Source organism: Sulfurimonas hydrogeniphila, from assembly GCF_009068765.1.
Classification (GTDB): domain Bacteria; phylum Campylobacterota; class Campylobacteria; order Campylobacterales; family Sulfurimonadaceae; genus Sulfurimonas; species Sulfurimonas hydrogeniphila.
Map to the genome: position 1 here is coordinate 288,358 of NZ_CP035534.1, position 57,671 is coordinate 346,028.

At 38.8% G+C, this 57,671-nt stretch carries 55 protein-coding genes (2 of these 55 only partly in view); 29 read left to right on the forward strand and 26 right to left on the reverse strand.

Annotated elements, in window-relative coordinates:
• The 7 genes in view from alaS to ETP70_RS01525 are tightly spaced (each overlapping or abutting the next) and all read left to right on the forward strand, a layout consistent with a single transcriptional unit that may run on beyond the window.
• Positions 1-2,585, forward strand: partial view of an alanine--tRNA ligase gene (gene alaS / locus ETP70_RS01495; RefSeq protein ID WP_151899508.1) — the 3' portion only. It extends 7 nt beyond the left edge of the window; only the last 2,585 of its 2,592 coding nucleotides appear in the window; the start codon falls outside the window, past its left edge; the stop codon is at positions 2,583-2,585.
• Positions 2,585-3,121, forward strand: a complete 537-nt coding sequence (locus tag ETP70_RS01500) for a hypothetical protein (RefSeq protein ID WP_188110019.1) — start codon at positions 2,585-2,587, stop codon at positions 3,119-3,121. Before alaS ends, ETP70_RS01500 begins: the two co-directional genes overlap by 1 nt.
• Positions 3,111-3,668: a septum formation inhibitor Maf gene (maf, locus tag ETP70_RS01505; RefSeq protein WP_151899509.1), complete on the forward strand. Its 558-nt coding sequence runs from the start codon at positions 3,111-3,113 to the stop codon at positions 3,666-3,668. The genes ETP70_RS01500 and maf overlap by 11 nt, the downstream gene beginning before the upstream one ends.
• A complete protein-coding gene (locus tag ETP70_RS01510) occupies positions 3,668-4,684 on the forward strand; it encodes a GGDEF domain-containing protein (protein ID WP_151899510.1) in 1,017 nt (338 codons plus the stop codon). The genes maf and ETP70_RS01510 overlap by 1 nt, the downstream gene beginning before the upstream one ends.
• Positions 4,681-5,778, forward strand: coding sequence for an aminotransferase class I/II-fold pyridoxal phosphate-dependent enzyme (locus ETP70_RS01515; RefSeq protein ID WP_151899511.1), 1,098 nt, complete (start codon positions 4,681-4,683; stop codon positions 5,776-5,778). The genes ETP70_RS01510 and ETP70_RS01515 overlap by 4 nt, the downstream gene beginning before the upstream one ends.
• The gene (locus tag ETP70_RS01520; RefSeq protein ID WP_151899512.1) at positions 5,775-6,464 is read left to right on the forward strand and encodes an ATP-binding cassette domain-containing protein; all 690 of its coding nucleotides are present in this window, start codon (positions 5,775-5,777) and stop codon (positions 6,462-6,464) included. The genes ETP70_RS01515 and ETP70_RS01520 overlap by 4 nt, the downstream gene beginning before the upstream one ends.
• The gene (locus ETP70_RS01525; protein WP_151899513.1) at positions 6,461-8,458 is read left to right on the forward strand and encodes a penicillin-binding protein 1A; all 1,998 of its coding nucleotides are present in this window, start codon (positions 6,461-6,463) and stop codon (positions 8,456-8,458) included. The genes ETP70_RS01520 and ETP70_RS01525 overlap by 4 nt, the downstream gene beginning before the upstream one ends.
• On the opposite strand, the gene leuA is transcribed toward ETP70_RS01525, so the two are convergent.
• On the reverse strand, positions 8,455-10,113 hold the full coding sequence (gene leuA, locus ETP70_RS01530; protein WP_151899514.1) for a 2-isopropylmalate synthase: 1,659 nt from the start codon (positions 10,111-10,113) through the stop codon (positions 8,455-8,457). The genes ETP70_RS01525 and leuA overlap by 4 nt on opposite strands.
• Positions 10,114-10,291: 178 nt before the next feature.
• Here leuA and ETP70_RS12340 point away from each other — a divergent pair, with 178 nt between their 5' ends.
• A complete protein-coding gene (locus ETP70_RS12340) occupies positions 10,292-10,456 on the forward strand; it encodes a hypothetical protein (RefSeq protein ID WP_188110020.1) in 165 nt (54 codons plus the stop codon).
• Between the two features lie 50 nt (positions 10,457-10,506).
• Here ETP70_RS12340 and glnA read toward each other — a convergent pair whose 3' ends face one another.
• The 4 genes from glnA to olsF all read right to left on the reverse strand — a co-directional run bounded on the left by glnA (position 10,507) and on the right by olsF (position 15,536).
• On the reverse strand, positions 10,507-11,937 hold the full coding sequence (glnA, locus tag ETP70_RS01535; RefSeq protein WP_151899515.1) for a type I glutamate--ammonia ligase: 1,431 nt from the start codon (positions 11,935-11,937) through the stop codon (positions 10,507-10,509).
• A gap of 126 nt (positions 11,938-12,063) precedes the next feature.
• A complete protein-coding gene (locus ETP70_RS12345) occupies positions 12,064-12,840 on the reverse strand; it encodes a GGDEF domain-containing protein (protein ID WP_188110021.1) in 777 nt (258 codons plus the stop codon).
• Positions 12,841-12,852: 12 nt separating this feature from the next.
• Positions 12,853-13,824, reverse strand: a complete 972-nt coding sequence (locus tag ETP70_RS12350) for an EAL domain-containing protein (RefSeq protein ID WP_188110022.1) — start codon at positions 13,822-13,824, stop codon at positions 12,853-12,855.
• Entirely contained in the window at positions 13,824-15,536 is a 1,713-nt protein-coding gene (olsF, locus tag ETP70_RS01545) for a bifunctional ornithine lipid synthase OlsF (protein WP_151899516.1), read from the reverse strand. The genes ETP70_RS12350 and olsF overlap by 1 nt, the downstream gene beginning before the upstream one ends.
• Positions 15,537-15,669: 133 nt before the next feature.
• On the opposite strand from olsF, the gene ETP70_RS01550 reads away from it, so the two are divergent.
• Together ETP70_RS01550 and ETP70_RS01555 are read left to right on the forward strand one after the other, a co-directional pair.
• Positions 15,670-16,950 carry a GGDEF domain-containing response regulator gene (locus ETP70_RS01550; RefSeq protein ID WP_151899517.1) on the forward strand — a complete coding sequence of 427 codons (1,281 nt, stop codon included), beginning with the start codon at positions 15,670-15,672 and terminating at the stop codon, positions 16,948-16,950.
• Positions 16,950-19,136 (forward strand): sensor histidine kinase, encoded by a 2,187-nt coding sequence (locus ETP70_RS01555; protein WP_188110023.1) that lies wholly within the window; start codon positions 16,950-16,952, stop codon positions 19,134-19,136. Before ETP70_RS01550 ends, ETP70_RS01555 begins: the two co-directional genes overlap by 1 nt.
• Here the strand turns inward: ETP70_RS01555 and ETP70_RS01560 are convergent.
• From ETP70_RS01560 to pstS, 6 genes are all read right to left on the reverse strand, one after another.
• Positions 19,133-20,512, reverse strand: coding sequence for a sensor histidine kinase (locus ETP70_RS01560; protein ID WP_151899518.1), 1,380 nt, complete (start codon positions 20,510-20,512; stop codon positions 19,133-19,135). The genes ETP70_RS01555 and ETP70_RS01560 overlap by 4 nt on opposite strands.
• Positions 20,513-21,172: a phosphate signaling complex PhoU family protein gene (locus ETP70_RS01565; protein ID WP_151899519.1), complete on the reverse strand. Its 660-nt coding sequence runs from the start codon at positions 21,170-21,172 to the stop codon at positions 20,513-20,515.
• A gap of 25 nt (positions 21,173-21,197) precedes the next feature.
• The gene (gene pstB, locus ETP70_RS01570) at positions 21,198-21,980 is read right to left on the reverse strand and encodes a phosphate ABC transporter ATP-binding protein PstB (protein ID WP_151899520.1); all 783 of its coding nucleotides are present in this window, start codon (positions 21,978-21,980) and stop codon (positions 21,198-21,200) included.
• Positions 21,981-21,997: 17 nt separating this feature from the next.
• Complete coding sequence (gene pstA, locus ETP70_RS01575; protein ID WP_151899521.1) at positions 21,998-22,804, reverse strand: phosphate ABC transporter permease PstA; 807 nt, start codon at positions 22,802-22,804, stop codon at positions 21,998-22,000.
• On the reverse strand, positions 22,801-23,754 hold the full coding sequence (pstC, locus tag ETP70_RS01580; RefSeq protein ID WP_151899522.1) for a phosphate ABC transporter permease subunit PstC: 954 nt from the start codon (positions 23,752-23,754) through the stop codon (positions 22,801-22,803). Before pstC ends, pstA begins: the two co-directional genes overlap by 4 nt.
• A gap of 156 nt (positions 23,755-23,910) precedes the next feature.
• Positions 23,911-24,915, reverse strand: coding sequence for a phosphate ABC transporter substrate-binding protein PstS (pstS, locus tag ETP70_RS01585; RefSeq protein ID WP_151899523.1), 1,005 nt, complete (start codon positions 24,913-24,915; stop codon positions 23,911-23,913).
• Positions 24,916-25,140: 225 nt separating this feature from the next.
• On the opposite strand from pstS, the gene ETP70_RS01590 reads away from it, so the two are divergent.
• The 7 genes from ETP70_RS01590 to ETP70_RS01620 all read left to right on the forward strand — a co-directional run bounded on the left by ETP70_RS01590 (position 25,141) and on the right by ETP70_RS01620 (position 31,661).
• A complete protein-coding gene (locus ETP70_RS01590; protein WP_151899524.1) occupies positions 25,141-26,469 on the forward strand; it encodes a porin family protein in 1,329 nt (442 codons plus the stop codon).
• Positions 26,470-26,612: 143 nt separating this feature from the next.
• Positions 26,613-27,593, forward strand: coding sequence for a fatty acid desaturase family protein (locus ETP70_RS01595; protein ID WP_151899525.1), 981 nt, complete (start codon positions 26,613-26,615; stop codon positions 27,591-27,593).
• A gap of 51 nt (positions 27,594-27,644) precedes the next feature.
• Entirely contained in the window at positions 27,645-28,574 is a 930-nt protein-coding gene (locus ETP70_RS01600) for a branched-chain amino acid transaminase (protein WP_151899526.1), read from the forward strand.
• Between the two features lie 253 nt (positions 28,575-28,827).
• The gene (locus tag ETP70_RS01605) at positions 28,828-29,913 is read left to right on the forward strand and encodes a prohibitin family protein (RefSeq protein ID WP_151899527.1); all 1,086 of its coding nucleotides are present in this window, start codon (positions 28,828-28,830) and stop codon (positions 29,911-29,913) included.
• Positions 29,914-29,915: 2 nt separating this feature from the next.
• On the forward strand, positions 29,916-30,596 hold the full coding sequence (gene hisIE / locus ETP70_RS01610) for a bifunctional phosphoribosyl-AMP cyclohydrolase/phosphoribosyl-ATP diphosphatase HisIE (RefSeq protein WP_151899528.1): 681 nt from the start codon (positions 29,916-29,918) through the stop codon (positions 30,594-30,596).
• Between the two features lie 7 nt (positions 30,597-30,603).
• Positions 30,604-31,116 carry a DUF2393 domain-containing protein gene (locus ETP70_RS01615; RefSeq protein WP_151899529.1) on the forward strand — a complete coding sequence of 171 codons (513 nt, stop codon included), beginning with the start codon at positions 30,604-30,606 and terminating at the stop codon, positions 31,114-31,116.
• Positions 31,113-31,661: a DUF2393 family protein gene (locus ETP70_RS01620; RefSeq protein WP_151899530.1), complete on the forward strand. Its 549-nt coding sequence runs from the start codon at positions 31,113-31,115 to the stop codon at positions 31,659-31,661. The genes ETP70_RS01615 and ETP70_RS01620 overlap by 4 nt, the downstream gene beginning before the upstream one ends.
• On the opposite strand, the gene mnmL is transcribed toward ETP70_RS01620, so the two are convergent.
• Together mnmL and purF are read right to left on the reverse strand one after the other, a co-directional pair.
• On the reverse strand, positions 31,658-32,617 hold the full coding sequence (gene mnmL / locus ETP70_RS01625; protein WP_151899531.1) for a tRNA modification radical SAM protein MnmL/YtqA: 960 nt from the start codon (positions 32,615-32,617) through the stop codon (positions 31,658-31,660). The two genes, ETP70_RS01620 and mnmL, sit on opposite strands and share 4 nt — an antisense overlap.
• Positions 32,617-33,972, reverse strand: coding sequence for an amidophosphoribosyltransferase (purF, locus tag ETP70_RS01630; protein WP_151899532.1), 1,356 nt, complete (start codon positions 33,970-33,972; stop codon positions 32,617-32,619). Before purF ends, mnmL begins: the two co-directional genes overlap by 1 nt.
• A 156-nt stretch (positions 33,973-34,128) precedes the next feature.
• Between purF and ETP70_RS01635 the strand changes: the two genes are divergently transcribed.
• The gene (locus tag ETP70_RS01635; RefSeq protein WP_151899533.1) at positions 34,129-34,932 is read left to right on the forward strand and encodes a J domain-containing protein; all 804 of its coding nucleotides are present in this window, start codon (positions 34,129-34,131) and stop codon (positions 34,930-34,932) included.
• Between the two features lie 10 nt (positions 34,933-34,942).
• On the opposite strand, the gene ETP70_RS01640 is transcribed toward ETP70_RS01635, so the two are convergent.
• From ETP70_RS01640 to ETP70_RS01700, 13 genes are all read right to left on the reverse strand, one after another.
• Complete coding sequence (locus tag ETP70_RS01640; protein ID WP_151899534.1) at positions 34,943-35,860, reverse strand: DUF234 domain-containing protein; 918 nt, start codon at positions 35,858-35,860, stop codon at positions 34,943-34,945.
• Positions 35,861-36,055: 195 nt separating this feature from the next.
• A complete protein-coding gene (locus ETP70_RS01645) occupies positions 36,056-36,250 on the reverse strand; it encodes a hypothetical protein (protein ID WP_151899535.1) in 195 nt (64 codons plus the stop codon).
• Positions 36,251-36,344: 94 nt separating this feature from the next.
• Positions 36,345-38,123 (reverse strand): type II and III secretion system protein family protein, encoded by a 1,779-nt coding sequence (locus ETP70_RS01650; protein ID WP_151899536.1) that lies wholly within the window; start codon positions 38,121-38,123, stop codon positions 36,345-36,347.
• A gap of 12 nt (positions 38,124-38,135) precedes the next feature.
• Positions 38,136-38,561, reverse strand: coding sequence for a hypothetical protein (locus ETP70_RS01655; RefSeq protein WP_151899537.1), 426 nt, complete (start codon positions 38,559-38,561; stop codon positions 38,136-38,138).
• Positions 38,551-39,447, reverse strand: a complete 897-nt coding sequence (locus tag ETP70_RS01660) for an SAF domain-containing protein (RefSeq protein ID WP_151899538.1) — start codon at positions 39,445-39,447, stop codon at positions 38,551-38,553. The genes ETP70_RS01655 and ETP70_RS01660 overlap by 11 nt, the downstream gene beginning before the upstream one ends.
• 11 nt (positions 39,448-39,458) lie before the next feature.
• Complete coding sequence (locus tag ETP70_RS01665; protein ID WP_151899539.1) at positions 39,459-40,295, reverse strand: type II secretion system F family protein; 837 nt, start codon at positions 40,293-40,295, stop codon at positions 39,459-39,461.
• Positions 40,292-41,227: a type II secretion system F family protein gene (locus tag ETP70_RS01670; RefSeq protein ID WP_151899540.1), complete on the reverse strand. Its 936-nt coding sequence runs from the start codon at positions 41,225-41,227 to the stop codon at positions 40,292-40,294. Before ETP70_RS01670 ends, ETP70_RS01665 begins: the two co-directional genes overlap by 4 nt.
• Positions 41,227-42,792, reverse strand: a complete 1,566-nt coding sequence (locus ETP70_RS01675; RefSeq protein ID WP_151899541.1) for a TadA family conjugal transfer-associated ATPase — start codon at positions 42,790-42,792, stop codon at positions 41,227-41,229. The genes ETP70_RS01670 and ETP70_RS01675 overlap by 1 nt, the downstream gene beginning before the upstream one ends.
• Positions 42,783-43,976: a CpaE/TadZ family protein gene (locus tag ETP70_RS01680; RefSeq protein ID WP_151899542.1), complete on the reverse strand. Its 1,194-nt coding sequence runs from the start codon at positions 43,974-43,976 to the stop codon at positions 42,783-42,785. The genes ETP70_RS01675 and ETP70_RS01680 overlap by 10 nt, the downstream gene beginning before the upstream one ends.
• Positions 43,976-45,880 carry a hypothetical protein gene (locus ETP70_RS01685; RefSeq protein ID WP_188110024.1) on the reverse strand — a complete coding sequence of 635 codons (1,905 nt, stop codon included), beginning with the start codon at positions 45,878-45,880 and terminating at the stop codon, positions 43,976-43,978. The genes ETP70_RS01680 and ETP70_RS01685 overlap by 1 nt, the downstream gene beginning before the upstream one ends.
• A complete protein-coding gene (locus tag ETP70_RS01690) occupies positions 45,870-46,145 on the reverse strand; it encodes a hypothetical protein (RefSeq protein ID WP_151899544.1) in 276 nt (91 codons plus the stop codon). The genes ETP70_RS01685 and ETP70_RS01690 overlap by 11 nt, the downstream gene beginning before the upstream one ends.
• Positions 46,142-46,543, reverse strand: a complete 402-nt coding sequence (locus ETP70_RS01695; RefSeq protein WP_151899545.1) for a prepilin peptidase — start codon at positions 46,541-46,543, stop codon at positions 46,142-46,144. The genes ETP70_RS01690 and ETP70_RS01695 overlap by 4 nt, the downstream gene beginning before the upstream one ends.
• A gap of 190 nt (positions 46,544-46,733) precedes the next feature.
• Positions 46,734-48,002: a Y-family DNA polymerase gene (locus tag ETP70_RS01700; protein WP_151899546.1), complete on the reverse strand. Its 1,269-nt coding sequence runs from the start codon at positions 48,000-48,002 to the stop codon at positions 46,734-46,736.
• A 101-nt stretch (positions 48,003-48,103) separates the two neighbouring features.
• On the opposite strand from ETP70_RS01700, the gene ETP70_RS12355 reads away from it, so the two are divergent.
• The 11 genes from ETP70_RS12355 to ETP70_RS01750 form a co-directional block, all read left to right on the forward strand.
• Positions 48,104-48,262 carry a hypothetical protein gene (locus ETP70_RS12355; RefSeq protein ID WP_188110025.1) on the forward strand — a complete coding sequence of 53 codons (159 nt, stop codon included), beginning with the start codon at positions 48,104-48,106 and terminating at the stop codon, positions 48,260-48,262.
• A complete protein-coding gene (locus ETP70_RS01705; RefSeq protein WP_151899547.1) occupies positions 48,263-48,733 on the forward strand; it encodes a hypothetical protein in 471 nt (156 codons plus the stop codon).
• Positions 48,733-49,623 (forward strand): deoxyribonuclease IV, encoded by an 891-nt coding sequence (gene nfo / locus ETP70_RS01710; RefSeq protein WP_151899548.1) that lies wholly within the window; start codon positions 48,733-48,735, stop codon positions 49,621-49,623. The genes ETP70_RS01705 and nfo overlap by 1 nt, the downstream gene beginning before the upstream one ends.
• A 136-nt stretch (positions 49,624-49,759) precedes the next feature.
• Positions 49,760-51,043 carry an OmpP1/FadL family transporter gene (locus tag ETP70_RS01715; RefSeq protein ID WP_151899549.1) on the forward strand — a complete coding sequence of 428 codons (1,284 nt, stop codon included), beginning with the start codon at positions 49,760-49,762 and terminating at the stop codon, positions 51,041-51,043.
• Positions 51,044-51,051: 8 nt separating this feature from the next.
• Positions 51,052-52,788, forward strand: coding sequence for an ATP-binding protein (locus ETP70_RS01720; protein WP_151899550.1), 1,737 nt, complete (start codon positions 51,052-51,054; stop codon positions 52,786-52,788).
• A 248-nt stretch (positions 52,789-53,036) separates the two neighbouring features.
• Positions 53,037-53,426, forward strand: a complete 390-nt coding sequence (locus tag ETP70_RS01725; RefSeq protein ID WP_151899551.1) for an NAD(P)H-quinone oxidoreductase subunit 3 — start codon at positions 53,037-53,039, stop codon at positions 53,424-53,426.
• Positions 53,408-53,917, forward strand: a complete 510-nt coding sequence (locus tag ETP70_RS01730) for a NuoB/complex I 20 kDa subunit family protein (RefSeq protein WP_151899552.1) — start codon at positions 53,408-53,410, stop codon at positions 53,915-53,917. The genes ETP70_RS01725 and ETP70_RS01730 overlap by 19 nt, the downstream gene beginning before the upstream one ends.
• A 1-nt stretch (position 53,918) precedes the next feature.
• The gene (locus ETP70_RS01735) at positions 53,919-54,725 is read left to right on the forward strand and encodes an NADH-quinone oxidoreductase subunit C (RefSeq protein ID WP_151899553.1); all 807 of its coding nucleotides are present in this window, start codon (positions 53,919-53,921) and stop codon (positions 54,723-54,725) included.
• A 13-nt stretch (positions 54,726-54,738) separates the two neighbouring features.
• Entirely contained in the window at positions 54,739-55,980 is a 1,242-nt protein-coding gene (nuoD, locus tag ETP70_RS01740; RefSeq protein ID WP_151899554.1) for an NADH dehydrogenase (quinone) subunit D, read from the forward strand.
• A complete protein-coding gene (locus tag ETP70_RS01745; RefSeq protein WP_151899555.1) occupies positions 55,980-56,204 on the forward strand; it encodes an NADH-ubiquinone oxidoreductase subunit E family protein in 225 nt (74 codons plus the stop codon). Before nuoD ends, ETP70_RS01745 begins: the two co-directional genes overlap by 1 nt.
• Before the next feature lie 9 nt (positions 56,205-56,213).
• Positions 56,214-57,671, forward strand: the 5' portion of a protein-coding gene (locus tag ETP70_RS01750) for an FAD-dependent oxidoreductase (RefSeq protein WP_151899556.1). 579 nt of this gene lie beyond the right edge of the window; the window shows 1,458 of its 2,037 coding nt (coding positions 1-1,458); its start codon is at positions 56,214-56,216; its stop codon lies off the right edge, out of view.

A 57,671-nucleotide genomic window follows, 5' to 3' on the forward strand; every position in this document is an offset into this window, starting at 1 on the left:
TTAGAGAAGAGTATTTAAAATTTTTTGAATCAAAACAACATACAAGAGTTCCCTCAGCGCCTTTGGTGCCTGAAGATGCGACTCTGCTTTTTAACAACGCAGGCATGGTGCCTTTTAAGTCGATTTTTACAGGGGAGGTTCCTCGTCCCAAAAATCCTCGTGCCACATCCTGCCAGACTTGTATCCGTGCGGGTGGAAAACACAATGACCTGGAAAATGTCGGACATACAGCGCGTCATCATACTTTCTTTGAAATGCTGGGAAATTTCAGTTTCGGAGACTACTTCAAGGAAGAGGCAATTGCCTATGCCTGGGAGTTTATCACTGAGATATTGCATCTGGACAAAGACAAACTCTGGGTAACAGTGCATGAAAGTGATGATGAGGCTGAAGAAATCTGGAAAAAGCACATTGCGCCTGAGCGGATTATGCGTCTTGGAGACAAAGACAACTTCTGGTCTATGGGTGATACGGGACCGTGCGGACCGTGTTCTGAAATCTTTTATGATCAGGGAGCAGAACATTTTAGCGGTCCCGAGGATTATATGGGCGGTGAAGGCGACAGATTTTTGGAAATCTGGAACCTTGTTTTTATGCAGTATGAAGTCAAAGAAAAAGGCGGAGAGAGAATTCCTCTTGCACATCCATCCATAGATACAGGAATGGGGCTGGAGCGTGTTGTAGCCATTAAAGAGGGTGCCATTTCCAATTATGGATCCTCTTTGTTTATGCCGATTATCCGAAAAGTCGAAGATTTGACAGGCAAAGAGTATGTGTACGCTACGGGTGCATCGTACCGTGTTATAGCAGATCATATCAGAACCGCAGTATTTTTACTCTCTCAGGGTGTAAATTTTTCTAATGAGGGACGCGGGTACGTGCTTCGAAGAATCCTGCGCCGTGCTGTGCGTCACGGATATCTTCTTGGATTCCGTGAGCCTTTTATGTATAAACTTGTCGATACTTTGGTTGATATTATGGGTGGTGAGTATGAGTATCTTCAGACCAAAGCAGAGGTTGTCAAAGAACAGATAGAGCTTGAAGAGGCACGATTTTTCAAGACAATAGAATCAGGCATAGCACTTTTTAATATGGAACTGCAAAATACCAAAGACAAGGCGAATGCCGAAGGCAGAGAAGGTGCCCTGGGGTATGTGTTTTCGGGTGAAGTGGCTTTTAAACTCTATGATACCTACGGCTTTCCGCTTGACTTGACAGAAGATATGCTCAAAGAAAAAAACCTCTCACTGGATACGGCAACATTTGAGAGCCTGATGAATGAGCAGAGAAGACGTGCCAAAGCTGCCTGGAAAGGGAGTGGGGATGATGCCATCAGCGGTGACTTTAAAACACTGCTTGAGGAGTTTGGTGAAAACAGATTTGTCGGATATGAAACTATGCATCATGCAAGCAAAGTGCTGGCACTTTTAGATGAAAAGTATGTGCGTGTGGAAGAACTGCAAGCCGGAGAAAAAGGATGGGTATTTTTAGATATTACACCTTTTTATGCTGAGAGTGGCGGACAGTGTGGTGATATTGGAGAACTTGAAGGCATTGCACAGGTAGTTGATACGAAAAAATTCTTTGGTTTGAATCTTTCGAAGATAGAGTTGCATGCCTCTCTCAAAGTCGGACAGCAGGTAGATGCAAAAGTGGATATTTCCAGAAATGAGATAACAAAACATCACTCGGCAACACACCTGTTGCATGCGGTACTTTTTGATGTGCTTGGAGAACATATTTCACAGGCGGGTTCTTTGGTTGAGGCAAATCGTCTGCGATTTGATTTTTCTCATCCAAAAGCGCTCAGTGAAGAGGAATTACATGTAATAGAAGAGCGTGTAAATGTTGAAATAATGCGTGCAATTCCTGCCCAAACCGAGGTACTGCCTATAGAAGAGGCAAAAAAATCAGGTGCGAAGAGCCAGTTTGGCGAGAAGTATGGAGATGAGGTGCGTGTTGTTAAATTTGCAGACGCTTCTGTTGAGTTTTGTGGCGGAATACATGTAGACAATACGGCAAATATCGGTTCGTTTATCATTACTAAAGAGAGCGGTGTGAGTGCCGGTGTGCGACGTATTGAAGCTGTGTGCGGCAATGCGGCGTATAAATACTTTTGTGAGCAAAGAGCACTTGTAAAAGAGGCGCAGAGTGAAGTGAAAAATCTTGATCTGCTTGCAGGAATCAGCAGGCTCAAATCAAATATAGCTGCTTTGAAAGATGAACTCAAAGAGGCACACGAAGCTGCAAAAGTTGAAATTAAAGCAGATGAGATAAACGGTGTGCCAGTAGTTGTGGATGAACTGCCTAACGGGGATATCAAAGAAAAGATAGATGAGCTGAAAAATCAAAATGACAAACTCTGTGCAATGCTTTTCCAGGTCAAAGGTGATAAAGTGCTCATAGCCGCAGGTGTCAAAGGGTGCGATGCGAAAGCGGGTGATTGGATCAAAAAAATAGCACCGCTTCTTGGCGGAGGCGGTGGCGGTCGTCCTGACTTTGCCCAAGCCGGAGGAAAAGATGCTTCAAAACTGCCTGAGGCAAAAGAAGCAGCACTGAAATTTATTACAGAGGTATTGGATTGATGAAAGATTTTATGATTGAACTTTTTGCAGATTACAGAACACAGATAGTCTTTTTACATGTAATCTCTGCCGTTGTTTGGGTCGGAGGGATGATTGCCATGAAATTTGCAGCGCATCCTTCATTTATACAAATTGAATCGCCCTTACACAGACTCGAACGAATTTCACAGGCACTCAACAGGCTCTTTATGATTGTTTTGCCTTTTGTTGCTATACTAATCATTACAGCAGTCATCATGGCTGTCGGACTTGGTTTTCGTGCGGCTGCCGTTGATGCAGGCGGCAATGTGATAGATGAGTATGCGATGCATATATATAATCTTGTGCATGTAAAAGAGGTGATCTGGATGATTATGGCGGCTAATCTTGCGGCTATGATTTTCAGACGCAACAAAGCACAGAAACTTTTACAAAAAGGTGATACAGCAGGTGCAAAAAAAGCGTTAGAGCTTATTGGAAAATATATGGTTCCCATCAATATCACACTTGGAATTATTGCAATTTATCTGGGAGTGACTCTGCGAAATGCCTATTAGACTCTGCTCATCATCTCAGACACGCGCCATGCTTTTAAAAAAAGCAGGCATTGATTTTATTCAAGAGAGTGTTGATTTTGATGAAGAGAGTATTGTCGCAAACAGCCCGAAAAACTTTGTTTATCAGGCAACTTTGGGCAAGTATGAAGCAAATCTCAGAGTATTTGGCTATGAAGAGTATCCGCTGTTGGTAGCCGATACTGTTGTTACAAGCCAGGGACATATTTTAAGAAAGGCACGCTGCAAAGATGATGCCCGTAATATTTTAATGACGCAGAGCGGAAATATTACGAGTATCATTACATGTATGATATATCATGCAAAACAGCAAAAGATAATAGATATTTCAAAGACAGACTATCTGTTTGAACCATTTAATACACAAGATTTGGAACGTTACTTAGAGAGCGGAGAGTGGCGAGGCAAGGCTGGTGCCTGTATGGTAGAAGGGTTTTGCAAGCCCTACATCAAAGAAGTCAGAGGCTATGAGAGTACGGCAATGGGACTTTGTGTCGAAGTGCTGGAAACTTTTATGGAGCAAAACTGATGTATTTTTATAAAAGATACAGTTTTTTTATTAATATACTGCTGGCATATCTCCTCGTACTTTTTGTCACATTGCAATTAAGTCTGGTTTGGAATGTTATTCTTGTCACACTTTTGTTTATGGGTATCAGTATTCTGTTTTATCGCTATGCCAAGCAAAAACACTATTATAAAAGTATCATTGACAACTCTACAAATATTGTCATTGTCAGTAATGAAAAAAAGCTTGTTTCTGCAAATAAAACTTTTTTTAAATATTTCAAAGGCTATAAAAATATAGAAGAGTTCTCACAAAAACACCATTGTATATGTGAATTTTTTGAAGAAGAAGAAGGATATATCGGCGCTGTAAACAATGGTCTGGGTTGGATAGAATATATTGTCAAAAATTCTGAGGTATATCACAAAACCAAAGTCAGGATTTACGACAAAGAGTACTATTTTGCTATTTCTGCTTCGGTTCTTGACAAAAAAGACAATCTGTACGGAATTATACTGTCCGATATAACCGAACAGGAAAACTATAAAAAAGAGCTGGAGATTCTGGCTGTAAAAGATTCACTGACAAAGATCGGCAACCGGCGTTTTTTTCATAAAAAACTGGATGAACAGATTTTGCTGACACAGCGCTATCACCATCCGTTTTCGCTGATTATTTTTGACATAGATTTTTTTAAAAAAGTCAATGACAACTATGGGCACGATACAGGCGATAAAGTACTGGTAGAATATACAAAGTATATTGCTTCTATGTTGCGCGATACCGATATTTTTTGCAGAATCGGCGGAGAAGAGTTTATAGTGATCCTGCCAAATACTACGAAAGACAAAGCGTATGCCCTGGCACAAAAGATAAGAGAAAGTGTCGAAAAATACAAAGCTGTTCTGCCTATTACCATGAGCTTTGGTGTTGCAGAGTATGAAAAAGGCGACGATGATATTTCTCTGTATAAAAGAGTTGATTTGGCTCTTTACAAAGCAAAAGAAACAGGGAGAAACAAGGTAGTTCTTGGATGAATTTTTATGCTAAAGAGCTCAAAGCTCTTCAAAGAGCAGGGCGTTATCGGACACGTGAAATTGTTGACAACACCCTGCATGATTTTGCCTCAAATGACTATTTGGGACTTTCGCACAACAAAGAACTTCATACGCTTACATGTAAAGAATTAGCAGAGTATCCGCTCAACAATCCCAAGGCATCTATGCTGATAAACGGCTATCATCAGATACACAAGGATTTTGAAGAGGCTTTATGTGAAGCAAACGGCTTTGAGGCAGCAATAGTGCTTGGAAGCGGATTTAATGCAAATATTGCCTTGATTGAATCGCTTGTCCGTCGCGGTGATACGCTTTTTATGGATGAACTGTATCATGCCTCAGGTGTTTTGGCTTCCCAGTTACATAATATAGATGTAGTTTTTTTCAAACATAATGATATGCAGGAGTTGCAAAGCTTGCTAAAACATTCAACTGCCAAACGAAAGATCGTTGCAGTTGAGGGTATTTACTCGATGGACGGTGATTTGTGCGCAAAAGAGGTTTTTGATATATGTGATGAAGAGGAAGCGATTTTGATAGTTGATGAAGCGCACAGCAGCGGAGTAGTCGGAGACAAACTGATGGGTGTTTTTGATTATTACGGTATTGCCGTAAAGCAAAACCATATTAAAATGGGAACGCTCGGAAAAGCCTATGGCAGTTTCGGTGCTTTTATACTCTCATCAGAACATATATCACACTATCTTTTAAATCGTGCAAAACCGATTGTGTATGCGACTGCTCTCTCTTTGTATGATACACTGTTGGCGCATAACGGACTGAAATATATTTTGCAAAACAGTGAAACACTGAAAAAAGAGATAATGCTTCGCCAAACAATAGTCTCCCAAGAGTTAGGCTTACATGTAAAGGGTTTGATTGTGCCTGTTTGTATAGGAGACAATAGACAGGTCATAGATATTAAAAACAGGCTGTTGAAATCCGGTTACAGTGTGGGGGCGATACGCCAGCCTACGGTTGCTTCTGCAATAATTCGTCTGATTGCAAGACTCGGTGAAAAGAGTGATACGCTCAGACTGGTTTGCAAAGAGTTGGCAGGAATAGAGTCATGAAAATGTCCAAACTCAAAATTATCTACAACAATAAAGCCTTGGTGGACATCTCCTTTGACATTTCCTCTTCATTGGCATTAATAGGGCAAAGCGGCAGCGGAAAAAGCCTGACAATCAAGGCGCTTCTGGGGATGCTGCCCAAAGAGATGAGAGTAGAGCTTGCAGATAATTTTGATTTTGAACTCATAGTAGGAAAAACCCTCTCTTTTGTGCCGCAGAATCCTTTTACAGCACTCTCTCCACTGACAAAAATCAAAAAACAGTTTTTCAGTGAGCCAAAAAGAGTCAGGGAACTTTTTGATGAAGTCGGTCTGCATTACGATTTGCTCGAACGCTTCGCCCCCGAACTCTCAGGCGGACAACTTCAGCGTGTTGTCATTGCAATTGCGTTAGAATCAAAACCGAGGTTACTTTTACTTGATGAACCGACAACTGCACTTGATCCCCAGACAAAAGAGGTGATACTTCAGCTTTTAAAAAAGTTGCAAAAAAAAGAGCAGTTTCAAATGCTTTTTGTGACACATGACATAGCTTCTGCCAAGGCACTGTGCGAAGATGTTGCTATTATAAAAAACGGAAGAATAGTTGAAAGCGGAAAAATGCGTGAAATAATAGAGAATCCGCAACAAGAGTATACAAAAATATTAATAGAGGCCAGTTTTGCCAACAGGAAATTCAGAACATGAAAAAACTACTAAAAAGAACATTTGTAACCGTACTGATTTTAGGGTTTTTCTCACCCTTTATAATTCTTGGCTATTACCTGGTAAGCTATGATTATGATATCTCCTCCTTAGTAGACTACAAACCAAAACAGACAAGCAGAATATATGACAAAAACGGAGAAAAAATAGCAAATATTTTTGATAAACAGCATAGATATTATGCCTCTTTTAATGAGATTTCTCCAAGGGTGATTGAAGCACTTGTTGCCATTGAAGATACAACCTTTTTTGAACATTCCGGCGTTAATTTTGATGCAATTTTTCGGGCAGTTATCAAAGATATCAAAGCAGGAAAGATGGTTGAGGGTGCCAGTACGATTACGCAGCAGTTGGTAAAAAACAAATTATTGACCCGGGAGAAAAAACTTTCACGAAAAATAAAAGAGTTGATATACTCTTTTAAACTTGAAAATGCACTGACAAAAGAGCAGATTCTGGAACGGTATTTAAATGAGATCTATTTTGGGCACGGATATTATGGCATCAAAACAGCTGCAGACGGGTATTTTCACAAGAAGCTCTCTGATTTGACACTTAAAGAGATAGCCATACTTGTGGGATTGCCAAAGGCGCCAAGTACCTATGCGCCTACAAAAAACTATGATATTTCCATGGGCAGAGCCAATCGTGTTATTACAAGAATGTATACACTTGGCTGGATAGACGACGCAACATACAAAAAGGCATTGGCTGAAAATCCGGTAGTATATAATGATACACTGACACAAAACAGAGCCCCTTTTGTTGTGGATGAAGTTGCAAGAAGATTCAGAAATATGGGAATTGACGACTTAAAAACAGGCGGATATGAAATATATACAACGATTGATTTGAAACTGCAGGATATTGGAAGAAAATCACTGCAGTATGCGTATGACAAAGCTTTAGAGAGAATTGAAAAATATAAAGAAAAAGAGGCACAGGAAACAGAAGACGAAACCTTTAAAGTCCAGGATGTCAATGTGTCACAGCTTAACGGTGCTTTGGTTTCTCTTGATTCCAAAACAGGGGATATTTTGGCACTGCTTGGGAGTGTAGATTATAAAAAAAGCTCTTATAATCGTGCTACTCAGGGCAGGCGCCAGCCCGGTTCCGCTTTTAAACCTTTTATATATCAGGTAGCTATTGATTTGGGATATTCGGGTGCTACAAAACTTGTTGATATTGCCCAGACATATGCCTATGAAAAAAATGGTGAGGAGATGAAATGGCAGCCTAAAAACTATGAAAAAAACTATAAAGGTCTCATTACTCTCAGAGAAGCACTTATTCATTCAAGAAATTTAGCGACTATCAATCTTGTAAATGACATAGGCCTGTCACAGTTGTTGCGGGAACTGAAAAAATTTCATATTAAAAATCTGCCAAATGACCTCTCTATCGCTCTTGGAACCATGTCAATGTCACCGCTTGAACTTGCACAGTATTATACGTCATTTTCAAACTACGGGATTCAGGTAAAACCTCACTTGATTACAAGTATTGACCAAGGCGGCAGTACTGTTTATAAAAAAGAGGATGTTTCTTATTATATAACGGCTCCGACTCAGGCTTTTATAATGACGACGATACTGCGTGATGTTGTCACAAGAGGAACAGGACGAAGAGCAAGAGTGCGAGGCATAGAAATTGCAGGAAAGACAGGAACAACAAATAATAATATAGATGCCTGGTTTGCCGGCTATTCCCCTACTGTTGAGACGGTTGTCTGGTTCGGCAATGATGACAATACACCGATGTATCACAAAGAGACAGGAGGACGGGTTTCGGGTCCCGCCTTTGCTTATTATTTCAGAAATCTTTTGAAACTCTACCCTCAGATAAAGCGAAAATTTGATGTGCCTGAGGGAATTATTGAAGTGAAAATCAATGGAAAAAAAGAGTATTTCAGTGATATCTCAAAGCCGCCAAGAAGTGATTACAGTGATGAAACAGAATCTGAACTTCTTTTTTAGCCAAAGGTTCTGTTTAAAGCACAAAACATGGCTTTGATTGAGGCTACAGTGATGTCATTGTCTATTCCGACACCAAAACGTGAGAGTACCTCTTTTGTCTGAATTTCTATGTATGCTACTGCCTGTGCACTGCTTTTGTCACCACACGAGTGTTCCGAGTATGACTTAACAGTAAAATCATTTTTGTACTTTTGCATCAGTGCATTCTTGCAGGCATCAATCGGTCCGTTGCCTTCGCCCTCAGATGTAATGACATCTCCATTGTATTTGTACGTTAAGGTACATGTAGCCTTCCCGTTATCTGAGGAGAGTGTAAAGTCTACAAAAGAGATATGCTCTTCAATATTGAAATAGGTATTTTTAAAAACTTCCAATATCTCTTCGGGTTCCAGTTCTCGTCCTTTTTCATCACTTAATGCCTGCACGGCACGACCGATTTCAGGATGCATGGCTTTTGGCAAATGGTAGCCGTAATTGTGTTCGAGTATATAAGCCACTCCGCCTTTTCCCGATTGTGAGTTAATACGGATGATACTTTCATACGTCCGTCCCACATCAGCCGGATCTATCGGCAGATAAGGCACTTCCCAAAAAGGGTCCTCTTTTGCCTGCTGATAGGCAAGCCCTTTGTTAATGGCGTCCTGATGGGAACCGGAAAATGCCGTATAAACAAGTTCTCCGACATAGGGGTGTCTCGGGTGTGTCGGCAGTTCTGTACATGTTTCGACAACTCGCACCACTTCGTTGATATCCGAAAAATCAAGCCCCGTATCTATCCCCTGGGAGGTCATATTTAAGGCAAGGGTGATGATGTCTACATTGCCTGTCCGCTCTCCGTTGCTCAAAAGTGTTCCCTCGACTCTGTCTGCCCCTGCCAAAAGTGCCAACTCTGTTGCAGCGATGGATGTGCCTCTGTCATTATGCGTGTGCGTCGAGATGATGACATTTTCACGATTATCCAGGTGTCTGCCCATCCATTCTATCTGGTCTGCATAAATATTAGGCGTCGCCATCTCTACTGTTGCAGGAAGGTTTATAATCACCTTTCTGTTTTCGTTTATTCCCCAGCGAGCCGTTACGGCATTGGAAATCCGTGCCGCAAAATCCAACTCCGTTCCCGTAAAACTCTCTGGAGAATACTCTAAAAATATCTCTCCGTTATGATTGGCTTCATATTTTTTGACCAAATCAACACCCTCCAGGGCAAGGTCAATAATTTCATCCTGTGTTTTTGAAAACACTATTTTTCTCTGGGCAACCGAGGTTGAATTATACAAATGTACCGTTGCTTTTTGTACGCCTTCCAATGCTTCAAATGTTTTGGCAATCAAATGTTCTCTTGCCTGCACAAGTACCTGAATGGTCACATCATCCGGAATGAGATTGTCATTGACGAGTTTGCGCAAAAAATCAAATTCTATTTTGGAAGCAGAGGGGAATCCCACCTCTATTTCTTTGAAACCGAGTTTAAGTAAGAGTGCAAATAATTCAAGTTTTTTCTTCATATCCATAGGATTGATAAGTGCCTGGTTGCCATCGCGCAAATCGACACTGCACCATATCGGTGCTTTGGTTATACTGTTGTCCGGCCATTTTCTGTCTGGCAAGTCTATTTTCGGATAAGGCTTGTATTTGCCTTTAGGAATATTCTTCATAAAGAATCCTTGTTCTTGAATTATTTAATAGCTGCACTCTTATACAGGACTATTATGTTTGCAATTATATCGAATTTTTGATTTAATGGGCTTTTATTTGGAACCCGTACTTTCTATGCTAACGCATGACTTGTGAGAAAAACTAAATTTTTTTTCTGCAGTGCGGGCTGAAAGTGTCATGAAAGTAGCAACAGTCGGCACTGAAGTACCGATTCCGAGCAGAGGGGTGTTGCTTTTTGGAATCCATCCTTCAGTGCGGGCTGAAAGTGTCATGAAAGTAGCAACAGTCGGCACTGAAGTACCGATTCCGAGATATTTTGTCGGAACCCATGCTTTAGCATAGAAAGTACGGGTTCCGAAAAAGCTTAGAACATATAGCCTAAGCTAAAGTTCTTAGCACTGGTAGGTAGTTTTGAATTCGTATGCAGTCGGGCGACCTTCGTCCGGCCATACATCACGTTCAAATTTATAGTGCTGGTATGCTTCTATAAATTCAGATGTAAATACCGGCTTTAAGAATTCGTTGTCTGCAATAAGACCTTCTAATGCTTCACGAAGTGTGTGCGGCATTTGTGGAATGTTTTTTTCACGAATTTCATCAAGAGAAAGTTCAAACAGGTCTTCATCCATCGGACCGACAGGGATTGTAGCATGTTTGATACCGTCTAGTCCCGCCATCATCATTACAGCAAAAGCAAGGTAAGGACAAGATGAAGAGTCCGGGAATCTCATTTCAATACGTGTTGCTTTTTCACCTGCACCATACGGAATACGACAGGCAGCTGAGCGGTTTTGAGAAGAGTAAGTCAAAATGCTTGGTGCTTCAAACCCAGGAATAAGACGTTTGTATGAGTTTGTTGACGGGTTTGTAAATGCAGCAACTGCAGCAGCATGTTTGAAGATCCCACCTGCATAATGAATTGCCATTTCACTTAGGTTTCCATAATTGCCTTCTTTATAGAAAAGGTTTTTGCCGTTTTTCCACAGTGACTGGTGAACATGCATTCCGTTTCCGTTGTCACCATATAATGGTTTTGGCATAAATGTAGCAGTTTTACCGTTGAGGTGCGCTATCATTTTTACAACATATTTGTATTTTTGAACATTGTCACCAGCAGTGATGATGTCACCGAAAACGATACCGATTTCACCTTGACCCTGGGCAACTTCGTGGTGTCCAAGAACAACTTCAAGACCAACCTGCTCTAACACCTGCATCATTTCAGCACGCATATCCACCATAGAATCTGTCGGTGCTACAGGGAAGTAACCGCCTTTTGTTCCCGGTCTGTGACCTGTATTGTACATTTCGTCATATCCGGTGTTTGAATTCCATTCACCCTCTTCTGTGTCTACTTTGAATCCCATTTCATTGATATTGTCAACAAATTTAACATCATCAAAGATAAAAAATTCATTTTCCGGACCAAAGTATGCAGCATCAGCTATTCCGATCTCTTCAGCATATTTAAGTGCTTTTTTTGCGATTGAACGCGGACATCTTTCATATAATTCATTTTTGTAAATGTCATATACATCACAGATAAGAATCACAGTAGGATCGGCAGTAAAAGGATCAAGAAATGCAGTCGGAACATCTGCTTTTAAAAGCATGTCCGATTTGTTAATCGGTTGCCAGTTTTCGACAGAAGAACCGTCAAACGGGAAACCGTTTTCTAAATTTTCTGCATTTACTGCACTGTAACGGTATGTAAGGTGGTGCCATGAACCTTTAATATCACTAAATCTCAAATCTACAAATTGTACATCATTTTCATTACAAAATGTAAAGAACTCTTCTATGTTATTAACGAATTTTCCCATTAATTATCTCCTGAATTTTATCTGCATGTAGTATATCTTATTAAAACAAATTTATAACTTTGAGAATGATGAAAATATAATCAATTTCTCAGATTTGTTTCATATTGTGATAAAAATGAAAGTTTTTTAAATCAAAGAACTCACAGCAAGATGTTTTGGTTCATTTTTTGCAACTTTTTTTTGACAGGAAAGAATTGTATTTATATGCTCTTCACTTATGAATGATTTTTTCTCTGGAGTGATAAGCAAGGAGGCACTTGCTGTGAGAAGCGGAAACCTGCATGTTTGCTCTTTTCTGTTTTTGGAAATGATATAGCCATTCTCTTTATCTTTTTTGTTATAAAATTCTTTTGCCGAGGAAGCAAATTTTTCCAAAATATTTTCTATCATTTTCATGTCAAAAGAGTTATGGGTAAAATCTTTATTCTCCCAGGCAACAAAAAAATCATCACCTCCTATATGGGCTTTGAAAACATCTTTTGGCAGTTCTTTTCTCATAATATCTGCAAAAAGCTGAATAATCCTGTCACCGTTTCGAAAACCGTACACATCATTAAAGGCTTTGAAATTGTCGAGGTCAAAATAGCACAGAAGATAGGATGCTGAGGATTGGGATACTTTGTATATGTATTTTTCAATCATTGTGTTTCCGGGAAGTTTTGTAAGCGGATTTTGGTCTCTGGCCTGAATCATGTTTTCCTGATGCATCATGTTGATAATTGCTTTTGCGGACAAAAATCCATAATAGCCTGAATTTTTTGTAATAATAATGCCTGAAGATTCAGGATTGTTCGCAAAAAGTTCTATAAGGGTAGTGGTGTTGCTGTTGATATCTGCATGCCCGCAGGGGTGAAGCAGGTTTTCCAGTTTTGAGTTATTCTGTTCATTTAAGAGTAAAGACATGCCGTAGGGAGACTAAAGAAACTCTTTGATGTCAGATTCAAGCAATATTCCCACAGGCTCATTTTGGGAATTTACAAGAGGAACAATGGGAACACTCTGATTCTTTTTAAAATACTCTATGACCAGATTCATTTTTGTTTTAAGTTTTAAAGGCTGAATTTTGTCTATATTGTTTTTCAGTAAAATATTTTTGTCACTTATCCGTCTGTCAAACTTTATAATGTCAATGATATTTGTGTATTGCTGATAAATTTTTTGTGTATTTTTTGTAGGTTTCTGAATAAGATAGCCCTGTGCCAAATGGCAGCCGATGTCTTTACATGTAAGGTACTCTTCTTTTGTCTCAACACCTTCGGCAATCACCTTAATGCCCAGTTGAATGGCAAGATGTGTGATGTTGCGAACCATAAGCTTTTTTTTCATATTGGTCGCAAGTCCCTGCAGAAAAAATCTGTCAATTTTGATGATATCGGGTGTGGAATCATAAAAAAGTTTGTATCCGGAATAGCCGACACCAAAGTCATCTATTGCAATGGAAAAATCTTCATTTTTATAATGCTGGAGTATTTTTTCAAGGTCAAATTCACTGGAAATTTCCTGTCTTTCCGAAATTTCAAAACAGAGATTTTCTTTCTTTATATTGAGCTCTTTGAGAATTTTTGTTGTATTTCCTGTAGAAAAATTTTCCATTTCCAAAACCCGGTTATCCAGATTATAAAAGAGCTTTATGTTCTTATAGCTTTGTATCTGTGTGTATTTTTTTAAAGCTTTTTCTCTCAGTGCCAAATCAAAAGAGTACAAAAGTTTCTCTTTATAAACAGCATCAAAGAGTGCAAAGATAGATTTAAATCCGACATCCTGAAAATTTCTCAACAGGGCTTCGACACCGTAGAGTGTTCCTGTATGGATATTGATGATAGGCTGAAAAGCCACATCAAGAATTTTAAGATTGTTTTTCCAGTGTTGGGTGAGTTCATTATTCATTATTTTAGATATCTCTTTTTTTGGGATTCTTTTATTTTTGAAATGTCGACGATTATAAAGCTGTCTATACAGTTGGAAAAATCACTGTCTATGTTGTAGGCGCAAAATTGTATGCCGCCTTTTTCACACAGATCGGCATACTGCTTGTAAAGCGTTGGAATATTTGTATTGATACTGCCAAGCGCTTTTTTGAGTGTTTTGAAATTCTCTTTGTATTCCGGTGCACTGAACTCTTTTTTAAGATTTGCCATGAGTGTTTCATCTGTTTTAAAGTTGTAGGGATTTTTTGCCCTGACAAGATTTTGTCTGTCTTGAAAGTTTTGATCATAAAAGTATAAAATCATATCTTTGGCTGTTTTGGCATAACTTTCACTCAGTGAAACCGGACCGTACATGTAACGGATATGCGAATTGTTTTTGAGATATGCACCTATGCCGTACCACAAATAATCAAGCGCCCGGGAACCCCAGTATTTTGGCTGGACAAAACTTCTGCCGAGTTCTATGGCATCGGGGAGGTAAGACAAAAATGCTTCGTTGTAATCAAAAAGTGTTGTTGTATAAAGGGCATCAACGCCAAATTTTTTTATGATATCCGTACATTCGGCTATACGGTATGCCCCGACTATTTCAAGATCTTCCTCATCCCAGAGTATAATGTGTTTATAGTATCTGTCATATTTGTCTATATCTCTTTTTTTGTTGATACCCTCTCCGACTTTGCGAAAGGAGAGCTCTCTGAGCCGTCCTATTTCATTGATGATAATAGAGTTGTTGTCATTGCTGCTGTAGAGATAAATTTTTTTTCCGTCTTTTGTCTCTCCGAGCAGTTGTGATGATTTTAACTTTTTTTTGAGATCCCGTCTGTCTTCGGGATGGGCAATTGCTTTTTGGGTTTCAAAATAGCTCTCATTTCTTTTGAGGGCATACAGATGTTTTTTATAGAGTTTGAGGAGTTTGTCCTTTTGTATCCCCTTTGGCGTGATGTTTTCATAAGGAATGAGTTCGCCTACAATCATCTCAATAGCTTTGTGTTTTTGTTTAAACATTTCGTGTGCAAGAAGCAGGGCTGCAAGTTTTTTGTTCAGCGCTGATACGGAGTAAAAGGTTTTGGAATTCTTCCCTCCTATAAATACGGGAAGTATAGGAGCATTGCCTTTTTTGGCAAATTTTAAAAAACCTTTGTGCCAAACCTTGTCTTTTATTCCTGTCGGAGTAGCCCGGCTTACTTCGCCGGAAGGAAAAATGATGACAGCCTCTTCTGCATCAAGTGCCGCATATACCTGTGTAACGGCTTCTTTTTTTTGCCGTGCTTTAAAATTGTTGACATTGATTAAAATATTTTTTATGGGAGTGATGACTTCTAAAAAATCATTTGCAACAACTTTTATATCTTTTCTGACATTACTGACAAGTTTGATAAGTGCGAGTGCATCCAAAGAACCAAGCGGATGATTGGCAATAATGACAACGCGTCCGGAGGAAGGAATGTTTTGAAGATCCTTGTCGGAGACGGAAAAATCAAAGTTGAGGTATTGCAATGCTTCGTCTATAAACTCAAAACTGCCCAAATGCCTGTTCTTTTTGATAAATTCATTGATTTGTTTCTCATGGACTACAGAATCTGCAAATTTTGAAATTGCACCTTTGATTACCCTGGAGTTTTTAAGTTTGGGGTATTTTTTTATAATCATTTTTTCAACATCAATCATACATACTCTTTTTTGTATTGCGTTGAAAAATTATAGTAAAGAGAGGTTACACAGAGATTACATTTTTCCTTATATATAATTCAAGATAATTCTGTATACTTAATTTAGTGGAAAATATTGAAAAGGGATGCTCATGCCTGAATATGCAAAACAGATAAGGATTTTGTATGTAGAAGATGAAGATGACGTGCGCGAAGGCTATGCCCGTGCACTCAAACGGATAAGCAAAGAATTATATACAGCCAACAACGGTATTGTCGGACTCGAATGTTTTAAAAAGTATCAGCCTGATATTGTTGTAAGCGATATTAAAATGCCTAAAATGAACGGTCTTGATATGATTCGGGCCATAAAAGAGAGGGACGCGGATGTAAAGGTTATATTTACAACAGCACACAGTGAAAGTGCCTATCTGCTTGAAGCGATAGAGTTGCAGGTGGAGGGATATCTGCTTAAACCTGTGCAAAAAAAATCCTTAACCGCTTTGATAGAAAAACTTGCCAAAAATATCATTATTGAAAAAGAGTATGAAGAACAGAGAGAAATTCTGCAGTATATTATAGATTCTGAAAACAGTATATCTGTTATTGCAAATATTGAACATGTCAGTTTTGCCTCAAAATCTTTTTTGAAATACTTTGGAGTAGAGAGTGTAGAAGAATTTAATGAAAAATTTCATTCTATTATTAACATTTTTTCAAATGAAAAGGACAGTATCAATGCGAAAAACATACAGGCTTTCTTGGAAAAAGGCAGCAGTCTGTATGATTTTATAAACTCTTTGAATGAGACACAGAGAATTACAACGATTGTAAACACTAAACATGAGAAAAAATCATTTTTGGTCAATATTTCCAAGATTAATGAAACACAATTTCTAATGAACTTTACAGATGTAACTGAAATAGAAAAACAAAGAGAAGCCATTACAAAAAAAGCCAACCATGATATGCTTACAGGACTCTATAACAGGAACAAGTTTGAAGAGATTTTTGCGTATGAACTTTCTCAGGTAAAAAGATATGGCTACCCCCTCTCTTTGGCTATAGCAGATATAGACCATTTTAAACTTTTTAATGACAAATACGGACACCTGGTTGGGGATGATATTTTAAAACTTGTCGCCAATATACTGACTTCGTGTACCCGAAGTGCCGATACTATAGCAAGATGGGGCGGAGAAGAGTTTGTTATGCTTTTGCCGCAAACAGCACTTAATGACGCACAGCAGCTTCTTGAAAAATGCAGAAAAAAATTTGAAGACCTTCATACTCAGGAATATGGAAAGATTACACTGAGCTTTGGTGTCACTGCTTATAAAAAAGGGGATACGCTCAAATCAATGCTCCAAAGAGCGGATGAAGCTTTATATAAAGCAAAAGCGAATGGAAGAAATCAAGTGGTAAGTAAATAATGCAACAGAAAATAAAATTTTTACTTTTATTTTTACTTTTGTTTGTGGTAAGCCAGTACCTGAACAACTATCATAAAAATCACTTAATTCAAAGAGAGCTCTCTTCGGTTCTCAGGCATTTGAAAATAAATTATGAAATTGTAAATGAGACAGACAAGGCAGATGCAGCCTCTTTAAATGCCTTTGTGTCTAATGATGCAACGGTTTTGCATATATTGCAGGAGGCTTTACATGTAACGGAGGCAAAAAGAGAGTTCCTGCGTAAAGAATTGTATCAACATTTGAAAAAGCAATACAGCGAAATTCGAAAACGCGGTGTTTTACAAATGCAGTTTGTATTCCCGGACAATGTCTCTTTTTTACGCATGCACAAACCGGACAGATACGGGGATGATTTAACAGGTATTCGCTATACTTTTGAGTATGTCAATAAAACACATAAAGCGATTGCAGGGTTTGAGCAGGGGCGTATTGCGCATGGTTTTCGTAATGTTTTTCCTTTGTTTGACGGGGGAAAGTATATCTGTGCCTATGAAATATCTTTTTCCTCAGAATCTTTTCAAAACAGACTTGCCAAAGTAAACAGACTCTACACACATTTTTTGGTCAATAAAAAAGTATTTGATGTGAAATGGTATAAAGACAAAGAATTTTTAGCACACTATAAAACAAGTATAGAATCAGATGACTACATGTTTGTTTATACAAAAAGTGTTCGACCACAGTATCTGCAGTATTTGAAAGAAAATATTATTCAAAAACATCAGCAGGAGATAGAAGAAAATATGCAAAAATGCAAGGCTTTTTCTTTGTATCAAAAAACAGGAAAAAGTGTCAAAGTTGTCTCTTTTTTACCTGTTAAAAATGTAAAATCAAAGCAGACAGTAGCCTATCTTGTGTTATATGCAGACAATTCAAATATCCAGTCCATTTTGTACAACTTCAAGCTTATCAGTCTGATTTTGCTTTTAGGATTGTTTTTGCTTGTGTATCTTTTTTATCTACAGTTTATTCGAAAAAAAGCACTTAAAGAAACAGCTCAGGAACAACAAAAACTCCTGGAACTTTTTGACAAAGGAGATATTGCTCTTTTTAGATGGCAAAATGATATTCACTGGAGTGTCGAATATGTCTCAAACAATGTTGCCTCTTTGACAGGATATACAAAAGAGGCGTTTGTAAACGGTGAAATCGAATATCCTGATTTGATAGATGCAGAGGATTTGCAAAACGCCCTCCATGAACTTACAGAAGCATTTGAAAAGAATTTAGATATTTTAAAACATCAGCCATATCAAATCACGACAAAAGATAAAACAAAAAAATGGGTAGAACAGACAACGCTTTTTATTCGTGATAAAAAAGGGAGAATAACGCACTTTTTAGGCTATTTGATAGATGTCAGCAAAAGACAGAAACTTGAGACACAACTGCAACAGCTCAATGAACACCTCATAGAAGAGATAGAAAAACGTACAAACGAGATACTGCAAAAAGACAAAATGCTCCAGGAACAGGCAAAGCTGGCTGCGATGGGGGAGATGGTCGGAGCCATAGCGCATCAGTGGAGACAACCGCTGAATTCACTCAATATCAATATTCAAAATCTTGATGATGATTATGAGGAGGGCTTAATTGACAAAGAGTTTATAGATGAATTTATTGATAAACAGACACAGACAATAAACTTTATGAGTCAAACCATAGATGATTTTAGAAACTTTTTCAGAGTCGATAAAGTCAAACAGGATTTTTGGGTAAAACAAAGCATTGAAAACACTCTTTCTTTGGTAAATGCACAGTTAAAAAGTCACAATATTGAAATGTCACTGCATGGAGAGGATTTTATGCTTCATGGGCTTGAAGGCGAGTTTCAGCAGGTTATTCTCAATATTATATCCAATGCAAAAGATGCCATTGTCCACAACCGTAAAGAGTATGGAAAAATAGACATTATACTGAAAAACAAAAAGATAATTATCACAGATAACGGAGGCGGAATACCTCAGGAAATTATAAAAAGAGTGTTTGAACCCTACTTTACAACAAAAGAGCAGGGTATGGGTACAGGTGTAGGACTCTATATGTCAAAGATAATAATTGAACAAAACATGGGCGGACATTTACATGCAAGTAATACAAAAGAGGGAGCTGAATTTATCATCGACTTTACGCAGGAGAGTTAAAAGACAATAGTAAAACTGGAGCCTTCATTCAGTTTGCTTCTGATGACAAGTTTATAGTTGTGCAGCTGAATGATATTGTTCACGAGAAAGAGTCCCAGACCCAAAGAGTTGTTCCATCGGTTCGAGTGGACTCTGTAAAATTTGTTTGTAATGCTTTGCAAATCTTTTTCAGAAATACCTATTCCTGTATCAATAACTTCGAGTGAATTTTGACTGATATTGACTATGACTTCATCTTCGGAATATTTAAAAGCATTTTCTATCAGGTTTGTAATGACAATGCCAAAAAGTGTCGGATCAATCTCTATGGCCAGGGTTTTGTCTCCATTGACAATAATTTTTTTGTTTTTATAATGCAGTCCCAGGTTCTGTGCTGTTTCTTGTACCAGATTATATAAATTTACTTTGCGTGTATTTAAAGCCTGGTGCCCGCCATCAAGTTTCATGGAGAGTCTGAGGGTATCTATAAGCTCACTAAGTTTTGTACCGTTTGTATAGATTTTTGTAAGAAATTTTTTTCGTATACTCGGGTTGATGTTTTCATCATCAAGAAGTGTCTGTGAGTAGCCGTTTACAACCGCGATAGGGTTTTTAAACTCATGGGATATCGCAGAAATAATATCATCTTTTTGTTCATTGAGTTTTTGGAGTTTTTGCGTATATTTTGTTTTTTGTTTCTCTTTTTTGACAAGAATCTGTGAAACTTTTGTAAGCAGGTTTGTTATATGGGAAAATTCCTGGGAAAAGTCAGATTTTATATAGGTATCTTTTTTCTTTTTTGTCAAAGATTTTAAAAAGTCCACTATTCTTTTTGTTTCATGTTGAATCTGTATATTTATTCTGTAGGACATGTAAAGAACGATAAGAAAAAAGAGCAGTAAAACAAAGGCTATTTTAATGCCAAGGTTGATGATTTCACTGCGGACACCTTTGATTTCACGTGCAACCCGTACATAGAGAACTCTGCCGTTGATGGTGTATTTTTTTGCCACATACTGCAGATCTTTGTCAAGGGTATGTGAGTGGCGTATGGTGTAGCCGTGTTTTTCCCTGTTTGCCTGTACAATTTCGTCTCTGTATTTATGGTTGTCCATAGTATCTTTGTCTTTGTCAGATTCTGCCAGGATATTGCCCTCTTCGTCTATAATAGTTAGGCGCAAATGGAGCTGTTTTTTTACCTTTTTTGCAAGTGCATCAAGGTCTGTGTCTTTGTTGATAGTGAAAGAGACAAGCTCAGTGGCTTGCATAAGTGCTTCTTTTGAAGAGTGAAGATAAAATTCATATACCCAATAGTAGACTATAGCACTCACTATTAAAAAGAGTGCTAAAAAGAGTGCTAAAAACTTCTCTAATACTATTCGGGAAATTTTTTTCATTTAATTGTGGATGTTTCCACCGATCTTGATATATACCAGCAGGTTTGCCACGCTGATTGCCCTGCTGGCGATTTTTTCACTTTTTCGAAGTGCTCTGAGCATCTTGTGATATTTTTCAAAGGTACTCGAGCCTTCGGCCTGTTCTACAAGCTTTCGTTCTATCATTTCATACAGGTCATCAACTTTGTTTTCCTCGATAAGTACCTCTTCATACATCTCCTGAAGTTCATCCATGTCATCAACATTGATCATTCTTACTGTTGTTGTAATGGCTTTGACCGTTGAGGTCTGCATAAGGCTTGCATATTCGTTGATCTCTTTGACATCAAGGTCTTTGCATACATCAGTGAACCCCCGTATGAAACTTCTTGTATTGGAGCATGCGCGTGAGAGTTCATTGCTTATTTTAAAGTAGGCAACAACCTGTCGCAGGTCTCTTGCTTCGGGTGTATACAGAGCAAGGACTTTAATGATTGCATTGTCAATTTCATCCGCTTTTGCCGTAATGTTTTTGATGCTGTTTCTTGCATCATTAAAAGTTTTTTCATCGCAGTTTTGTAATGCCTGGAGAATGAGTGTATTGGCAGTTACAAGATTTTCTCCGATATGTGTAAGTTTTTTTCTTATTTCATCGAGGCTTGTTCTGAATGTCGGTAACATTTTTGACTCCTTTGTTTTTTATAATTTATCCGAATCTACCGGTAATGTAGTCTTCGGTTTTTTTCTCTTTAGGGTTTAAAAAGATGTTTTCGGTTTTATCAAATTCTATCAAATCTCCAAGGTACATAAATGCAGTATAGTCACTGATACGCGAAGCCTGCTGCATATTGTGTGTCACAATTGCAATGCTGACATCTTTTTTCAGTTCCACCAGCAGTTCTTCAATGGCACTTGTTGAGATGGGGTCAAGGGCGGAGGTCGGTTCATCAAAAAGAATGACTTCGGGTTTGACTGCTACTGCGCGGGCAATGCAGAGTCTCTGTTGCTGTCCGCCTGAGAGTCCCATTGCAGACTTGTTGAGCCTGTCATGGACTTCTTTCCATAATGCACTGCCCTTGAGTGCTGCCTCTACGCGGTCGGCAAGTTCACTTTTGTTTTTGATGCCTGCAATTTTCAATCCGTAGGCAACATTGTCAAAAATACTCATAGGAAAAGGTGTCGGTTTTTGAAAAATCATACCGACTTTTTGGCGGAGTTCTATAAATTCATTCTCTTTTTTAATTTCAAGAATATTTTGATATTTTCCGGTTGCTTCATTAAGTAACTCAATCTTTCCGTCATATTTATTACCGGGATACAGGTCATGTATACGGTTCATAGAGCGTAAAAGTGTTGATTTTCCGCAACCGCTCGGACCGATAAGAGCAGTAATTTTATTTTTCTCTATGGATAGATTTATATTTTTTAAAGAGGGTTCGTCGGCCCCAGGATAGGTAAAAGAGAATTTTTTAATATTCATTACAGGCATAATTTTTGTTTCCTTAGTTATTTGTGTTTGTTTCTTGTGATAAATCGACCCAGCAGGTTGATAACTAAAACCATCATTGTCAGTATAAATGAAGCAGCCCAGGCAAGATCACGACTCGACTCTTCAGGTTCATTGGCAAGATTATAAATACTGACAGTCAAAGAGGGAAAACTCTGTGTGAGATCGAGACTGAAATAGTTACTTGTTTCACTTGTAAAGAGCAGCGGTGCCGTTTCACCGGCAATTCTTGCAAATGCCAAAAGAATACCTGTCATGATTCCCACTTTTGCGGCTTTTATAACGATGTCCAGGATAACACGGTATTTTGATGCACCAAGGGCAATACCTGCTTCTCGTAACTCCTTGGGGACAAGAGAGAGCATAGAGTCTGTTGTGTTGATGATGATAGGAACCATCATAATGGTAAGCGCTAAAATACCGGCAAATCCGTTGGCTCCTCCATAAGGGGCAACAGCTATGGCATAGACAAAGGCTCCGATTACAATAGAAGGTGCGGACATCATGATGTCACTCAAATCCCGAATCAGTTCCGGATATTTTCCTCTTCCGTATTCGCGTATATAAATACCTGCAAGCATTCCCAGCGGTATTCCTATAGCACCTGCCAAAGAGGCAAGAACAAGCTGTCCCACCAAAAGATTTCTGAGTCCCCCGTCAACAAGGTCATTGAGAAAGAGGCTTAAATGAAGCGAAGAGAGTCCTTTGATAAAAAGGACGGCAAGAATCCATCCTAAAAAACCAATGCCTATAAGTGCAGAAGTTACCGAAAGTGCCAAAAAGATTTTGTTTAGCAGAAGTCTCATAATTTAGCCTTTTTCAAAAAGTAAAATTTGGCAACTGAAATGATGATAAAACTCATTACAAAGAGAATCAGACCCAGATAAAAGAGTGCACTTTCTCCCAGTCCGCTGGCTTCGCCAAAGTTTACAGCCATAGCAACAGGAATGGAGATGGTAGGGTCAGTAATCTTTTCAGGCAGTGAATAGACTGCTCCAATCAAAAATGCAACAGCCATAGTCTCCCCCAAGGCACGTCCGAGTGCCAAGATGATAGAGCCTATAATACCAACCTTTGAGTAGGGAAATATAATATCTTTGACCACTTCAAACTTTGTGGCACCAAGCGCATAGGCAGACTCTTTGAGTACATCAGGGGTTGTATTCATACTGTCACGGGTGATGGCTGCCATAAAGGGAAGAATCATAATGCCAAGAACAAGTCCGGCGGTCAGCAAAGAGACCTGATAGCCGCCAAAGGTATCGGAGATAATGGGGGCAAAATAGTAGAGCCCCCACATACCAAAAATGATACTCGGAATTGCCGCCAAAAGTTCAATGGCCATACCGACAAACTTGGAGATGTTTTTTGAAGCGATTTCAGCCAGAAAAACAGCAATACCCATAGCAATAGGCAGTGCAAAAGAGAGGGCAATAAGCGTAGAAAGAATTGTTCCGACTATCGGAACAAGTCCGCCATAAAGTGTTTTTGTCTGAGACTCTTCATCTTCATCAAGAATCATATCATCTTCATCCTCGATGGCATTTTCATCTGCGATGTTTACAGCAGTGTTTATTGTGCCGGCAGCACTCTCCACAGGAACCTCTTTGTTCCATGTCGGATCAACAAGAAAATGGAGTCCAAACTCTTCAATGGCGGGCTTTGCAGCGCTAAAGAGAGTGATAAATATGCCAATAAGTATAACGAGCACAAGAGAAGCACTTGATAAAGAGAGCTTTTGAAATATTTTTTCCATATAAGAAAACCCTAGAGTAAATTTATTTTGATATTATATTGTAATTTCATTACAAAGAGATTACATTAAGGAAAGAAATTTATGCTACACAAAAAGTGTAACATAAAATAAGGAGAGAGTGAAATTTGAAATTTGTTTTTTTTTTGAAGAAAGAGATTATCTAATCCCTTTTTCTTCCCAGTATTTTCTGATTTTGTCTGTAAGTGCGTCCGGTAATGGAACAAAACCTAAACTTTTTGCAATTTCTTGACCGTTTTTGTATGACCAGTCAAAAAATGCTGTTACTTTTTTATCCATTTCAGGTTTTTCAGCAGGCACCAGGATAAATGTAGCAGCTACGATAGGATAAGAGTTGGCACCTTTGGGATCGGCAATAATAGAGTAAAAATCTTTTTTGGGATCCAGGTTTGCTTTTGCAGCAGCTGTCTGAAATGCTTTTAATTCAGGTTTGATATAGTGCCCTTCTCTGTTTTCAACCGAAGCCATTACAATGCCGTTTTTCTGTGCATCCGCATAGTCGATGTATCCGACAGAGTAGGGAGTCTGTTTGATAAGACTTGCCACACCTGTATTTTTGTTTCCACCGATATGTTGGTTGCCAGGCCAGTTCAAAGATTTTTTTGCACCGTATGTATGTCGCCACTCTTTGGATACTTTGCTTAAAAAATATGTGTAGTTGAATGTTGTTCCCGACCCGTCTGCACGGTGAACAAATGTTACTTTTTCATGTGGCAGTTTCAATCCTGCGTTTGCAGCAGTGATCAACTTGTTGTCCCAGTATTTTATTTTCCCTTCAGAGATTGCAACGATTGCACTTCTGCTGAGTTTCAACTCAGAAACACCCGGAAGATTATAGCCCATTGTGATTGCACCGACAACACCCGGAAACTGATAAAGGTTGTTTTTCTTAAGTGTTTTAGGTGACAATGGTTTGTCTGTTCCTGCAAAATCAACCTGTCTTGCTTTCGCATCTTTGATCCCTTTTGAAGAACCTTTTGAAATATAGTCAACTTTGATACCAGTAGCTTTATAGTAGGCTTTTGTCCATTTTTGATATACCGAATATGGAAAAGAAGCACCACTTCCTTTGAGTACATCATTTGCACTGAGTCCGCCTGTAAGAACTGAAGCTACAAGAGCTAACTTGATTACTTTTGTCATCTGTTACACCTTTTTAATTTTAGTTATGAAAGTATAGACTTTTTTTATTACACTAAGGTTACAAAACGGCAAAAACTTTGTGACAAACCTCAAGAGTATTGTCACTTGAATTGTTTTGTATCATTTACAATTATAGTATAGGGTTGTTGCCTGTTGCCGTTTTGTAACCTTTATGTAACCTGGATATTTTATACTTCCGCCAACAAAACAAAAAGGAATTCAAAAATGAATAAAATCGTTTTATCAGCCTTAGCTGCTTTAACCCTCAGTTCAGTTGCTGTAAATGCTAATGAAATCAAACTGTATCAAGATGCTAACGGACAAGTATTTACACAGCCTGCACCGGACAGAACACTGTTGGATACAAACAGTCTTGGAAATACAAAACAAAATATTACTATAGTAGACAAGAAATCTCCAAACTTTTTATTAGGCAAGCAGACGCATATTAATATGAAATTTGTTGCACAGGACAATCCTGATATGTGGCTCAAAGCAGGTGTGCGTATTCAGGGTACATTTGAAAACAGAAGTGTGGAAGATTTGGCAACAGGTGCGACAACAAGTTATTATGATGCTTATTTGAGACGCGTTCGTTTTGAAGTGGCAGCGGGTTTTAACAAGTATGCTTCTTTTACAATGGATGTACGAAATGACAAAGCGAACTATAAAGACAAGGGAGAGCAGTCATTCAATGTCGGTGATGCCTATGTAAAAATCAAAAAACCTTTTGGTTCGTCACTGGTCAACTTTAAACTTTTCCGTGCAAAAATTGATATCTCCCGTACCGAAACGGTAAAATCAGCGCGCGTGCTACACTTTGACCGTCCTCATGTAGCGGATGAAGCGGCACAGTATATTACCCATAACCGTCGTGGTACAAATGCACAAATTTACGGTAACTGGAACAAGAAAGTACACTACCAGGTAGCTATAGGTGACGGTGTCTACTCTGGCAAACTTCATGATGCTTCGGGTGCAACTTTTGGCGGCAGTAATTTTATGCAGAAGAACTTCTTTTATGGTGGTAAAATTGTTCTTTCTCCGTTTGACGGCTGGGAAGAGAAAAAAAGAACTGAAAGTTACTTTGGGCAGGGAAAACACTTTGAAGTGGGTGCCGGTTACTGGGTAAGTCCTGATATTCAGTACACAACAACAGGTGGTGTAAATACTTCAGTGGATCACAAACTGTTAAATCTTGAAATGTCAGCACACTACAAAGGTGCTTTTGTTCAAGCAGAATATTTTGACTTTGACGGTGTAGCAAAAGACTGGGCGAGTACGACAAGAGGAAAATCCAACGGCTGGTATGCAACCGGTGAATATGTTTTTGCAGACTATGGTTTTGTTGCTCCCTTTGTCAGATATGAGTCTTGGGACAAATTTAAAGATTTGGACGGTTACGATTTGACATCCAAAATAGCCGGTGTAAACTGGTATTTAATGGGGAACTCAATCAAAGCCGGATTGACATTCCAGGAAGACAAATATGGTGCAAACATAGGAAACGAGAAAGAACGCAGAATAAAAGTTACTTCTCAGTGGTTCTTCTAAAAACAAATTTCAAATTTCATTTCTCCTTTTTTACATGTAAAGCATCACCGCTTTACATGTAACTTCTTTCTATTTTCTATTTTTTTAAAATCACAAATTTCATTTTATGTTATAATAAATAAATTTTAACAAAGTGAGTAAAAATGACGAAATCTTCGTATGATTTTGATGAATTAAAATCAAAAGTCCGTGCTTTAGGTCTTTTAGAACGTGTTCCTGTGAGAGGAAGCCTTGAAATGACAGCGATACTTTTAAGTATGGGAATTGTTTATGTGATACTTTTTTATCACAAAAATCTCATTGACAATTCTTTTGCAGCAGCTGTAGGTCTTGGTCTGTTTATGTCTCTGGTTTTTACGCGTGCCGTTTTCGTGTCGCATGATATTTTGCATACACAGTATTTTAAAAACAAGCGTCTGTCTTTTAAACTGAGCTATCCGTTTTCAGCGTTTATCCTTTCGAACTCCTCTTCCTGGTGGGATTTCAAACACAATGTCAACCATCATACCTGGTGCAATATTGTCCAAAAAGATGTTGACATATTGGCATTTGATGGAGCATTTACAAACAACAAAGGCAACAAAACATGGCTTCGCAAGAGCAAATATCTTGTTTTTTGGGGTGCTATGTTCTTTATGTATCCTGCTTTTATCGTGCAGTCGTATAATTTTGTAATAAAACGTAAAAAATGGGGTGAGCTTGGATTGATGCTTTTGCACTGGCCTGTAATCTGGGGAAGCGTTTTTTATTTTTTACCTCTGACTCAAGCATTTACTGTTTACCTGACACTGAATCTTACACTTTCTGTCTGGCTGGCATTCGGTTTTATAACAAACCATCTTGGCTGTGAAGTATTTGACAAAGAAGTGGGCGAAAAACTTTCATGGATGGAGTTGCAGATGCGTACCTCACGCTCTTTAAAAGGCGGGAAATTTGTACACTGGTTTTACGGAGGATTAAATACCCAGATAGAGCATCATCTTTTCCCAAAAGCACCCAGGTTCAATCTGCTGAAAATCCAAAAAATGACAAAGGAATTTGCACAGAAAAAGGGTATTGCCTATTTTGAAACAACACCGCTGCAGGCGTATGTACAGATAAACAATGTACTCAAATCCTATTAGGTAAATAGCAATTTAGATAAAATATCACCAATTAACAATTTGGAGATTTTAATGGACGCAGCCAAATATATTTGGATGAATGGAAAATTTGTTGCATGGGAAGATGCAAAGGTACATGTACTCACACATACAATTCACTATGGAAACGGTGTAATTGAAGGAACAAAAGCTTATAAAACTGAGAGAGGGTATGCAATATTTCGTTTGAATGATCATACCAAAAGACTCAAAGAGTCGGCAAAAATGACACTGATTAATATTCCTTATACTGTTGAAGAGTTAAACATTGCACAGATCGAACTCATCCGAAGAAATGAATTTACCGGGGACAATGTCTATCTTCGTCCTTTTTCGTTTTTAGGCTATGGTATTATGGGGCTTTACCACAAAGACGCACCGGTTGAAACAGCCGTTGCCGCCTGGGAATGGGGTGCTTACCTTGGGGAAGAGGGTATGCGTAAAGGCATTCGTCTGAAAATTGTCTCTATGACACGCCCGGCAAACACATCCAATATGGGAAAAGCCAAAGCAACTGCAAACTATTTGAACTCCCAAATGGCAAAATATGAAGCGATTGACTGCGGATATGATGAAGCCTTGCTTCTGGATGATGAAGGTTATGTTGCAGAAGCAAGCGGGGCCTCGTTTTTCATGATAAAAGACGGGGAGATTATTACACCGCCAAGTGATAACGCCTTAGCTTCCATCACACAAAAAACTGTCATTGAAATGGCTGAAGACCTTGGATACAAAGTGACTCGACGCCGTATCACAAGAGAAGAGGTCTATGTGGCGGATGAGGCATTTTTGACAGGAACGGCTGCAGAAATCACGCCTGTTGCTTTGGTTGACGCCAGAGAGATAGGCAGAGGTTCCCGCGGGGAGATTACGGCAATTATTCAGAGCGGGTATTTTGACATTGTATTTGGTCGCAACAAGAAATACGAACACTACCTTACTTATGTAGATGAGATAAATTAAGAAGACTTTCGGAACCCAGACTTTCAATACTAAAGCATGACTTAGAAAAAAACTAAATTTTTTTCTGTAGTCCGGGCTGAAAGTGCCAGAAAGTTGCAATAGCCGGCACTGAAGTACCGGTTCCGGGAAACAGCCTGTATTGGAACCCATTCTTTAGGGTCAATGCCCTTCAGTTAAGCGGTTTTTTCGGGACCCGTACTTTAGTGCGGGCTGAGAATGACAGAAAAATTTAAAAAGTAAAAAAAGGAATACAATGGCATCAGATATGAATGACTATTTTAACAAGAAGAAAAGTGAAGGCGGAGGATTTAATAACTCTAACTCAGGCGGTGGCAGTGGTCCAAAAGGACCTCAGATGCCAAATTTGAATTTTAATTTTGGCGGGGGGAAGGCAGCACTGACATATTTCTTGATTGCTGTTGCTGTGATGCTTGTTCTGGCAAAGCCGTTTATTATTATTCAAGAGGGTGAACGGGGTATTTTAAGTACAAACGGAAAGTATCAGGACCAGGCACTGCTTCCGGGACTGCATTTTATTATTCCTGTGATTCAAAAAGTATATACGGTGGATACGAAGGTCCGTATTATCAACTATGCATCACGTGTAGAAACAAATTCAAATGCTTCGGGGATTATTTCAAAGCCTGCAATTACGGTACTTGACAAACGTGGTCTGCCTGTCTCGATTGAACTGACTGTTCAGTACAGACTCAATGCACAGTTTGCCGCACAGACAATCTCAAACTGGGGATTCAGCTGGGAAGACAAAATAATCAATCCTGTTGTACGTGATGTTGTGCGAAATGTCGTAGGAAAATATGATGCCGAATCTATTCCTGTCATGCGTAATACAATTGCAACTGCAATAGAAGACGGCATACGGGAAAGTATCAAAAGCCTGAAAAACTCTCCGGTAATCCTGCAGTCAATTCAGCTTCGTGATATTATGTTGCCGGAAAAAGTAAAAGCACAAATTGAGAGAGTACAACTGGCTAAACAACAGGTACAACAGGCAGAACAGGAAGTACAGCGTGCGAAACAAGAAGCACTCAAACGTGCAGCAGAGGCTCGCGGTATCGCGGAAAAAGCAAGAATTGAAGCACAGGGTAAAGCAGATGCTGTGACAATTGAAGCAGATGCCAATGCCAAAGCAAATATTTTAATTGCAAAATCATTGACAACGAAGCTTTTACAGCTTGAACAGATGAAAGTACAAAACAAGTTTAATGATGCACTCAGAGTCAACAAAGATGCAAAAATATTCTTGACACCGGGCGGTTCAACACCAAATATCTGGGTTGATACAAAAAATATTCAGCAAAGAACGACGGCACGATAAGCATGCAGGAAATAGTCAATAGAGTAGATTGGGAGAAGCAGGAGCTTCTGCCTGTCATTGTCCAGGACAACACGACCAATGAAGTGCTGATGATGGCCTACATGAATAAAGAGGCGTTGGAACTTTCACTCAAAACAAAGCAGGCACACTACTTTTCAAGAAGCAAACAGCGTATATGGAAAAAAGGCGAAAGCAGCGGACATACGCAGGAAATCGTCTCTTTTTTTATTGACTGCGACAATGATACGCTCCTGATAAAAGTCAATCAAAACGGAGTAGCCTGTCATACCGGGAGAAAATCATGTTTTTTTACAGAGCTGCAAAGCGGTGAGATTACTTCTGAAGTTGAGGTAAATACCGAGGCTGCATACGGTGTTATTGATACACTCTATCATACGATTCAAGAGCGAAAGAGTGCAGACCCTGCCACTTCATGGACGGCAAAACTCTTAAGCAAAGGGGAAAATACAATTTTGAAAAAAGTTGTTGAAGAAGCCGGTGAATACTGTTTTGCACATAAAGACAATGATGAGAAAGAGATGGTGTATGAAGCGGCAGATTTGACCTACCATATGCTTGTGGCGCTCGCTTCTAAAAATATATCACCAGACAGAATAAAACAGGAGCTTGCCCGTAGATTTGACATGAGTGGCATCGCTGAAAAAAACGCAAGAAAAGAGTAAGTAAAATATGAAAGAGAAGCTGTTGGCATTTATTCATGGATTAATAACGTATGATTATATCCTTTTTGGTGTGTCATTTCTTCTTTTTCTTCTTTTTATTATTCTTGCACTTCTCCTTCGAAAAAAGATAATTCTTGCGATCTTTTTTGTTCTTTTTGGATTTGCAATACTTCTTCTCGGTCCTACACTTGGTTATATCGAGATGCACAAATATCTTTTTAAAAATTCTGTCCAGTTGCTTTCGCAAAAAAGACTTCATTTTGTGGAGGCTTTGGTGGTCAAAGGAAGCATCACAAATGAATCCAAATTTGATTTTTCCGAGTGTAAAATCACTGCAAAAGTCTACAGGGTTACAAAAAACAAGTACAAAAACTATCTTTTACGATTAAAACCATTTCAAAAAATGTCGATTCTGGAACCTGATATAGCACAAGGGCAAACAAGAGAGTTTAAAATTATCATAGAACCGTTTGCATATAAAAAAGACTATAATGTATCTCTGGAGGGAAATTGTAAATGACACTCTTTAATTACTGGCACTATATAGTTTTCTTTGTAATCTTTTTACTGAGTATTGCCGGTATAGTGAGTGCAGTGAAACAAAAAAACAAAAAACTAGTCTATTCTATGATATTTTCTATTATTTTGGTGACTGTTTTTATGGCTGTTTTTTCTGTTATGATTGTTGATAAGTATACGAAAAAGGTGCAGTTGGAAAAACTGCACAACAAAAGGCTCTTGAGCACGGAAGAGATAGCCTATTACGGTATTGTTAGAAATGTCGGAAAATTTCCTATAGGAAAAGTGACTTTTGAAATAAAACTGGTCAACAAAGGGCATGCAACAGGAAATGTAAAAGGCGGAAATTTTTATAAACCCAGCGGTTTTATGGACTTTTTTTCCGGAGGTTTTGGAATGGGATCACACAAACCGCAAACCATTACGAAAAAGTTTGTTGTTGCCAGAAATCTCAAACCCGGTCAGGCAAAGGCATTTAGAGTATACTTCAGATATCCGCCCTATTTCAGAAGTACTGCGGAATTTGCAAAAGCATACGGGCATTAATACTTTAGACCGACTTTTTTAAGTGCGGCGTTAATATTTTTTATCTGTTGGTTTTTATTGCGGCACCATTTTGGAGCTAAGAGGGAATCATCATCAATGCCTGCTGTCACTCTTTGGACATTGACATTTTTGGGTTTCATCAGAAGAGATTTTACAAGCACATCAAGATATTCCTGCTCACTGATTGGGGTAAACTCTCCACGGTTAAACTCATTTGCCAAGGCAGTGCGTTTTACAACATACAGAGGGTGATATTTTACAGAATCAATTCCCCATGAATAAGCGGCTTTGGAGGTCTCAAGCATCATCTCCTGCGTTTCTCCTGGAAGACCAAAGATAAGGTGCCCGCAAACATTCAGACCTGCCTCTTTTGATTTGATAATCCACTCTTTAACATTTTCGCTGTCATGCCCACGGTTGATTTTTTCCAGTGTTTCATCATATACAGACTGAATGCCAAATTCAATCCAGATCTCTTTATCTTTGGCAAGGCCTGAGAGGTAGGCAAGTGTCTCTTCTGTGATGCTGTCAGAACGTGTGCCAATGCTTAACCCTACCACGTTCTCAAAAGAGAGCGCTTTTTCATAGAGTGCTTTGAGGGTTTCAAAAGGGGCATAGGTATTGGTAAATGATTGAAAGTATACAAGAAATTTTTTTGCGCCATACTCTCTTTTCTGGCGTTTTGATATGGCATCAAACTGCAGTTCAAGCTGTTTGAGTTGTTTTTGCAAAAAAGGATTCTCTTTTGATTCAAGATTTAAGTGAAATCCTTTGAGCTCCACAACGGCATCAGTACTGGCTGAAAAAGAGTCATTTTCGCAAAATGTACAGCCTCCTTTGGCCACGGTTCCATCAATATTCGGGCAGGTGAAGCCGGAAATATTGATGCCAACCTTGTGTACTTTTACGCCAAATTTGTTTTTTAAATAATTACCGTATGTATAAATTTGTTCCATTAAACGATATATTTTCCAGTAAAACAGGCTGTACAGTAGATATCCTGTGTTGCATTCACACTTCTTAAGAGTGATGCTTCATCCAGATAGGCCAAAGAGTCGGCTTCTATAAAATCACAAATTTCCTGCACACCCATATTTGCAGCGATTAAATTCTCTTTGCTTGGTGTATCAACACCGTAGAAACACGGATCGGTAGTCGGAGGAGAAGAGACACGCATATGGACTTCTTTTGCTCCTGCTTCTTTCAGCATTCTGATGATTCTTCTTGAAGTTGTACCTCTGACTATAGAGTCATCTATAACGACAACTCTTTTGCCTTTGATAATGTCTGTCATAGGAGAGAGTTTCATCTTCACTTTTAAATCACGCATCTCCTGTGTCGGTTCTATAAAGGTACGCCCTATGTAGTGATTGCGCATAATTCCCATTTCATAGGGAATTCCACTCTCCTGTGCATAACCGATTGCAGCAGGTACACCACCATCAGGCACAGGGATAACCAAATCGGCTTCAACAGGTTGAATTTTTGCCAGCTCTTTTCCCATCTCTTTTCTGCATTCATATACAGATTGTCCGAAGACAGAAGAGTCAGGACGGGCAAAATAGACATATTCAAAGATACAGTGTTTTGGTGTCGGTTCAAAGATTTTTACACTTTGAGGGGCTTTGCCTTCTTCAAAAATCAGAAGTTCTCCCGGTTCCACATCACGGACAAAAGTAGCCCCCACAAGATCAAAAGCACAGGTTTCACTTGCAACAATATAGCCGCCGTTGGCCAAACGCCCAAGACTTAAAGGTCGAAATCCGAAACGGTCACGCATAGCGAACATTTTGGTTCTGCTTAAAAAGACAAGAGAAAAAGCACCTTCTATTTTTTGAACAGCATCTATAATTCTGTCTAGAAGTTTGTCCTGTTCACTTTTGGCGATAAGATGAATAAGATTTTCAGTGTCCATAAATGTCTGAAAAATTGCACCGCGTTTGATCAGTCTGGCACGTACTTCATCAGCATTTGTAAGGTTACCGTTGTGAACAATTGCCATCTCACCCAAATCGTATCTTGCAAATACAGGCTGTGCATCAAGAATGGAATCATTTCCCGCTGTGGAGTAGCGGGTGTGGCCTATAGCACTTGTGCCGCTTAAAGTAGCAAGTTTGTCTTCGTTAAAGACGCTCATAACAAGTCCGCGATCTTTGATAGTATGGAGTTTTTCTCCGTCAGATGAGCTGATACCTGCTGCTTCCTGTCCGCGGTGTTGGAGAGAATGAAGAGAAAAGTAGGCTAACTTTGAAGCCTCTTTATGACCAAAAATCCCAACAACAGCACACTTTTCATTCATATTTTCGCGCAATTTTTTTCCTTGATAAGTTGTAATTAAATTATGATGCAATTATACTCAAAATATCTATAAATATTCTCAAAGCTGTCTTAATTAATAGATATAATTTATTTTCAAAGTGGAACTGTTTTTGCTATAAATTATATATTTTCAAAAAAGGTAGGATATATGGAAATTGTTTTGCGCAATAATCTTATTCTTATCACTACAGGGTTTGATACCTTAAATACAAGTTGGATGAGAGAATTTTTAAATCATCATGCCCGTGGTATGCTCTTTTTACCTAAAGCTGTACTTGTATTTCAAAATCAGTCATTAACGCAGGTCAGAGAGAATTTCATAAGAGAGTTAAGTGAGTTTCATGCGAAAACACATGATTTCAATCATGAATTTTTCTTACGTTCCATGTTAAAGTTTGGCAATCAGCCGATTAAAATAGAACTCAACAGGATGGAAGAGCCTGAAACTATAAAAGTACATCTCTATGCGTATGATAAAGATACGGTGCTTATTTCACTGGACAGTCCGAATTCATGGGTGCTCAACTATATGCGCTCACAGCTTGAAGTGTATGTGGAGCGGGGAACAGATATTTCTTTGGTGGTGGATGTCAGTGATTTCAGGTCAAAAGCAAGGCTGGAACGTGCTTTAAACAAGCGTCATATCTTGCATTATCAGATTCAGTATACCTATGACAATCATTTTATGTCCAAACTCTACTCGGATTTTGCAAATTTTTCTTTCGGAGATTTATGCAAAGCCTCTTTTTATGAAGAGAAAAAACATTTTTATACGATTTTAGAATGCCCGATCGGTGCTTCGCAGGATGCTTTGAAAAAAAGCTATAAAAAACTGACAAAAGTTTATCATCCGGACAAAATTTTTCATGAAAGTCCTTATCTGGTAGAACATTACACACAAAAATTTCAGCTGCTGCAAGAAGCGTACCAGGCACTGCGTGTTGTCAGTTAATTATACTTTTTTACTTGAGAGAGCGTTTTTTAAGCAGTGCCTGAAAGTCCTCGCTGCTGTAAAGTGCCAGACCTGCACCGCTGAGCTGGGTGAGTTCTTTTGAAAATCCCCGTTTTGAGAACAAAACGATTTGGGTCGGTTCAATCCCGAGTTTCTGGCATTTGTCCCGTATTTTATGCAGCTCTTTTTTGTTGATGATGTGGTTTGTCCATTTGCATTCTCCGACATAGATACGGCCGTTTTGTGTGATGGTCAGAATGTCTATTTCTATTTTTGCATCCCAGTAGCTGCCGCTGCTGCGTATATGTGCGTCACGAAGATGATAGTTCAGCAGGACTTCGGAGAGTTCTTCGTATACCAGGCTGGTATAACTGTTGTGGCGCAGGGTAAAATCTTTGAAAAAGGCATCATATTTCTGTGCCTCAATCTCTTTGATATGGGGTATGACAAAGTAAAACCAGAACCTGACAAAAGGGTGGGTAAAAAGGACTTTGTGTGATATGCGGTGGCGTGCCTCTTCTCTTTTTAGCTTTGTGTTTGGATATTTGTCTCTAGGATGCTCTTCCCGTGAATATTCCAGTTGAATCAGGCCTTTTTCCTGCAAAAAATTGAGTGCTGCTCCGCCGTTGGCATTGTTGAGTCCGGCTTTGTTAAAGGCAGAAAAGATACGTCTGTCTCCTGTTGCAAGGGCTTTGAGAAGTTTACGGTTGAGGGTATTGTTGAGAGTGAGTTCTCTCATCTGTGCATCTATAGCTTCAAAATTGTCCAATACAAGCAGCCGGAGTAATTCTTCAATAGGCTTTGTCGTGTCAATTTCCCAGTCAAGTCCGCCAAATACTGCGAAGTAGGAGATCTGCGTCTCCATATCATCTGGGTAGTTTTTAAAATAAAAAGAGCGAAACTGCTCAAGAAGTTTTACATTTGTCATATGTTAATTGTAACATATTTTAGACTACATGTATTATTTAAGTTATAACTGTGAGGTTTGTAAACGGCTTTTCGGAACCCGTACTTTCTATGCTAAAGCATGACTTAGAAAAAAACTAAATTTTTTTCTGTAGTGCGGGCTTTGTGGTGTTGAAAACCAAAAGTTAGATTCCGAAATTATATGATTAAAATCTAATTAACGAGTTGGGGTAGCAACACCAGCACTACTTAAATTTGCATCAACTACGTTTAGTATGTTAGTTTTTGCACTTGACATGTAAGTATTTAATCCCGCTACCAGTCCAACACCGACGATTACTAATAAAAGAGCAACTAAAACTCCGCTCATACCTTTTTGTGACTTAATACGTTTGAATAGATTTTTGATCATATTCTCTCCTTCTTTGTGATAAAGTTGTGATAAGTATATCACTTTTATATAAGAAAAGCAAATAATATTTGCTTAAACCAATTATTAACCTAGCTTATAGTGTTTTTGTGTATTTTTGTGAAATCCATACACTTGCATTCAGATCTTTACATGTACGGTAACAGTCCTGTTTTACTTTTAACCAGCTTGCACCGTTGACTGTTTTGGAGATGTCTGATGTAAACTTATGCCCTTCTTTCCAAACATTAACACGTTTTCCATTTACAGGTTTTTCTCTGAGAAATATCTTTTTCGCATTGACAGCATAGGTTTGCAGAGAAGGTTTTGTCTCTTTTTTTACTGCTGTTTCTTTCTTCTTTGGCATTGTCATTGTAAGTTCATGTGTCTTTTGTGCTGCTTTTTGTGTTTTTTGTGCTATCTTCTGTTGTGTCTGTTGTGTCTGTTGTGTCTGTTGTGTCTGTTGTTTGGCATTCTCTTCCGGTGGAGTTTGCAGACTTTCTTCTTCATCTATTATAATCGGAGCGGGAAATGAAATATGTGATACTTCTGATGGTGCCGTTTCTGTAGTGTTTTGCTCTGTATCGGGAATTTTTTTCGGAGTGTCAGTCACCTTTGCATGAAAAACAGTACTTTGCGCTTTAAAATTTTTGTAAAAGTCAGTGTCATCTATCTCTTCATTGGCATCCACAATCTCAGGGACAAGTAAAAAGATCAAATCAGTTGTGTTTAAATTTTCAACTTTATGCTTGAAAAGCTCGCCCAGTAAAGGAATATCTCCAAACAAAGGGATTTTTTCTTCACTTTTGGAATTTTCACTGTGCAGGCGACCACCCAGGGCTATAACCTGCTCAGATTTTACAACCACATTAGTCTGAATGTTTTTACTGATAAAAGAGGGAATGGAGATGCCGGTTCCAAGAGCAACATTATTGGCAGGGTTAGGGTCTATGGCACTGTCTTGAATATCTACATTGATGTGCATATAGCCCTCTGTCTGCATAAATTTGCTTGTGAGTGTAAGTTTGAGACCATACTCTTTTTCTGTCACCTGAATGGTGGGTGCCGTTCCTGTGTTTTGTATAATACCTGTCGGGATATAAAGCTCCCCGCCTACGCGAAAGGTTGCATTTTTGTCTTCTGTTGTAATGAGCACCGTGTCATCAAGTATATTGGCAACCCCTTTTGTCTGTAAAAAATTGAGTGTAGCAAGAACGGATTTTCCGGTTGCTGTTGTAAAATTTCCCAGGTTGTCAAGTAAAAAACCGCTGAATGTTGCAGAGTTTGCAGCACCCGCATTGGCTGTTGCATTGACATATTTGTTGAAAAATCCCAGTCCGGTAACACCACCCAAATCTTTTGCTCTTTGGTTGTCTACGGCAATGAGGTAGAGTTTTGTACGAATCATTTTGTTGACTCTGCGTGTTTTTGTCAAATCCATCAGTTTGTCTGTATCTACACCGCCTTTTTTCAAAATCTCATAAATTCTTTTTTTGTCATGCGGATCTTTAAATACACCGGTGATGACGGCAGAGTCGTTACCGACCATGCTGAGTGAAAGATTCGGTTCAATAATATTGATCATTTTTTGAATATAGCCGAGATTCTCATTCACATAGACATGATAATTTTCTATGGAGTTGTCCCTGTAAATGATAAGAATAGAGGTGTTGCCTGTTTTTTTACCAAATATTTTAAGCAAACTTCCTTTTGCCGTACTCTCCAAAAGAGAAACGTTAATATTTTCTCTGTTACCGACAATGAGTTTTTTGATCTTTTTTTGCAAGGGTAGGACCTGGTACTCATTGTTAAAGACAAGAATGTCGTTTGCAAAAAGATGCAGACAGATTCCAAGATATAGTAGTATTTTTTTCATTTTTTCCCCTTTTTATTGGCAGGTGCCGGTGATTGATATGTTTTGATCATGATACGAATAGGTTTGCATCTGTGTACTTAAGGTTTTGTTTTTAAAATAGTGACCGTTATGGGTATATTTTATGGTTACAATGACCTGACCAGGCAAGGTTGCATCGGCCGGAGTAGAAAAGCTTATGGTTGTTCCTTTTGGACACAGTCTGCTTCCTACTTCTGTATCGAGTGTTGCATTGAGAGTATTGCTTCTGAGATCCTGTTCGCTGTCAAGTACGGTAGAGGTCTGATTGGCTATGAGTTTGAGTTTGTAATCCTCTTGCATTACACTCCAGTAGTCTGTCATCAGTGTTATGATAAATGCCAAAGTCGGCAGAACAACAAGCAGCATCGCCATGATTTGACCCATACCAAAGGCATTGCGAAAATTGTGTTTAGTTTTCATAGGATATTTTCACTCTTTGTACATGTTTTTTTCTCTGTTTTTTAAACATTTTTTTGTCTACAAGGAGAAGTTCTTTTTGTTTTTGCAGCTTGACGTTGATCTCTTTGGGTGTTTTTATCATCCATAACTGCCCTCCGTAGTTGTGAAGATTATAGACTCGCTTACTGTTAAGCGCCTGTGTTTTATAGTAATACGCCAAAAAGTTTTTAATCTCTTTTGGTGCCATTTGGAATATGACAGTATCTGCCTTGGTAAGCATTTGCTTTTCATTGTAGCTGAGAAGTTTTGTCTGTCTGTTCCCGTTGATGACAAAGGTATCTATCTTTACATGTAAAGCGACATATTTTGTATAAAAGAGATCTGGAGTTTTTTTGTTTGCAGAAGGAATGGCACAGGCTATATCTACAAAATCTCCCGAACGCAGAGATGTGTCCTGGTTTCTAAAAAGAGAGAGTGCGACTGAGAGTGTGTCTTTGGTGACCTGCTGTGGTGCTTCTGTCTTTTGAGGCTGTACCTGTTTTTCTTTTTTCTTTTGCTTTTTCGACTCTGCTTCCTGCTCGGTTTTTGGCGGTATCGCAACAATCTTTTCAGGACGAATAGGCTCACCTTTGTAGATATCCACATTGGCATATCGGCCTATAATCTCCGCGTCTGTCAAAGGAGTAAAACTGATATAGCTTTTGGCAAGATGTGCTTTTTTAAGTGAATCTGCATTAATAACATCCCCTTTGTGTATGTTTTTTGCCGCAACAAAAACTTCAACTTCTGCTTCTTTGTGCTCTTTTGTCTTTCCCTGTTTGAGGTATAGAAGAAGTGCTACGGAGGAGCTAAAAAGCACCAGTCCGACCATTATTCCCATGATTATTCTTGTTTTTCTGTTTTTCATATTACTCCCTTTTAAAATCCCGGCATTAAGGCATCTGCTGCCATTGGAAATGCTATCATTGCGATGACTGCCGGTAAGATGAATATAAACATGACCAGCGTAATGCCTATATTCATCGTTGCGGCTTTTTTCTCTATGTTTAGCATTTCCATTGATTTAAGCTCCTGCGCCTGATTCTCAAATATAGATTTGACACCGATTCCTGTTTCCTCGGAAAGTCGCATAAATCCGACAATAGTGGCAATTGCATCACTTCCTGTACGGTTGACAAGATTTGTAAACGCTACATCGCTTGAGTATGTTATAAACTCGTTTTTAAACTTTTTAGACTCACTTAAGAGGTCTGGACCTAAAACACTTGCACCTTCTGTTGTTACTTTGTCTATGGCATTGTTGAGTCCTCCGCCCCCTTCAAGAATGATAATCAGCAAATCTATAAAGATAGGCAAATCATTTTCTATTCTTTTGATTCTTGCCTTTATCTGTTCTTCAACATATATATAGGGCATAAATATTGCTATGGCAACACCTGACACAACTAAAAAAAGCTCAGTTAAAAAACTAAAATCCATAATAAAAATCAGCGATATCAAAGAGATGCCTGCCAAAATACTTGCAAATACTATTTCATTAAACTGTTTGCGTGTAAGTCCCGCTCTTTGAAGCTTTAATTTAAATTCTGCTTTTTTTGCACTGAAATTGTCAGTGATAATTATGTCATCTTCTTTGGCAAAAATAGCGCTTAAAAGTCTCCTGTGCTTATAATGTACATAAGCATACAAAGAGAGGAAAAAAGCGATAATGCCAAGAGAGATGAAAAGAGTAAGGTATGAAAACAGTTCTATCATTTGTGTACCCTTGTCAATACTTTATTGATCATTATGCCGGTAAATACCCAAAGAGCAATACCCAAAAGCTGAAATCTTCCGTATTGGGATTCCATAAAGTACTGATGCAGTTTCCCGTCAAAGTTCCCATTCAGCGAAAAGTATAAAAAGATGGTAATTAAAACAACGACATATGAGCCTACACTGCTTTCTCTTGTAACAACATCTACTTTTTCCTGCATTTTTTCTCTGTAGCTGATCGTTTTTTCAACCTTTTCCAAAGTATTTGAAAACTGTCCGCCGCTCGCGCGCCCTATTTTAATCGCCAAGGCAAAGATACGGAGTTCTTTGGAATGGATAAACTGGTTTAAATTGTTAAAAGCCTCCATCTCTCCGATAGTATTTTTTTCCTGGAAAAATTTTGCAAATATGTCACGAAAAAGCTTGGACCCTGAAACTGAAACTGACTTGCTGAGTGCCTGTTCAAACCCAATACCGTTTTTCATCATTTTTACAAGCACTGAAATTGCAACGGCAAGTGCTTTGTTGAATTTCTTTTTTCTGTTGTCTATAATGGCACGTAAAATCATGTAAAAGATGAACGAACCAAAGGGGATACCTATAAGATATCCGCTCCAGTGGCGTAGAAAAAGTGCAAAGAGAGATCCTGCCAGGAGAGAAAATGCGAAAAAAACAAGAACAAAAATGTAAGGAGAAAAATGAAATCCCGCCTGAAGCATCAGAGCGTTTATTTTGTTTTTCAGCGTGTTTTTGCTTTCTAAATGTTTTTCCCGTAAAATGTCATCTTCATCTACATCCACAAGTGATATGACATGCTTGATGTAATTAATGTGTTTTGTCCGTTTATACTCTGCCAAGAGAATATAGCCAAGTGCAGTAGCACTGCTTGTAATGACAAAGATAAGTAATATGTCTATTTGTAATTCAGTCATTATTTTAGGTTCGGCCATCTTTCTAATATGCTTTTGCTTGAGATATAGGAGGATTGTATAATCTCAGACATATAGTTTGTTTTCCATCCGCACATTCTTTTTGGATGAAACTCCTTAAGTTCGTTTGTAAGCATCTCTTTGCTGACAACATAATCATTGTCAAAGATACGGCTCTCCATCGTGACACCGTTTTGCAGCATTTTTAATATAGCACGCGAAGAACCTGAAATTGCTTTGAAATTTCCGCTTGAATCCATCGGATTGTCACTGTTGGCATTGCGTTGAAATTCAAACAGGTCCAGCATGGAAACGACACCGTTTTCTTCTATGCGTCTTTCAGGTTCAGATATTTTGACGATGCGTCTTGTTCCGTCGGGAAAACGGACGATTTGTATTATCAAATCAACAGCAGAGATAATTTGTGAGCGCACAAAGGTCATATTTGCCGTAGGACGTGCTTCTAGGAACATATTTTCAATTCTTACAATTGCCTCTTTTGTATCATCCGCATGAATTGTTGTCATAGAACCCGGATGTCCCGTGTTCATGGCATTGAGCATCGTGACAATTTCTGGACCTCTGCACTCCCCGACAATGATACGTCGTGGACTTGAACGCAAAGCCGTACGTAACAGGCTCTCAATCGTGATCGCTCCTGCACCCTCTTCGTTTGGCGGACGTGCCTCAAAGGAGCGAATCGCATGGCAGGGCATTTGCGGTTTCATCTCTTTTGTATCTTCTATGGTGAGCAGCTGGTCGCCCTCGTCTATAAAACGGGTAATGGCATTTAAAAAAGTTGTTTTTCCGCTTGATGTACCGCCGGAGACAACAATGTTAAGTTTGCCTCGTATGGCTTTTATGAGAAAATATGCCATTTTCAAATCAATCATATTTGAGTCTATCAAGGTTTCAAAAAGCAGAGGAATCTCGCGAAATTTTCTCACAGTGACATAGGAGCCGGGATTGCCGTCGCTGTCAAGGTTTGCAGAAACAGGCGGTATTTGTATCTCTATACGTGAGCCGTCGGGCAGTTTTGCAGAGGCAATAGGGTGTGACTCGTCGATTTTTCTGTTTGAAGCCATGAGCATTCTGTTAATAAAACGGCGCAAATCTTCTTCATTCCTGAATTTAAACGGTGTTGCTATAGTCTGGCCGTTGTAAATAACATCAATATAATCTTTTGTGTTGACTAAAATATCATTGAGCCCTTGCCCTGCAAGACGCATAATCGTTGAAATCGGACCGTAGTTGAGCAGATTGTCTATAACAAAGTCGGCTATTTCCGTTTTAAGGGCAGGTTTTGGCAAAGTAAACTCAGATATATGTTTGACGACAACTTCCCGTATCATTTTTTCTGTAAGTTTTCCGTTAATATTAAGTTTTTCGACAAAAGCATCATATATAGAACAGGCAAGCTGAAAATACTCTTCATTTCTGTAAATCAGCGGGAAACAAAACTCAGAACAGAGGTTCTCTTCAATATGTACAGTTGAGGCAGTACTCTTGACCTGTACATTCTCTTCAGTGCTATTGTGCCGTTCTTTGATTTTTTCTTTTAGAGCCATCGTTTCACCTTGGACCAGAAAGAGTGTTCGCCTTTGTGGGCATTTTCATACAAAGAAGCATCATGAATAAAAAAGTTTTCTCCAAACTCTTTGAGCTTTAGCATAAAAGGCGAATCCGGGTATTCGTCGCAGACTAGTTGCGCTTCATTCCAGCACTCTCGTAAATGAACAGCATCATTCGGCAAGGCAAAAGCAATTTCAAAGTTGTGTTTTAGGCCTTTTGAGAGTATCTTTCTTGCCTCCTCCTGGGTAACACTTCCAAAAGAGTCGGAACGGTTGGCTATGATGTGTGTTTTGGAATACCATCCGCTTTTGTCAATGATATCTATATATGTTTTTAAAATAGACATGGAAGGAATGGAAAATTCGGTAATGACAAAAATATTGTCTGCGATCTCTTGAATATCTATCTCTAAATCGACATCTTCAAAAACCCCGACATCTATAATGATAAAGTCAAATTTTTCTTTGATAAACATGATAAAGTTTAAAAACATCTGTATGTTTTCAGGTTTTTCCAGCTCTTCTCTGTCTGTATGTTTTTGCAAACCCGGCACAAAATAGAGGTTGTCATTCAGTTTTTCCAAACCGTTTTCAAAGAGTTCCTGCATATCCAGATTTTGCACACTAGATATGTCAACTATGGTTTTTTTAGGCTGCGGATAATTAAAAAACAGGTTAGAAACAGCTTTTGTGTAGGCAAAATCAAGATATAAAACATTTTTGTCTGGATGGTCCTGTGCCAGTGTTTTTGCAAGATTCATAGAAATTGTTGTTGTACCCACTCCACCGCTAATGCCTGTAAATACAGATATGTTACTGTTTCCGCGTCTTTGTTTTATAATGCTTTGCGACTTGATGATGAGGTTTGTGATAAGTCCCGAATCGGCTTCTTCTTCACTGAGATATACATCTACACCGATTTTTCCTGCCAGCAGAGAAAATTTTGTATCATTCTTGCCTATAACGATCATATAAATATTATTGTTAAAATGGATATCTTTAATTTTTTCGATATCTTCAAGATTTTCAACTCTGTAAAGCAGTACCACATCACGGTTTTTGCTAACAGCATAAAAACTGATAAAATCATTGATGGAGTTAAAGTTTTTGACATCGGTAAATTCGTCTTTTAGATCATTATAGCACTCTTTGTCGACCTTTGATACATAGGCTATTATCATTAATGCATTCCTCCGTTTTGACTGTTACTGTTTTGGTTGTTGTTTTGATCATTTCTGTTCTGACTGCCTCGTGAGACTTTAATGATTTCAAACTCTGTTGTTGTTCCTGGAGTTGTTGCGTTAATATCTTCAATGTCTATTTTTTTCAGATGGAGAATAAGTCCTTTGTGTACTTTTTCTTTGTATTCGACAACGCTATAATCATTCTTGTCCAATAGATTGTCAAGTTGCGTATCATAATCGGCTCCATTGGAAGAGTGTCCCGATAAAATACTCACAATATTTGTAAAGGTGTCAATTATTCTTCCAAACAAACCTTTCTTTTGTCTGCCTTGATTGCGCTTACACCAGTCCAGCCAATCTTCAGTAGATACGTGAATAGTATATTCTGTTTGTGTAGAATAATTAAACGGATTGAGATATAAACAATGGTCATGATACGTTTCGGATGTTCTTGAGAGTAGGTTATAATCAGATACAGCCGAATCATCTGCACATCTCTTGCGTGTTTTCCCACCATCCAATGTTGTGTCCGTTGGAATTCCCTGTGTAAATGTCTGATATGATGAACGCCAGCCAAAGATTCCTTTTTCATCTTTTACTGTACAAGACTGTACTTCCGTTCCATAAACACTTTCAATGCCTAAAAGTTTAAAATATTCAAAGCCTTTAACTATGCCGTTTTGTACCTGCATAAAAGTCAAAGGCATATGATTTGTAAAATCAAAGTTTACACTGACAGTTTCTGTGAGTGTTTTTGAGTTCTCTCCAAAGAAAAAGCGAAACATGGATTTTGCCATGAATATCATCGGTTTAAAAACTTCTCCGAGAATACTTACTCTTCCTGTTTGCGGATCAATTTTAGGCTGTACATAATTGGTATTGTCGAGTTTGCTTGCCAGTGTCAGCAGGGTTGTTTCTGTATCCTCTAAAACAGAGTCTGACTGTATGCTGGATTTGTTGGAATTTTCACCCAGCAGACTGGCACCGTTTCCAAAAAAAGGCATCCATTGCGTCATCCCGAAAAAGTTTTGGAATTTACATGTCAGACTGTCCGGATTGAAGGTAAAAAAGATGCCGTCACAGCCTGTTGTATCATTTATCATTAGGGCATTATAATCAAGCAAAGAGGGCTGTTTTGTAGAAAAAGCCTGATTGATACTGTTCGTATCGATAGCAGATTCTTTTTTTATACGGTAGTCTTGTTGCAGACCAAAAATAATGTTTGCCATATATCGGTTTCTGGATTCTATTTCATTTTGCGTTAAAGCATCTACTATTGTTGTATCGTTTTGCGGAGAAAAATAAGTTTTGATCAGTTGTACCATATAACCAAAAAAAGTTCTTGGTTTTTCATTGTTATAATCATTTGTATTGTCATCCTGGTAATATTTGCCGTCTCGAAAAACATCCAAAGCATAAAAAGCATCATCATGGTCAGGATCATAGTTTTGTGCGGAATCAAAAGGAATTCTATATTCACCAGTAGGCAAAATTTGTCCCATGGCATCTTTTTGCAGTTGGGGATTAGTTAAAGTTCCATCATTAATCAAAAACGGTTTTTGCCCTGAACAGCCTTCTTCCGGTAGCCCGCCGTCTTTACATGTAAAGACATTTTCTATTGTAAGTTTTACATTTGCGGCAGTTGCAATATTTGTAAAATTGGACTGGTCCTGTGCGGCATCTGAAAATTTTCCCCAAAAATTGTTGATTTTAAAATTTTGCGTATTGATTTTGACATTCTGGTACATAATCTTGTCACCATAGTCATTTTGCACGTCCTCTTCTTCATACGGTGTCTGCAACGTCACATTTGTTGTTGTCTTTGCCGAGAGTACCAGCGTCAGTACAAACAGACTTACAAGTATGATTTTTCTCATTTTTTCCCCTTTTTTAGTTTTCATCTATGTTGTTTAACACCATAATATTATGAATGTATTGACTCACTTTTTCATTTAACTGCGCATCGGTGAGACTTCTGTTTGCATCATAAAGCTCCTGCTTCTTTTGGCAGGCTGCAATAATTAGACGCTCCTGCGTATGCTGCAAATTTTCCAACTGGTTGACTTTGTGGAGGTTGTCACTCTCACCGCCCATAAACCAGATAAACCAAAACAGCAGCATAATTGCCAGGAACAATGGTACCAGTGCTGCAGAACCTCTTCTCATAATTTTCCTATTGTATAACTCAGTATTGCGGCAATGCTCATAGCCGGAGCAAAGCCATAGCTTTTCTTTTTCAGAGCAGCTAAAATCACAAGATGTATCAGCCCTGAAAATATGATAAAATACCCAACCTGTGACAAACCTACAAAAAGGGCACAAAAGGCACCAAATCGTAAATCACCGCCGCCAAAAGCCATATTTAAAATAACAGGGATGATAAATATGACAAGTACAATTAAGACCGCATATAAATCATACACAGACAGGTCTGCATCCCACCATTTTAAAATAACCAACACTGCAAATGCCGGAAGTATAATTCTGTCCGGAATAACTCTTTTTTTACTGTCAATATAAGAGAGAACAGAAGCAATAACTATAAAATAAACAAATATAATCATCACATTCCCTACACTCTTTTTTGATATTTTTGTGATATTTGAGCTATTGTATGGAAGAGAAGCTTAAATTAATTTGAAGTATGTGAAAAACAATGAATTTTAGTACAAAATAAGAAAAAATAATGATAATTGTTACTTTTCGAAGTAGTTTTTGTTTTTTTAAATATAAGTTTAGATTATGATGTTGATTTTAGAGTTCACTTGCAAATCTGAGGGCATCCATACCGTACTTTTCACGCAGTTTTTGTGTTTTACATGTAAGCGTATACATTTTTCTTTCTTCTTCAAAGCCTAAAAGTGAGAGCTCTTTTTTTGAATCCCTCGTAAAGCTTGAACAGTTGATACTCAAACGAATGACACAAAGACGCTTGTGAATGTCAGCCGCATGAAAAAGAGAAATGCATAAGGCATCAAACTTTTTTTCGGTAAATATTTCTGCCTGAGAGATGTTTTTATGAGATTTTTGATGCATTTCATAGGCAATACCCAAATGAAAAACAGTGGGAATTACCTGAAGTTTTATAATAGCAAAGCTGAGATGTCTGGCAAGAATGTGAACCCGTCTGAGCAGTTCTGCTCTGTCATAGAGCGGATCAAAAGTTCTGGATATTCCGATGGATTTTCTTTGATGGGTCGTTTTAATCTGCGCATCACTTTCTCCGTTGACACGTTTATAGAGCTCTTTTGCATACGGTCCCCATGACTCCAGAGTTCCCCGTCTTTTTCGCAGTTCTCCGAGTGTTTTGATTTGTGCACTGTGCAGTTTGTTTTTCATACTTTTGCCTATGCCTGCGAAATCTTCTACTTTGATGGGGTTGACAAATCCGTCAAATTCGTATTTTGTAATCGTTTTGCATCCAAAAGGTTTGGCATAGCCTGTTGCAAGTTTTGCGATGTAGCGTGTGGATGCGGCACCGATGGAGACAGGAAGCTGGAGCTCTTTTTTGATTTCATGGCGCAAGCTGTCTATAAACTGTGGTATCTCTTCATCATCTATCCATCCGCTTACATCTCCGTAAAATTCGTCAATAGATGCCTGCTCGACAAGCGGAATTTTGCGTGCTAGAAAGTCATGGAGTCTGTGAGAAAGCTCCTGGTACAAAGACATATTTGGTGCTTTGATGATGAGATGCGGACAGAGTTGCAGAGCCTGTCGAATACTCATGGCGGTTTTGATGCCATAGGCACGGGCTTCATAACTTGAAGTTGTGAGAATACCGCGGATACGTCCGTCTTCGTCCTGAAAACTTTTGAGATCATCCCCGTTTTCATAGGCTTTATAAAAAGTCGGTACAAACGAACCGGAATTTTCAAAATTGACTCTCTGGTTTTTTGCGTCTTTGGTAAATATTTTTGTATCGCTTCTTCCGCCGATGGCAACAGGTTTGTGTTCCAAAGAAGGCTCAAGTATACGAGCTGCACTGACAAAAAAGCAGTCAATGTCAATATGGATTTTCATAATTTAATATTAGCAGAGAAAAAAGAAATCTTTTAAAAGTATTGCAAATTGACAAAAATATATTATAATTTCATCAAATTATTTTAATAAGGAAAGCGGATATGGCACAGGTACCCGAAGATATAGGATGTGAAAATAAAGAGTGTATAGCAAAAGACGAGTGTAAAAGACAGGTGATAGCAAAAAACGGTACAGCACGAGAAATCAGAGAATTCGGCGGTACTGCGACAAAAAAATGCGGTAAGTTTTTAGAAAAATAGATGAGATATTTTTTAGCGGTTTTTATACTTCTCCTCTTTGGGGGATGCAGTATAAAAAACTATGCCCACACGGATGCGAAGATTGTCATCATAAAATCTCCAAGACTAAAGTTTTCAGATATAGGCTATATACGGCACAGCAAAGATGCGATAGAGCTGGAACTTTTTGTCGCAGGGCATGTACTTCAGCGTATTCATATAAATCATCTGGTCTGTGTGAATGAGGGATGTATGAGCAAAAGCAGTTTTAATCAAGAGTATTTGTCTGGTGTTTATCCTCCTTCTTTGCTGCAAAACGTAATATTGGGGAAAGAGATATATGACGGTAAAAACAGCTTAAAAAAAGATAATGGGTTTATACAAAATATAAAAACTTCAGATGTAGATATAAAATATAGGGTAAACTCCCGAGAAATTTATTTTAAAGACAAAAAAAACCATATACTCATTAAAATTAAGGAACCAAACTGATGACAGGCCATAAATATGTAGGCGCACATGTAAGTGCAAGCGGCGGTGTGTACAATGCACCGCTTAATGCCAAAGCCATAGGTGCAAAAGCCTTTGCCCTTTTTACAAAAAACCAAAGACAGTGGGTTGCAAAACCTCTTGACAATGAGACGATACAAAAGTTTAAAACTGCCTTAGAAGAGAGCGGAATTTTACCAAAACATGTACTGCCGCATGACAGTTATTTGATAAATCTGGGGCATCCCGAAGCTGATAAACTTGAAAAATCACGCGTGGCTTTTATAGATGAACTGGAGCGCTGTGATGCTTTGGGACTAGACAAACTGAACTTTCACCCCGGCAGCCATTTGGCGAAACTTACCAAAAAACAAAAAGAAGACAAGGTCCTTTTAGAGGAAATCGAAAACAAATGTCTGGACGTGATAGCCGAGTCCATCAATCTGGCACTTGATAAAACAAAAAATGTCAAAGCAGTCATAGAAAATACGGCAGGGCAGGGCAGTAACCTTGGATATAAGTTTGAACATCTGGCATATATCATAGACAAGGTAGAAGACAAATCAAGAATCGGTGTCTGTATAGATACCTGTCATATGTTTACTGCGGGTTATGATATACGCACGCGTGAAGCTTATGAGAGAACATGGAATGCATTTGGCGAGATTGTCGGCTTTGAGTATCTGAGCGGGATGCATCTGAATGATTCAAAACCGCCTTTGGGGAGCAGAGTGGACAGACATCACTCACTGGGCAAGGGTGAAATCGGACTGGATGCGTTTAGATTCATCATGAACGATGAACGTATGGATGATATACCGCTTATCCTGGAAACGATAGATGAAACGATATGGGCTGAGGAGATAGCACTTTTATACTCGTTCCAGCTCTAAGACTAAACTACCGGTTCCGAGAGAATTGGTATTGCATTTGGAACCCGTACTTCAGTGCGGGCTTTGTGTCTTTTATAGATATTTGAGGAAAAATAAGATAGTATTGTCCGCAGAAAATATCAAAAAGAGAAAAAATATGAAAAAAACAGTGTTTATGTCATTGATGGCAAGTTCAATAATAATGGCGGGCGGATATAAAATTCCGGAAACTTCTACAAACTCAGTTGCTCTTGGGGGAGCAAATATTGCCCATACAAAAAATGCCGATGCTGCATATGACAATCCGGCAAATATGGTTTTTATGGATGATGCACAACATGCAGAAGTGGATTTGATGTATGTAGGGTTAAGCTCTACAAACTTTAAGGGAACTTACGCAAAAACACTTACAGGCGCAGAAGAGCTCAATTCGGAAAAACAGACTTTTATTCTTCCTTCACTCCATTATGTCTCTCCAAAACTTGGTCAAAACGGTGTGCGTGTCGGTTTGAGTATCACTGTGCCTGCCGGACTGAGCAGACAATGGGAAGAGGGTTCTGCCAAACTTGTTTCTCAGGAGTTTACATTAAAGATTGTAGAAGTGAGCCCAAGTGTTGCGTATAAAATTACAAACACCCTGGCATTGGCATTTGGTTTTAGAGCGGTGCATACAAGCGGGGTTGTAAAAAGCAGTGAAAGCGCAATTGTCAATGCATCTCCTTTGGCAACATCCTATATCAGCCGTGATCTTGAAGGAAGCTCTTTGGATTTCGGGTATAATCTCGCCCTGGCATACCACCCGACAAAAGCACTGGAACTGGCTGCCACATACCGTTCGAATGTAAATTTGACGGTAGAAGGAAGCGCGAGACTCTCATCAACGGCTGCATTGGGAGGAGCCATTCCTGCAGGTTCATATAACGGTGAGGCAAGTGTGAGTATTCCTCTCCCTGCAACATTGATGCTTGCCGGAGCTTATACATTTGAGAAGACAAAAACAACAGTAGAAGTTGTTTATGAAAAAGCATACTGGTCTGCCTATAAATCTCTTGATTTTGAGTATGACGGATCACTTACAAACCCGGTTTTGATTGCTGCCTTTGATAATCCCAAACCTAAAAACTGGAAAGATACAAACACATTTCGTTTGGGTATTACGCAGGAGTTGGACAAGGTAACTTTACGGGCAGGTGCGATTTATGATGAAACTCCAACGCCGGAGTCTACACTCAATTTTGAATCACCGGGAAGCAATGCATACTCTTTTTCATTTGGCGGACGTTATCAAATAAATGATAGTATGGATATAGGCTTGTCAGCATTGTACTCCATAAAAAAAGACAGAACAATTTCTGGAACGACGAACATAAACGGACTGGACGGTACATTCAGCAACTCTAGAGCGCTGCTTGTTTCAGCCGGTTTAGGGTATAAATTTTAAGGAAATAATTGAAAACACTAGTTAACTTTTTAAACGAAAAAGAGATTGAAAAATCGGAGATATTTATCCATCTAAAATGCAGTATCAATGAAGCAAAGATACTGCAGTATATTGCGCACAGGTATATGAAAGGACAGGATGATGTACTTGTCCTAGATTTGCTGCAGGATTTGTACAAAAGTGAAAACTATGAACATTTGGTACATTTAAGAGAACTGAAAAGTCTGCTTGAACTCGGTTGGCTGCATCAGCAAAGCTTTACTCCTGTAAAAATAGCGGATGTAACACCGCTTGAACTTTTAAACACTGCAGTAGGGCTCACACCTGCTTTTTTAAAACTCTTACAGGACGGCACACTGGATTTGGATTTGCCTGAAGTAAAGCCCTACTCTGACCATCTTGAGTACCTGCAGGATCAGTTTTTTCGGATTGAACTCTATCAGAAAATGAGTGTGATTCGTCAAAATGTACATGAACATTCTCTCGGTATTGACAGACTGCAAAACAAACTCAAACTGCTTGAAAAGCGCATTGAAGAGCGGGTAAAACAGAGCTCTGAAAATCTTGTGTTGGACAAATTTTTCAAACAGAAGAAAATGAGCAACTATGAGCAGGTAATTTTTATTGCACTGCTTCGTGAAGAGTACGGATCGACTGATTCTTCTTTGCGGGAGATGAATACGTTGATAGATTTGATTTCGCTTGATGAGTATGAACGTATTAAAAACCGTTCATTGTTAGAAGAGGGCTCAAACCTTTTAAGCAATGGGATTATAGATTATGAAGAGATGCTCAATCCTTTTGGCGGAATCAGCCGTTCTTTCTATATAGTAGACGATGTCTTACAAAAAATTATTCATCCGCAAAAAACAAAAAAAGTAACACGCTTAAAACTGAATGCTTTGGTAGAAGAACAGGATATTTTTGAACTGGTAGAACCTGAGACTTCTTTGGATGATGTCGTGCTTAATTCCAAAACAAAAGAGACGCTTGAAAACCTGATGAAACAGGTAGATAAAGAAGTTGTGAGCCGCCTTGTAAAATGGGGTATAAAAGATAAAAAAAGTGGTATAGATGCCAGAATAATCTTTTACGGACCGGCAGGGACAGGAAAAACAATGACGGCATACTCTCTGGCAAAATCACTCAAACGCCAGGTTTTGGCCTTTGACTGTTCTAAGATCCTTTCTATGTATGTAGGAGAGAGTGAAAAAAATGTCCGTAAAATCTTTGATACTTTTTATGAATTGAGCGAAAAAACAAAAACAGAACCTATACTGTTACTCAATGAAGCAGACCAGTTCCTGGGTGCAAGAAGCAGCGGTAATATCACAGGCTCGGATCAGATGCACAACCAGATGCAAAATATCTTTTTGGAACAGATTGAAAATTTCAGAGGAATGCTCATAGCAACAACCAACCTGCTTGAAAATATCGATAAAGCCTTTTCCAGAAGATTTAATTATAAAATTGAGTTTAAAAAACCGGACAAAGAACAACGGGTACAGCTTTGGAAGAAAATGTTACCAAAAGAAGCACCTTATGAGGACAACTTCAATGTTGCAGCGCTTGCAGAATATTCTCTTACCGGTGGACAGATTAGTCTCATAATCAAAAACACAGCCTATAAAGTCGCTGTGCGGGAGAATCCGCTCTTTACGCTTGATGACTTTATTGATGAAATCAAGCGTGAAAAAGATGCGAACTTTGACAGTGAGAAATCTATGGGATTTTTAAACAAATAATTTTAAAGCTTCTTTTAAACTAACAAAATATTTACTCGTATCAGTGTTGCGATAAGTGACATTTGGTATGAGTTATCTTCCACAAAACTTTTTTTTAATATTCATTTTGCTATAGTGCAGTAACTGTTTTTTCTAGTAACAAATGAAAATAGGTTTGCAACAAAAACCGTTTTTCATCGTTAGAAAACAAATATAAAAATCAGTTATATTTTTAATAAATATAACTTTTAAAATAAAAGGTAGGTTATATGGAGCATATAGTGACTTCAAATCCGTATTTTGGGGTATTTGTACTTTTTGTTATAACATTTGGTGCGTTTATTACAACGACTGTCGTCGCCCGATTGGCGAGTCGTGCATTGGCACGTAAAGACAGTGAAAAAATCAAACTTTCAGTGTATGAATGTGGACCTGAAATTACTAAGCAGCCAAACAGGGTGTCACCTCAGTTTTATCTGTTTGCATTGCTTTTTTTGCTTTTTGATGTGGAAATAGTATTTATGTTCCCTTGGGCAGTAGATTTTAAAGTGCTTGGTTGGTTCGGTTTTGCTGAAATGATAATGTTTATATTGTTATTGGCAATAGGTTTTGTATATGCATGGAAAAAAGGAGCGCTGGAATGGCACAACATAAAGTAAATTATACACAGGACGGTGGTTTACCGATAGCACTGACAAGCGTGGATAAAATTGTAAACTGGGGACGTTCTAATTCTCTATGGGCACTAACATACGGTCTTGCATGTTGCGGTATTGAAATGATGGCATCAGGTGCTTCACGATTTGACTTTGACCGTTACGGAACAATTTTCCGTGCGAGTCCCCGTCAGGCGGATGTTATGATAGTTGCCGGTACACTTACCAAAAAGCATGCAGAGTTCATCAAACGTCTGTATGACCAGATGACAGAACCGAGATGGGTAATATCAATGGGTTCATGTGCAAATACAGGCGGAATGTTCAATACCTATGCGACAGTGCAGGGATGTGACAGAATTATTCCGGTTGATCTGTATCTTCCCGGTTGCGCACCGCGTCCGGAAACACTGCAGTACGGTGTAATGTTGTTACAAAAGAAAATTCGTGCAAACAAAGCAGGCAATGCACAAAAAGCTAAAAGGTTAATGTAATATGAGAGCGTATAAACCTAAAGACAATGTACAGGCAAAGGCATACTATACAGACAGATTTTATGTAGCGCCGCAGGTACCGAAAACAGCGGTAGAAGAAGATGCGGTTTTTGCTGCAGATTTAGAGGCGATTCAAGCAAAATTTGAAGTGAAAGAGGCCTATATTCAAGTGGAACAAATGGTCGTATACATCAATGCGCATGATATTTACGGTGTGCTTGAATTGATGCGCGATGAGTTGGAATATACACAGCTTTCAGAAATGTCTGCTATTGACTGGCTGGCAAAAGATGATACATTCGAAATTTTTTATCAGATGCTTTCCATGACAAAACGCAAACGTATCCGTGTGAAATATTTCATTAAAAACGGAGAGGCTGTTGACAGTGTTGAAAAGCTTTTCAGAAGTGCTGACTGGAGTGAACGTGAAATGTTTGATATGTTTGGCATTGAAGCGAACAACCATCCGTTTATGAAAAGAATTTTAATGCCGTATGACTGGGAAGGCTACCCTCTTTTAAAAACATATCCTCTTGAAGGGGATGAATTTGCAGCATGGTATGAAGTAGATAAAATCTACGGAAAAGAAGCACGTGACATTATAGGCCCTGAACTTCGCGATACTGCAAGAGTGGACAGATATGATTCTGAGCGTTTTTCCCGTCTTGGACATGAAGTTCCAAAGGGTACAAAAATTACCGGTGACGAGCCGGCAGTTACGCATTCGTATCAGGAAGAAGGCGGCGTTTTCCTCATCAAAAAACTTGATAAAGAGTCATCAGTAGTTATTGATGATCCGCAAAGATAAGGTGGTATAAAATATGGCACAGGTAAAAAACAGATTAACACCGTTTTTTGAAAATATAACATTTGACAGAGATGACAATGAACTGATATTAAACTTTGGTCCACAGCATCCGTCTGCTCACGGGCAATTACGTTTAATGCTGCATCTGCAACAGGAACAGATTGTAAAAGCACATCCTGATATCGGGTATTTGCACCGCGGTATGGAAAAAATGGCTGAAAACATGATTTATAACGAGTTTATGCCGACGACAGACCGCATGGACTATATCGCATCATCTTCAAACAACTACGGATTTGCTCTGGCTGTTGAAAAACTTATCGGGCTTGAAGTCCCTCGCCGTGCAAAAGTTATCCGTATGCTGCTTTTGGAAATCAACCGTCTTATGTCTCACCTTTTCTGGCTGGCGACGACGGCACTTGACATCGGCGCTATGACGGTTTTTCTTTTTGCTTTCCGTGAAAGAGAATACCTGATGGATATTATCGAAGGCTATTGTGGTGCACGTTTGACACATGCAGCAATTCGTATAGGTGGAGTCCCTCTCGATCTGCAGGATGGATTTTTACACCAGCTCAGAGTATTTTTAAACAAATTGCCGCAGAATATCAAAGATTATGAAGACCTTTTGGACTCTAACCGTATTTGGCTGATGAGAATGGAAGAGGTGGGAGTGATTTCTACAGAGATGGCACTTTCATGGGGCTGTACGGGTCCAATGCTCAGAGCTTCTGGTGTTGCATGGGATATTCGTAAAGAAGAGCCGTATGAACTTTATGATGAAGTGGAGTTTGATGTTCCTTTTTCAGACAAAGGTGATAACTTTGCCCGCTACCGTATCTATATGGAAGAGATGCGTCAAAGTGCGAAGATTCTGTATCAATGTATAGAAATGTATGAAAAATGCGAAAAAGACGGTCAGACTGACTTGATGGCACATGCACCGAAGTATATTTCGGCACCGAAAATCGACATAATGACACAAAACTACTCATTAATGCAGCATTTCGTTCTTGTAACACAGGGAATGAGACCGCCGGTCGGTGAAGTGTATGTTCCGACAGAATCACCAAAAGGTGAGCTTGGATTCTACATCAATTCCCAAGGCGGTCCGTATCCGTACAGACTGAAACTGCGTGCGCCGTCATTCTGGCATACAGGAATTTTAACCGATCTTTTACCGGGTCACTACATTCCGGATGTTGTATCAATAATCGGTACAACGAACATAGTTTTCGGGGAGGTTGACAGATAATGAAACGATATGATTTAAGACATTTAAAAGATAATTTTGAACCTCGTATGAAAGAGATTTTAGAAGAAAAACACAAACCGACGGAGACGTTGATATTTCTTTTTGAAATAGGAGATTTTTCTCCGATCCAAAGAAGTGCTGATTTGGTAAAAGAGTGTGGGTATGAACTGTATAACTCATTAAAATTTAACGAAGTCGACTGGACTATCGTAGTGAAAAAATAGGGATTGAATGTGAGCAAAGTATATTTTTCTACTTGGAATGGTGAGCTTGTTAACAATATCGGCAAACCACAAGAAGAGTGGGAAGAGTCAGCTTATAACTTACCGGCACAATATGATGATCACCGTGATTCAAAAGCTTTTATCGGCTGGGACGGTGTTTCGTTGTTTCATGAGGATGTGGATGTTATTCGTTTAGCGATGGAATATGCTGCACAGTATCAAGTATATTCAGAAGCATGCGGAAGATGTGCTCCTGGAAGATGGGGTGGCCGTATTTTATATGACCAGCTTGATAAAATTGCTCGTGGTGAAGGTGAATTGGCTGATTTGGACCACTTAAAAGAGATTGGTAAAAGTATGCAGATAACATCCAAGTGTGAGATTGGGAAAACAGTTCCAAATCCTATTTTGGACTTAATGACGCATTTCGAAGATACATTTCTGGAGTGTATCAATGAAAAGAAAAAATCAAAACATTATGATGAAAAAATCGGCTATATAGCAAAAATAACAGCACCGTGTACGGATGCCTGTCCTGCGCATGTTGATATACCCGGATATATTGAAGGTGTCAGAGACTTGCGTTTTGACGATTCCCTGGAAGCAACACGCCAGACAATGCCGCTTGCACATACCTGTGGACGTGTCTGTCCGCATCCGTGTGAAGATGCCTGTCGAAGAACCAATCTTGATGAGCCTATTTCAATTATGGCACTCAAACGCCTTGGTGCAGACTGGGAAACAGACCATGAATATGAGTTTTTTCACCCGATGGAGAAGAAGCCGCCGATTGACAAAAAAGTTGCTGTTATCGGTGCAGGTCCTGCGGGACTGACGACTGCGTATTATCTTGCTGCAGAAGGCATAAAAGTCGATGTATATGAGGATCTCCCTGTTTTAGGTGGTGAAGTTGCCGTTGGTGTCCCTGAATACCGAATGCCGGTTGACAAATACAATCAGGATATTGAATGTGTTCGCGATATGGGTGTGAACTTTATTACAAATTCGAGAATCGGTGCCGACGATATGCGCAGATTTGAAAAAGAGTATGATGCAACGATGGTGGCCGTAGGGACAAGGATCTCCAAAAAGGTCCGTTGTGAAAATGAAAGACCAGAGATAAAGGGTTACTGGGGCGCTATTGACTTTCTTGACCGTGTGAATCTGTATGAAAAATACGGCATCACCATTCCTAAAGAGGTGCAGGAAGAGAATCTGCTTACTACAGACTATGTGGACCTGACAGGAAAAACCGTGGTCTGCGTGGGCGGCGGATTTACTTCAATGGATGTTGTGCGTTGTGCAATTAGGGCCAATGCCAAAAAAGTCTATATGATTTACCGTCGTGATGAAAAAACGATTATTCGCAATACAACCTATGAAGAGTACCATGAAGCGGTTGAAGAGGGTGTCGAGTTTCTTTTTCACTCCGCTGTAAACAAAATTACGACAGACGAAAATGACATT

Coding starts and splice junctions, on each gene's coding strand:
- ETP70_RS01715 (WP_151899549.1), top strand. CDS start 49,760: ATGAAAAAAACAGTGTTTATGTCATTGATGGCAAGTTCAATAATAATG.
- olsF (WP_151899516.1), bottom strand. CDS start 15,536: ATGATTGATGTTGAAAAAATGATTATAAAAAAATACCCCAAACTTAAA.
- ETP70_RS01660 (WP_151899538.1), bottom strand. CDS start 39,447: ATGAAAAACAGAAAAACAAGAATAATCATGGGAATAATGGTCGGACTG.
- ETP70_RS01555 (WP_188110023.1), top strand. CDS start 16,950: ATGCAACAGAAAATAAAATTTTTACTTTTATTTTTACTTTTGTTTGTG.
- ETP70_RS12350 (WP_188110022.1), bottom strand. CDS start 13,824: ATGAATAATGAACTCACCCAACACTGGAAAAACAATCTTAAAATTCTT.
- pstB (WP_151899520.1), bottom strand. CDS start 21,980: ATGCCTGTAATGAATATTAAAAAATTCTCTTTTACCTATCCTGGGGCC.
- maf (WP_151899509.1), top strand. CDS start 3,111: ATGCCTATTAGACTCTGCTCATCATCTCAGACACGCGCCATGCTTTTA.
- nuoD (WP_151899554.1), top strand. CDS start 54,739: ATGGCACAGGTAAAAAACAGATTAACACCGTTTTTTGAAAATATAACA.
- ETP70_RS01745 (WP_151899555.1), top strand. CDS start 55,980: ATGAAACGATATGATTTAAGACATTTAAAAGATAATTTTGAACCTCGT.
- ETP70_RS01695 (WP_151899545.1), bottom strand. CDS start 46,543: ATGATTATATTTGTTTATTTTATAGTTATTGCTTCTGTTCTCTCTTAT.
- ETP70_RS01590 (WP_151899524.1), top strand. CDS start 25,141: ATGAATAAAATCGTTTTATCAGCCTTAGCTGCTTTAACCCTCAGTTCA.
- ETP70_RS01725 (WP_151899551.1), top strand. CDS start 53,037: ATGGAGCATATAGTGACTTCAAATCCGTATTTTGGGGTATTTGTACTT.
- hisIE (WP_151899528.1), top strand. CDS start 29,916: ATGCAGGAAATAGTCAATAGAGTAGATTGGGAGAAGCAGGAGCTTCTG.
- ETP70_RS01680 (WP_151899542.1), bottom strand. CDS start 43,976: ATGATAATAGCCTATGTATCAAAGGTCGACAAAGAGTGCTATAATGAT.
- ETP70_RS01685 (WP_188110024.1), bottom strand. CDS start 45,880: ATGAAAACTAAAAAAGGGGAAAAAATGAGAAAAATCATACTTGTAAGT.
- pstS (WP_151899523.1), bottom strand. CDS start 24,915: ATGACAAAAGTAATCAAGTTAGCTCTTGTAGCTTCAGTTCTTACAGGC.
- ETP70_RS01730 (WP_151899552.1), top strand. CDS start 53,408: ATGGCACAACATAAAGTAAATTATACACAGGACGGTGGTTTACCGATA.
- pstA (WP_151899521.1), bottom strand. CDS start 22,804: ATGAGACTTCTGCTAAACAAAATCTTTTTGGCACTTTCGGTAACTTCT.
- ETP70_RS01670 (WP_151899540.1), bottom strand. CDS start 41,227: ATGACTGAATTACAAATAGACATATTACTTATCTTTGTCATTACAAGC.
- ETP70_RS01515 (WP_151899511.1), top strand. CDS start 4,681: ATGAATTTTTATGCTAAAGAGCTCAAAGCTCTTCAAAGAGCAGGGCGT.
- ETP70_RS01525 (WP_151899513.1), top strand. CDS start 6,461: ATGAAAAAACTACTAAAAAGAACATTTGTAACCGTACTGATTTTAGGG.
- ETP70_RS01600 (WP_151899526.1), top strand. CDS start 27,645: ATGGACGCAGCCAAATATATTTGGATGAATGGAAAATTTGTTGCATGG.
- ETP70_RS01700 (WP_151899546.1), bottom strand. CDS start 48,002: ATGAAAATCCATATTGACATTGACTGCTTTTTTGTCAGTGCAGCTCGT.
- ETP70_RS01665 (WP_151899539.1), bottom strand. CDS start 40,295: ATGATAGAACTGTTTTCATACCTTACTCTTTTCATCTCTCTTGGCATT.
- mnmL (WP_151899531.1), bottom strand. CDS start 32,617: ATGGAACAAATTTATACATACGGTAATTATTTAAAAAACAAATTTGGC.
- ETP70_RS01595 (WP_151899525.1), top strand. CDS start 26,613: ATGACGAAATCTTCGTATGATTTTGATGAATTAAAATCAAAAGTCCGT.
- ETP70_RS01550 (WP_151899517.1), top strand. CDS start 15,670: ATGCCTGAATATGCAAAACAGATAAGGATTTTGTATGTAGAAGATGAA.
- ETP70_RS01735 (WP_151899553.1), top strand. CDS start 53,919: ATGAGAGCGTATAAACCTAAAGACAATGTACAGGCAAAGGCATACTAT.
- leuA (WP_151899514.1), bottom strand. CDS start 10,113: ATGAAGAATATTCCTAAAGGCAAATACAAGCCTTATCCGAAAATAGAC.
- ETP70_RS12355 (WP_188110025.1), top strand. CDS start 48,104: ATGGCACAGGTACCCGAAGATATAGGATGTGAAAATAAAGAGTGTATA.
- ETP70_RS01560 (WP_151899518.1), bottom strand. CDS start 20,512: ATGAAAAAAATTTCCCGAATAGTATTAGAGAAGTTTTTAGCACTCTTT.
- ETP70_RS01675 (WP_151899541.1), bottom strand. CDS start 42,792: ATGGCTCTAAAAGAAAAAATCAAAGAACGGCACAATAGCACTGAAGAG.
- glnA (WP_151899515.1), bottom strand. CDS start 11,937: ATGGGAAAATTCGTTAATAACATAGAAGAGTTCTTTACATTTTGTAAT.
- ETP70_RS12345 (WP_188110021.1), bottom strand. CDS start 12,840: ATGTCTTTACTCTTAAATGAACAGAATAACTCAAAACTGGAAAACCTG.
- ETP70_RS01640 (WP_151899534.1), bottom strand. CDS start 35,860: ATGACAAATGTAAAACTTCTTGAGCAGTTTCGCTCTTTTTATTTTAAA.
- ETP70_RS01645 (WP_151899535.1), bottom strand. CDS start 36,250: ATGATCAAAAATCTATTCAAACGTATTAAGTCACAAAAAGGTATGAGC.
- ETP70_RS01520 (WP_151899512.1), top strand. CDS start 5,775: ATGAAAATGTCCAAACTCAAAATTATCTACAACAATAAAGCCTTGGTG.
- ETP70_RS01615 (WP_151899529.1), top strand. CDS start 30,604: ATGAAAGAGAAGCTGTTGGCATTTATTCATGGATTAATAACGTATGAT.
- ETP70_RS01705 (WP_151899547.1), top strand. CDS start 48,263: ATGAGATATTTTTTAGCGGTTTTTATACTTCTCCTCTTTGGGGGATGC.
- ETP70_RS12340 (WP_188110020.1), top strand. CDS start 10,292: ATGAAAGTAGCAACAGTCGGCACTGAAGTACCGATTCCGAGCAGAGGG.
- nfo (WP_151899548.1), top strand. CDS start 48,733: ATGACAGGCCATAAATATGTAGGCGCACATGTAAGTGCAAGCGGCGGT.
- ETP70_RS01690 (WP_151899544.1), bottom strand. CDS start 46,145: ATGAGAAGAGGTTCTGCAGCACTGGTACCATTGTTCCTGGCAATTATG.
- ETP70_RS01565 (WP_151899519.1), bottom strand. CDS start 21,172: ATGTTACCGACATTCAGAACAAGCCTCGATGAAATAAGAAAAAAACTT.
- pstC (WP_151899522.1), bottom strand. CDS start 23,754: ATGGAAAAAATATTTCAAAAGCTCTCTTTATCAAGTGCTTCTCTTGTG.
- ETP70_RS01620 (WP_151899530.1), top strand. CDS start 31,113: ATGACACTCTTTAATTACTGGCACTATATAGTTTTCTTTGTAATCTTT.
- ETP70_RS01650 (WP_151899536.1), bottom strand. CDS start 38,123: ATGAAAAAAATACTACTATATCTTGGAATCTGTCTGCATCTTTTTGCA.
- ETP70_RS01635 (WP_151899533.1), top strand. CDS start 34,129: ATGGAAATTGTTTTGCGCAATAATCTTATTCTTATCACTACAGGGTTT.
- ETP70_RS01510 (WP_151899510.1), top strand. CDS start 3,668: ATGTATTTTTATAAAAGATACAGTTTTTTTATTAATATACTGCTGGCA.
- ETP70_RS01605 (WP_151899527.1), top strand. CDS start 28,828: ATGGCATCAGATATGAATGACTATTTTAACAAGAAGAAAAGTGAAGGC.
- ETP70_RS01500 (WP_188110019.1), top strand. CDS start 2,585: ATGAAAGATTTTATGATTGAACTTTTTGCAGATTACAGAACACAGATA.
- ETP70_RS01655 (WP_151899537.1), bottom strand. CDS start 38,561: ATGAAAACTAAACACAATTTTCGCAATGCCTTTGGTATGGGTCAAATC.